This window comes from Pseudacidovorax sp. DMC4 (assembly GCF_056314265.1).
In genome coordinates, this window is the sequence record NZ_JBQUYR010000016.1 from 113,160 (window position 1) to 169,033 (window position 55,874).

The window sequence follows — 55,874 nt, forward strand, 5'->3', positions numbered from 1 at the left end:
TGAAGCTTGCATGCTTCATGCTTGATCATCCGAAAATCGGATGATCAAGAACCTCGATATTCGTCAGCTCGAAGCCTTCGCCGCCGTGATGTCCTCCGGGAGCATTACGGGCGCGGCGCGGCTGCTCGACCGCTCCCAGCCGGCTGTCACCCGCCTGATCCATGACTTGGAGGCGGCGTCGGGCTATGCGCTGTTCACCCGCCACGGCCCCCGCGTGGCGCCGACGGCGGAGGGCTTCCAGCTGTTCGAGGAAGTGCAGCAATTGCTGGGCGACTGGCGCCGGCTGCAGCAGCGGGTGGACGAGATCGGCCGTGGCGGCGCCCAGCCGCTGGTGCTGGCGGCCACGTCGGCTGCGGCGCTGGGCCTCGTGCCGGCGGCCCTGCAGGCCCTGGAAGCGGGCGAGGGCACCGGCGCGGTGCGCCTGGTCAGCGGCTCGCCGGAGCGGGTGATGGAGTCGGTGCTGGCCGGTGCCGTCCAGTTGGGCGTTTCCAGCCTGCCGCTGGAGCACCGCGGCCTGCAGGTGCTGTGGATCGGCGAGGCGCCCTGCGTGGCCGTGCTGCCCGATGGCGATCCGCTGGCTGCGCACGACGTCGTGCCGGCCGCCGCGCTCGCCGGGCGCCGGCTGGTCACCCTGAGCAACCCTTTCCGCTTGCGCCACCGCATCGACGCGCTGCTGGGCCGTGCCGCCACCGACGCCGACGCAGCCGGCGAAAGCGCATCGGCAGGCGAGGGCGGCGCGCGCGGCGCGGACGTCATCGACACCAATTCCTCCGTCAACGCCCAGGCCCTGGTGCGCGCGGGGCTGGGCATCGCCCTGCTGGACCCGCTCACGGTGCATGGCGTGCCCATGGCCGGTGTGCAGCTGCGTCCGCTGGACGTGCACATCCCCTTCTTCTTCGGCGCCGTGGTGCCGCAGGGCCGGCCCATCACCCGCCGGGTGCAGGCCCTGGCCGATGCGCTGCAACAGGCGGCGACGCGGCTTCCCGGTTTCGTCGCCCATCCACCCGAGGCCCATGCCCGGCTGCTGCAGGCCGCGCAGGGGGCCGAGCCGACTTCTTCTTCCCCCCGTTCCTGACCGAAAGCGCCCCATGAGTTCGCCCGCTCCCGAAGCCTTCACGCCCCCGGCCGGCCTGCCCCAACTGGAGCAGCGGCTGCGCCAGGACCTCCTCTGGCTCGGTCTGCCGCCCAAGCACTGGGTGCCGCCCAGCGCGCGCGACGGCCAGCCGGTGATCGACGTGGCCGTCATCGGCGGCGGGATGGCGGGGCTCACGCTGTCGGCCTCGCTCAAGCACCTGGGCGTGCAGGCGGTGGTGTTCGACCAGGCGCCGGCCGGCTTCGAGGGGCCCTGGGCCACCACGGCGCGCATGGAGACGCTGCGCTCGCCCAAGGAGCTGACCGGCCCGGCGCTCGGCCTGCCAGCGCTGACCTTCCGCGCCTGGTTCGAATCGCAGTTCGGGCTGGACGCCTGGCGGGCGCTCGACAAGATCCCGCGCCTGCAATGGATGGACTACCTGCGCTGGTACCGCCAGGTGCTGCGCCTGGACGTGCGCAACCACCAGCGCGTGGCGGCGGTGCGTCCGCGCGCCGATGGCGTGGTGCAGCTGGAACTGGTCGACGAAGGCGAGGGCGATCGCGCCCACACCGTGCTGGCGCGCCACGTGGTCATCGCCACCGGCCGCGACGGCCTGGGCGGCCCGTGGGTGCCGGACTGGGCCCATGCCCTGCCACGCGAACGCTGGGTGCATTCCTCGCACGCCTGGGACGGCGCCATGCTGCGCGGCAAGCGCGTGGCCGTGATCGGCGGCGGCGCCTCGGCCATGGACGCCGCGGCCACGGCGCTGGAGAACGGCGCCACCCGCGTCGACCTGCTGATCCGCCGCCGAGAGCTGCCGCGCATCAACAAGGGCAAGGGCTCCGGCAGCCCCGGCATGTCGCACGGCTACTGGATGCTGCCGGACGAATGGAAGTGGCGCTTCCGCCATTACCTCAACGTGCAGCAGGTGCCGCCGCCGCAGGGCAGCACGCTGCGCGTGTCGCGCCATGCCCAGGCGCATTTCCACCTGGGGGCGGGGGCGACCGGTGCTTCGGTGCGGCCCGACGGCGTGATCCGTGTCGAGACGGCCAAGGGGCCCTTGGCGGCGGACTTCGTCATCTTCTGCACCGGCTTTCGCATCGATTGGACCCAGCGGCCCGAGTTCGCCGGGCTGCAGCCGCATGTGCGGCTGTGGCGCGACCGCTTCGCCGCGCCCGAGGGCCAGGACGACGAGGAGCTGTCCGAGTCGCCCGACCTGGGCCCGCTGTTCGAGTTCCAGCCGCGCGAGCCCGGCCGCTGTCCGGGCCTGGAGCGCATTCATTGCTACAACTACGCCGCGGCCCTGTCGCAGGGCGCCGGTGCGGGCGACATCCCGCAGATCACCGACGGCTCGCAGCGCCTGGCCCGTGGCCTGGCCGGCCAGCTGATGGTGGAGGACGCCGACGCGCATTTCGCCGCCATGCAGCGCTATGCGGAGCCCGAGCTCGAAGGCCACGAATGGACCGAGGCGTCGTTTCCCGCCTATGAGGAAGCGGCCGCTGTGCGCGAAGGGGCCGCCCCATGACCGGCTGGCTGCTGCGCCGGCTCGGCCAGGCGCTGCTGGTGGTGTGGGCGATGACGCTGATCGTCTTCGTCGGCTTGCATGCCATCGGCAACCCGGTGGACATCCTGATCGGCGACGACATGAACCAGGCCGAACGGGCCGCCGCGATCGCCCGCCTGGGCCTGGACCAGCCGTTGTGGCGCCAGTACCTGTCCTTCCTCGAAGGCGCAGTGCAGGGCCAGCTGGGCAAGAGCTTCGTCTACCACGACGAGGCCATCCGCATCATCCTGGACCGTCTGCCGGCCACGATGGAGCTGGCCGTGGCCGCACTGCTGCTGGCGGTGCTCATCGGGGTGCCGCTGGGGCTGTTCGCGGGCATGAAGCCGGAGCATCCGGCCTCGCGCGCCATCATGGCCACCAGCATCGTCGGCTTCTCGCTGCCGGCCTTCTGGGTGGCGCTGATGCTGATCATGGTGTTCAGCGTGCAGTTGGGCTGGCTGCCGGCCGGCGGGCGCGGCGAGACGCGCAGCCTGTTCGGCATCGAATGGTCCTGGCTCACGCTCGACGGGCTGCAGCACCTGCTGCTGCCGGCCTTCAACCTGGCGCTGTTCAAGATCTCGCTGGTGCTGCGGCTCACGCGCGCTGGTGTGCGCGAGGTGCTGCCGCAGGACTTCGTGAAGTTCGCGCGGGCCAAGGGCCTGTCGCCGGTGCGGGTGGTGGGCGTGCACGTGCTGCGCAACACGCTGATCCCGCTGGTCACGGTGCTGGGCCTGGAGCTGGGCTCGACCATCGCCTATGCGGTGGTCACCGAGACCATCTTCGCCTGGCCCGGTGCCGGCAAGCTGATCCTGGACAGCATCAACTCGCTGGACCGACCGGTGGTGGTCGCCTACCTGATGGTGGTGGTCGTGATCTTCGTGACGCTGAACCTGGTGGTGGACGTGCTCTACCGCCTGCTCGATCCGCGCGTGCGGCTGGAGGGCGCCAAGTGAGCGCGTTGCCGACCTCTTCTTCGTCCACCGCCGCACCGAAACCCGAGCGCGGGTTCTGGTGGCGCGTGGGCAGCGACTTCCTGCAGTCGCGCGTCGCCGTCGCCGGACTGCTGATGCTGGCGGTGGTCGTGGTGGTGGCCCTGGCCGCGCCATGGATCACGCCGCAGAACCCCTACGACCTGCTGCAGCTGGACGTGCTCGATGCGCGCCTGCCGCCGGGCTCGCCGCGTGGCGAGGGCGGCTACACCTACTGGCTGGGCACCGATGGCCAGGGCCGCGACCTGTACTCGGCCATCGTCTACGGCCTGCGCATCAGCCTGGGCGTGGGCGTGGGCTCGGCCCTCATCGCCGCGGTGCTGGGCACGCTGGTCGGCCTGCTGGCGGCCTATGCCGGCGGCCGGGTCGACGCGCTGCTGATGCGGCTGGTGGACCTGCTGCTGTCCTTCCCGACCATCCTGATGGCGCTGATGATCCTCGCCTATCTGGGCAAGGGCATCACCAACGTCGTGCTCACGCTGGTGCTGCTCGAATGGGCCTACTACGCGCGCACCGCCCGCGGGCAGGCGCTGGTGGAGACGCGGCGCGAGTATGTCGATGCCGCACGCGGCCAGGGCATTCCGCCGTGGCGCATCCTGGTCGGCCATGTGCTGCCCAACTGCCTGCCGCCGCTGCTGGTGATCGGCGCGCTGCAGGTGGCGCGGGCCATCACGCTGGAGGCCACGCTGTCCTTCCTGGGGCTGGGTGTGCCGATCACCGAGCCCTCGCTGGGCCTCTTGATCTCCAACGGCTACCAGTACCTGCTGTCCAACGAATACTGGATCAGCCTGTTCCCCGGCCTGGCCCTGCTGGCCACCATCGTCGCGATCAATCTGGTGGGCGACCAGTTGCGCGACGTACTGAACCCGAGGTTGCAGAAGTGAGCGGCGATACCACTCCCGTGCTGGAACTGCGCGATTTGCGCACCCGCTTCCACACCCGCGACGGCGTGCTGCCGGTGGTCGACGGCGTCTCCTTCTCGCTGGGCCGCGGCCAGGTGCTGGGCCTGGTCGGCGAGTCGGGCTCCGGCAAGTCGGTGACCGGCTTTTCGGTCATGGGCCTGGTCGATCCGCCCGGGCGCATCGAAGGCGGCGAGGTGCTGTTCCAGGGGCAGGATCTGCGCACGCTGCCGCCCAAGGCCTTGCGGCAGTTGCGTGGCGACCGCATCGCCATGATCTTCCAGGACCCGATGGCCACGCTGAATCCGGTGTTGCGCATCGACGTGCAGATGGTCGAGGCGGTGCGTGCCCACCGCGACGTGGACACCGCCACCGCCCGCCGCCATGCGGCCGAGACGCTGGCGCTGATGGGCATTCCCAGCCCCGAGGAACGGCTGCGCGCCTATCCGCACCAGCTCTCGGGCGGCATGCGCCAGCGAGTGGCCATCGCCATCGCGCTGCTGCACAAGCCGGCGCTGATCATCGCGGACGAGCCCACCACGGCGCTGGACGTGACCATCCAGGCGCAGATCCTGTCGGAGATGCAGAAGCTGGTGAAGGACAGCGGCACCGCCATGATCTGGATCAGCCACGACCTGTCGGTGGTGGCGGGCCTGGCCGATGCCATCGCCGTGATGTATGCGGGGCGCATCGTCGAGATCGGCGCGGTAGACGACGTGCTCGACCGGCCGCAGCATCCGTACACGCAGGGCTTGATCGGCAGCCTGCCCAGCGCCAACCGGCGCGGGGCGCGGCTGAAGCAGATTCCGGGCATGGCGCCGCACCTGGCGCGGCTGCCCGCCGGCTGCGCCTTCGCGCCGCGCTGCCCGCGCGCCACGGCGGAGTGCCAGGCCGCGGTGCCTGAACTGGTGGCGCCGCGGGTGGACGTGCCGAAGCACCAGGCACGGTGCATCCATCCGGGAGCTGCCGAATGAGCGCCGCGCTTTCTTCTTCCGTCGACAGGGAGCCCTCGGCCACCGGCACGCCGCTGGTCGACCTGCGCGCCATCTCCAAGCGCTTCGGCGAACGCCAGGAAGGCTGGCTGGACCGCCGCCTGCGCGCCCTCGGTCTGGGCGAGGCGCCCGCCATCACCCATGCCGTGGACCATGTCGACCTGCAGGTGCAACCCGGCGAGGTGGTCGGCCTGGTGGGCGAATCGGGCTGTGGCAAGTCCACGCTGGGCCGCATCGCCGCCGGCCTGCTGGCGCCCAGCGAGGGTGAGGTGCTCGTCGATGGTCAGGACATCGCGCACATGAACGACCGCGCCCGCCTGGCCGCGCGGCTGAAGGTGCAGATGGTGTTCCAGGATCCCTTCGGCAGCCTCAACCCGCGCCTGCGCGTGGCCCGCATCGTGGGCGAGGCGGCGCGGCTGCACGGCCTGACCGATGCGGCCGGCGAGGACGACTATGTCTGCGCCCAGCTCGAACGCGCCGGGCTCGACCCCTCGCTGCGCCACCGCTACCCGCACCAGTTCAGCGGCGGCCAGCGCCAGCGCATCGGCATCGCCCGCGCGCTGGCGGTGCGGCCGCGCATGTTGGTCTGCGACGAGGCCGTGGCCGCGCTGGACGTGTCGATCCAGGCGCAGATCCTCAACCTGTTCATGGACCTGCGCGAGCAGCTGGGCCTGGCCTACCTGTTCATCAGCCACGACCTGGGCGTGATCGAGCACCTGTGCGACCGCGTGGTCGTGATGTACCTCGGCCGCGTGGTCGAGTCGGCGCCGGTGGACGAGCTCTTCGCCAATCCGCGCCATCCCTACACCCGCGCGCTGCTGCAGGAGATTCCGCGCATCGACGCCCGGCGCGCGCAGTTCGCGCCCATCCGCGGCGAGATCCCCAGCCCGCTGGCGCCGCCGAGCGGCTGCCACTTCCATCCGCGCTGTCCACACGCCATGGACCGCTGTCGCACCGAGGTGCCGCAATTGCGCGGCATCGCCATCCGCCACCAGAGCGCATGCCATCTGGACGCGCTCTGACCCACCGCATTCCCGCTGTTCCCTGACGAAAGGATCGCCATGACTCACCATTCCCTGCGCACCGCGGCCGTCGCGGCCGCCGCCCTGATCGCCGCGGCCGGCGCCGCGGCACAGAACCTCGCCATCGGCTTCGCAGACCCGGTCTCCTCGGTGGACCCGCAGCTCAACAACCATGCGGGCGACCGCTCGCTGGCGCTGCATTTCTTGGACTCGCTGGTCACCTCGCGCGACGGCGGCAAGCTGGATCCGGGCCTGGCCTCCAGCTGGAAGTCGCTGGACGACAAGACCTGGGAGTTCAAGATCAACACCGCCATCAAGTGGCAGGACGGCACGCCGGTGTCGGCCGATGACATCGTGTTCTCCTTCCAGCGCGCGCGCAGCGTGCCGGGCTCGGTGGCCTCGTACTCGGGCGCGCTGCGCTCGGTGGAATCGGCCACCGCCAAGGACCCGGGCACGCTGATCGTCAAGACCAGTACGCCCAACCCCATGCTGCCGCTGGAGATTGCCTCCATCTACGTGGTGAGCAAGCATGTGGGCGAGAAGGCCCGCACCGAGGACTACAACAGCGGCAAGGCGGTGGTGGGCACCGGCCCCTACAAGTTCATCTCGTACACGCCGGGCGACCGCACGGTGTTCGAGCGCAACCCCACGTACTGGGGGCCCAAGCCGCAGTGGGAGAAGGTGACTTACCGCTTCATCAACAACGGCGCGGCCCGCACCGCGGCGCTGCTGGCCGGCGACGTGGACGTGATCGACAAGGTGGCCGTCACCGACGTCGAGAAGCTGCGCAAGGACCCGAAGGTCAGCGTCTACACCTACCCGGGCCTGCGCGTGCTGCTGCTGCAGCCCACGCTGCGCGAAGGCCCCAACGAGTTCATCACCGACAACGCCGGCAAGGTGCTCGACAAGAACCCGCTGACCGACCTGCGCGTGCGCCAGGCGCTGTCGCTGGGCATCAACCGCAAGGCCATCGTGGACCGCGTGCTGCAGGGCACCGTGACCGAAGCCAACCAGTGGATGCCCAAGAACAGCTTCGGCTACAACCCCGAGGTCAAGGACATTCCCTACAACGCCGAGCAGGCGAAGAAGCTGCTGGCCGAGGCCGGCTATCCGCAGGGCTTCCAGATCGCCATCCACGTGCCCGGTGACCGCTACCCGCAGGCGCCCGAGACGGTGCAGGCCGTGGCGCAGTTCTGGTCGCGCATCGGCGTCAAGACCAAGGTGGAGGTGGTGCCCTGGTCGGTGTATTCGGGCCGCGCTTCCAAGAACGAGTACGCCGTCAGCGTGATCGCCTGGGGCAACGGCACCGGCGAGGCCGGCTACGGCCTGCTGCAGACCCTGGCCAGCTACGACCCCAAGCGCGGTCGCGGCATCAACAACTGGGGCCGCTACAGCAACGAGAACGTGGACAGGGCGCTGGACGCCGCCACCGTCGAGTTCGATGCGCGCCGGCGCGAGGCCATCTTCCGCCACGCCGCCAAGCTGGTGACGGACGACGTGGGCCACATCCCGCTCTTCCACTACCAGAACATCTGGGCCGCGAAGAAGGGCCTGAAAGTGGTGCCGCTACTCAGCGATCGCACGACGGCCATGCAGGTCTCCAGGACCAACTGAGGCGGCGCCGATGCTGCAAGTCACGCCCGCCGATGCGCTGATCGATGTGCCGCGGCGCATCGCGGCCGAACGATTGGCGCCCGGCGAGCGGGTGCGCATCGAGAGCCGCACCGTGCGCGGCCCGGGCATCGCCTGGACGGCGCAGGTCGAGCTGATCGCCGATGCCGACGGCACCGTGGACCTGGGCCGCGATGCGCCGCTGGCCGGCGGCAGCTACGAGGGCGTCTCGCCCATGGGTATGGTCTGGGCCCAGGTGCCCGAGCGGCCCGGCGCGCCGCGCGAGGTCTTCGCCGCCGAGCCTGCCGCGCCGCTCACGACCGAGCTGGTGCTCACGCGCGCGGATGGCAGCCGCTGGCAGGCCACCTTCGTGCAGCGGCTGATGGGGGAGGGCGTGACGCGCCGCGAGGTGCGTGACGACGGCCTGTCGGCCACGCTCTTCATGCCATCCGGCCCGGGCCCGCATCCGGCGGTGATGGTGCTCAACGGCAGCGGTGGCGGCATCAACGAGCCGCGGGCGGCGCTGTACGCGTCGCACGGCTATGCAGCCCTGGCCGTGGGCTACTTCAAGTCGCCCGGCCGGCCGGACCACATCTCCGACACGCACCTGGAGTACTTCGAGACGGCCCTGCAGTGGATCCATGCGCAGCTCAAGCCGGCGGGCGGCTTCGTCGCCCTGTCGGGCCAGTCGCGCGGCGGCGAGCTGGTGCTGCTGCTCGCCACGCTGATGCCCGAGCTGGTCTCGGCCGTGATCGGCTACGTACCCGGTGCCGTGGTGCACAGCGCGCAGAACGCCTGCAACCCGGCCAACGGGCCCGACAGCCGCAACGGCCCGGCCTGGTGGTGGCGCGGCCAGCCGCTGCCGCACCTGTGGCAGGACAACCGCACCGCCACCTGGGCGCCCTGGGACGAAGGCCCCGAGCCGCGCCGCCATGCCAACGCCTTGCTCACCGCGCTGCAGGATGCCGAGGCCGTGGAGCGCGCCCGCATCCGTGTCGAGCGCATCCGCGGACCGGTGATGCTGCTGTCGGCCACCGACGACGGCTCCTGGCCCTCCAGCCTGTACGGCCGCATGGTGGTCGAGCGCCTGGCGGCGCATCAACATCCATGGCCGGTGGAGCATCTCGACTTCGAGGGCGCCGGCCATTCCATCGTCTTCCCCTTCGTGCCGACCACGCAGCTGGCCTATGCCCATCCGGTGTCGGGACGGCTCAGCACCAGCGGCGGCACGCCCGCCGCCAATGCGCATGCCGACGAGGCCTCCTGGGCCGGCGTGCGCGACTTCCTCCACCAAGCCGCTTCGGCGGCCAAGGCCAAGCCATGACTTCTGCCGTTTCCGCCCCCGTCGTCCCCGACCTGATCGACTCGCTGGTGCCGCTGGCCGATGGCGCGCCGCTGCATGCCGTGCGCCATCAGCGCGACAAGGTGGTCACGGCCACGCAGGGCAGCCATGCGCGGCTCTTCGATCCCGCGCTGCCCGGCCTGAGCCTGGCCGACCGCCTGCTGGCCGCGTACGAGATCGCCCGCCGCGCCGGCGTGACGGTGCTGGCCGACCATTACCGCACGCAGTTGCTGGCGCTGGGCACGCCCACCGCCGCCCAGCAGGCCGCGCTGGATGGTCAGGTCGTGCCGGCGGATGACGCCCGCCTGGCCGAGATCCTGCGCTTCAGCATTGCCCTGGCCGACAAGCCCGTGGAAGGCGACCAGGTCGCGCTGCTGCGCCTGCCCGCCGCCGGCATCGACACGCCGGCCGTCGTGGCGCTCGCCCAGCTCATCGCCTACGTTTCGTACCAGGTGCGCGTGCTGGCCGGCCTGCAGGCCCTGGCTGCCGCCGGCGATGCGCAGGCCGCGGCGCCCACGGCGCAGGAGGACGCGGCGCCCTTCGTGCACCCGGCCAATCTGCCCAAGCCGGGCGAGCCGGTGCGCATCAACGGCTTCACCAGCGAGACGCTGGGCTGGAAGGCCTGGCTGCCGGTGCTGGACCTGGCCCAAGCCACGCCCGAGCAGACGGCCGTGCTGGAAAGCAGCCATCCCAAGGCCAAGACCAGCGACTACTACCTGCTGCTGGTGCAGCAGCCGGCCATCCTTCAGGAGCGCTCCACCGTCTTCAACGCCATCATGTATGCGCCGGGCGGCCTCTCGCGCGCCGAGCGTGAGCTGGCCAGTGCCGTCGTCTCGCGCATCAACGGCTGCGTGTACTGCGCCTCGGTGCATGCCCAGCGCTTCGAGCAACTGGCCAAGCGCAACGACGTGATCGCCCAGGTCTTCCACGAGCCGCAGGGCGCGGGCACCAATGCACGCGAGCAGGCCATCGTGCAGGCCTCGATCACGCTGACGGCGACGCCGGCCGGCTTCGGCGCCGACGACATCGCGCCGCTGCGCGCCGCGGGCCTGTCGGACCTGGAGATCCTGGACCTGGTCCACGCCATCGCCATCTTCGCCTGGGCCAACCGGCTGATGCTCAACCTGGGCGAGCCGGTGTACGGCGGCGAGGGCTGAGGCCCACCTTCGTTCAGGCCGCCTCGGCGAGCGGCTCCCGAATGTCTGTGGCCGCGGCGATGCGTGCACCGATCACCTCCACCAGGTGCCGCGCATCGTCCGCCACGCCCAGGAAGCGGCCCGAGCCCCAGGTGTTGAGCCAGGGCAGGCCGACGAAGTAGAGCCCGGGCTCGGCGGTCACGCCGCGGCGGAAGCGCGGATGGCCGCGGCCGTCGAAGACGGGCAGGTCGATCCATCGGTAGTCGGCGCGGAAGCCGATGGCCCACACGATGCTGGTGATGCCGGCCGCCTGCAGGTCCAGCAGCGTCGGGTCGGCATCCGGCTCCCAGGCCTTCTGGAAGGGCGGCTCCACCGGCGCGTCGATGCCGGCCCGCGCGATGTAGGCGTCGATGTCGCGGCGGATGTTGCAGTACACCTCGTCGGCTTCGTCGAGGTTGCGCGTGAGGTCGGGGCGGAAGCTCACCTGCGTGCCGTGGATGTCGGCCAGCGTGCCGTACAGCCGCACGCCTTCCAGCGCGAAGCGGCGCAGGTCGATCTCGTGGCCGCCGTCGCGGCCGGTCATGTAGTGGTTGGTCTTGTGGCGGGCCTCGTCGCCCAGCGGATGGCGGTCCACGGTGAGGTTGTAGAACCCCAGCTCGTGCAGCCATTCGGTGGATTCGCGGCCGCGGTACACGCGCGGCGAGCGCGGGGCCGAGCCCACGGCCAGGTGCACCTTGCGGCCGGCCAGGTGCAGGTCTTCCATGATCTGCACGCCGGACTGGCCCGAGCCCACCACCAGCACCTCGCCGGGCGGCAGCTGGGCCGGATTGCGGTAGTCCACCGAATGCAGCTGCGTGATGGCCGGCGGCAGGCTATGGGCGCAGGCGGGCACGATGGGCAGGTCGTAGCCGCCCGTGGCCACCACCACATGGTCGGCCAGGCAGGTACCGAGCGAAGTGCTCACCTCGAGCGCGCCATCGGCATGACGCCGCACGCCCTGCACCGACACGCCTTCGATGACCGGCGGGCGGGATTTGCGGGCGAAGGCCTCCAGGTAGGCCACGATCTCGTCGCGCAGCATGAAGCCCTTGGGGTCCGGACCGTCGTAGGGAAAGTCGGGCAGCCGGCATTGCCAGTTGGGCGTGACCAGGCAGAAGCTGTCCCAGCGCTGGTCGCGCCAGGCATGGCCGATGCGGTGCTTTTCGAGCACGACGTGCGCGATGCCGGCCTGCTGAAGGTAGTGGCTGGTCGAAAGCCCGGCCTGGCCGCCGCCGATGACGACGACGGGATAGTGCGGGGCGATCGAAGTGGAAGCGGTCATGGGTTTCTCCGTGGATGAGGAAGCGCGGTCGTGGCTCAGTCCGCCGGCCCGAAGGCGACGACCTGCACCTGGGCGCCGGTCTGGCCGGCGTGGCGGGCCACGCGGGCCTCGATGTCCGCCAGCTGGTCGCTGGCCCGCGAGCAGGCGAAGCCGAACTTGGCGCGCACCCGGTCGTTGGCAATGCCGGTGGCCTCGCGCAGCTTCTGCAGGAATTCGTCGAGGGCGTAGGCCTGGCCGGGCGCGAAGTAGTCCTGGATCACCAGCGAGGGTGAGTAGGCGGTGGTCTCGCTGGCGTCGGGCCAGCGCAGGGTGTAGGTCATGGCAGGCATGGGGTGGGGTCCTGGGAGGCGAGGGAAGAGGGGGGCGATGCCAGGCATTGGCGGTAGACCTGCAGATGGGCGCGGGCACTGCGGGCCCAGCTGTGGGTGTGGCAGACGGCGGGCGGCTGCGGCAGGCGGGGCTGGGTCCAGGCGCGGGCGAGGCCGAGCGCCACGCTGGCCTCGTCCTCCGGCTCGCACCAGCTCACGCCGGGGCTGCCGGTCAGGTGTTCGGTGAAGGGCGCCCGGCGCGAGACCAGCACCGGTGTGCCGCAGGCCAGCGCCTCCAGCGCCACCAGGCCGAAGCCTTCGTAGAGCGAGGGCATGGCCAGGAGTCGGGCGCGGCGCATGAGGGCGGTGATGGCCGCATCAGGCAGGGGGCCGGTGCGCCAGACCGGCCGGCCGGCGCCTTCGTCCAGGCCGCAGTCGGCCAGGGCTGCCTGCCAGCGCTGCTGTTCGGCACCGTGCTGCAGCAGGCTGGCACCGCCGGCCACCAGCAGGCGGGCGTGCGCCGCCTGCGGCACTTCGCGGCGCAGCCGGGCGAAGGCGCCCAGCAGACGCGCGCTGTTCTTGCGCGCCTCCACGCCGCCCAGGGCCAGCAGCAGCGGCGCGTCGTCGAGGCCGGCGTCGGTCAGCGGCGACAGGGCGGCGGCATCCTCCGCCACGGGGCCGGGGCAAAAGCGCTGCAGGTCCACGCCATTGAAGACGCGGTGCACGGGCGGGGCTTCGGACCGGGCACGCAACTGGTCGAACCAGGTGTCGCTGACGCAGCAGACGGCCCGGGCGCGCTGCCAGGCCATGGCCTGCCAGGCATCCAGGCGTGGATCGGTGAAGTCGTCGAGGTGATGCACGGTGCGCAGCCAGGGCATGGCCGGCGGGCTCTGCGCCAGCGCGGCGCCGTTCAGGCTGTCCTGCACATGCAGCACATCGACGCCAGCCCGCGCCGCCGCCGCCGGCAGCGCCGCACGCAGGGCCCCGATGCGCTCGCCGACCTGATCGGCCAGCAGCGTGCCGGTGGGGCGCGGCATGGGGATCGCGTGCAGCCGCAGCGGCAGGCGTCGGTCCAGCGGGCGGAACAGCGACTGGCCAGGTTCCACGGGCGCGAAGACGGTCACGGCGATGCCTTGGTGGGCGAGGGCGGTTGCCAGCTCCAGCGTGTGGGTCACGCCGCCGCGCGGCAGCACGCTGTGCATGGCCAGGCCGACGTGCAGGCCCTCGCGTGCCTGAGCGACCTGCTGGCGCTCAGGCATGGTGGCGCTCCATCGCGGACTCGACCAACGCCGGGGCGCGAGCCGGAGCTGAAGCTGCAACCGTTGCCGCTGTCGCCTGCCCGGCGAGGATGAAGCCCGACTCGGCCAGGTCCCACAGGTAGGCCTGCTCCGCGCCCATCGCCACCTCCAGCCGCGTGCCGGCCTGCACCTCGCCGACGTCGGCGCACGCGATGCCGTGTTCTGCGAAGCGGGCCTGCACCTGGGCGGCCAGCGCGGGCCGAACGGCGAGGACGAAGCCGAAGCTGGGGAAGGCGCTGAGCCAGCGCAGCCGCGCGGCATGGGCGGCGACGCTGTCTTCGTGCCAGTCCGGCCCGCCCTGGGCGGGCAGGGGGCAGGGCAGCCGTTCCAGTTGCACCTGTGCGCCGCAGCCCGAGCACTCCAGCAGCATCAGCAGCGTGCCCAGCACGCCGGCCATGCTGATGTCCTTTCCGGCATCGACCAGCCCGGTCTCGGCCAGTTGCGGCAGCAACGCCAGGTCGGCCTGCAGGCGTGCCGCGGGCGCGGCGGTGCTGGCGTTCCAGAAGGGCGCGTCGCCCTGCCAGGCGCCGCGCAGGTCGGTGGCGACCAGCAGGCGGTCGCCGGGCCGGGCCGCGAAGCTGGAGATGAGCCGCTCGGCCCGGCCCAGCACCGCCACGGCCAGTTGCGCGCTGGCGCTGCGCAGGTTGGTATGACCGCCGACCAGCGGCACGCCGTACTGCGCGCTGGCGGCACGCATGCCGCGCAGCAGTTCGGCCGTGGTGGCCTCGTCGGCGCTCCAGAGTGCGTCGACGACGGCGGTGGGCCGGCCGCCCATGGCGGCCACGTCGCTCAGGTTGACCATCACCGCGCTGTAGCCGGCGAACCACGGCTGCTGCTGCACGAAGTCGGGCATCAGCCCTTCGATGGCCAGCAGCTGGTGGCCGCCGCCCGGCAGCGGCAGCACGGCGCAGTCGTCGCCGTTGGGGACGGTGGTCGGTGCGTGGGTCGGCGTGACCGCCGGGCCGCTCATGGCGTGGGGCGCGTCGTCGTTCAGCGAGTGCATCACGCGAGCGATGTCGCGCTTGTGCGCAAAGCCGCGGCCGGCGCGCAGGGCGGTGAGCAGCGGGGGCAGAAGCCGGGCGGGCTGATCGCCCCCAACCCGTTCGGGCTGAGCCCGTCGAAGCCCAGGCCGCGCGCCGTCCTGCCCTTCGACAGGCTCAGGGCGAACGGATTTGGAAATGTGGCGCGCGCTCATCCGCGGCTCCCTGCCAGCACGAAGCCAGCCTCCGGCGTGTGACAGGGCGGGTACTGCCGCAGGTCGGCGCGCATCAGTGCATGGGGCAGTCCATGCACCGCCACCACGCCGTCCTGCCGCCAGTGCAGGCGCTCGAACAGCGGCACGTTCTGCATCTGCACATGGGCGAGGAATTCGCGGCAGCCGCGGGCATGGGCGCTGCTCACCGCCAGGCGGATCAGGCCGGTGCCCAGCTGCGCATGCCGCCGCCAGGGCGCCGCAACGGCCAGGCGCGAGCCCCACCAGGTGCCGGGCGATTCCTCGTGGATGCGCACCGTGCCGACCACCTCGTCCGGCAGGCCGGCCAGCGTGGAGCAGGCGACCAGCGTGCGCGTGCCGGGCAGCGCGTCGATGGCGTCGTGGTCGTCTCGGTCGAACACGCGCTGCTCCGCGCAGAACACCCGCCGGCGCAGCGCCAGGGCCTCGCGCTGCATCCACGGAAGGCTGGCCCACTGGATGCGGAAGGCGTGGTCGGCCCGCGACGCAGGGGGCGCCGGCATGAGCCAGGGTTGGGCATCGATGAGGATCATGAGATGGGCTCAGCGGAGGACTCGGGCAGGGACTGGCTTTGGCGCTGTCGGCGTGTTCGGGCGGTCAGGAGGTCTGGGGGCTGGAGATCAGGCGACCCGGCGCTCAGGCGGCCTCGGCCAGGGGCGCCGCCGCGTCCTCGAACACCGACAGCGTCGAGCAGGCGGCGCACTTGCCGCATCCCGCCTTGATGTCCGCCGCGCGCAGGCCGGCCTGGCGCACCATGGCACCCAGCGGCTCCAGCACGGAGCGCATGAAGTCGGCGCCGGGCGGAGCATGGTCTTCCAGCGGCGTGCCGCTGATGGGCACGAAGGGCACGACGAAGGGATACACGCCCAGCGCCAGCAGCCGCTCGCTGGTGGCCAGCAGGGTCTGCGCGCTGTCGCCCAGGCCGGCCAGCAGGTAGGTGCTGACCTGGCCGCGACCGAAGACGGCCACGGCCGCCTCGAAGGCCTCCCAGTAGCGGGCCATGGGCACCTCGGCCTTGCCGGGCAGGATCTGCTGGCGCAGGTCCTCGCCCACCACCTCGATGTGCATGCCCAGTGTGTCGACGCCCGCGTCCTTCAGGCGCTGGAACCAGGCGTCGGTGTCGGGCGGCTCGCACTGGGCCTGGATGGGCAGGTCGACCGCCGCCTTCACGGCCGCGGCGCTGTCGCACAGCACCTGCGCGCCGCGATCGCGGGTGGGCGGCGTGCCGGTGGTCATCACCATGTGGCGCACGCCGTCGAGCTCGACGGCGGCCTGGGCCACCTCAGCCAGTTGCGCGGGCGTCTTGTGGGCGATGGTGCGGCCGGCCGCCAGCGATTGGCCGATGGCGCAGAAGCGGCAGGCCTTGCGCCGGCTCTCGTAGCGGATGCAGGTCTGCAGCACGGTGGTGGCCAGCACGTCGGTGCCGTGCAGCGTGGCGATCTGCTGGTAGGGAATGCCGTCGGCCGTCTGCCGGCCGTAGAAGCGCGGCGCCTTCGGAAAGCTAAGCTGCGCGATCGGGATGGTGCCGTGGCGCAGGGTGGCGCGGCCCTGCGCATCGGGCGTGCCGGCGACGAAGGGCGAGTCGAAGGCGCCGTGCGTGTGCACCGGCACCATCAGCGTCACGCCGTCCACCGTCACGGCCTTGTGGTCCGAGGGGCCAGCCCCACCGCGGCGGCTGGCGGCGCCGGCCTGCGGGGCTTCGAGCCGCAGGCCGCGGGTCTGCAGTTCGGTCATCAGCTGTCTTGTCTGCGGATTCATGCGGCCTCCGGGGGCAGGGGAATGTCGTCGGACAGAAGAGCCGGCTCGGGCGCAGCCAGCGGCCGTGTGGTCGATGCGGCGTCGCGGCGGATGGCCAGCGACAGCAGTTCGGGCCGCGCGTAGTGGCCCACCGAATCCATCATTCGCTTGCGCTTGTCGATCAGCGCCAGGTCCAGGTCGGCCACCACCAGGCCCTCGCCTTCGGTCAGCGGTTCGGCCAGGTACTTGCCTTCGGGCGAGACGATGGCGCTGTGGCAGCCGCCGCGCAGTGCGCCCTGCAGCGTCTCGTCGGGCATCAGCCGGCGCACCTGCGCGTCGTGCAGCCAGCCGGTGGCGTTGATCACGAAGCAGCCCGACTCCAGTGCGTGGTGGCGGATGGTCACGCCCATCTGCTCGGCAAAGATCGGCCCGACCAGCGAGCCCGGGAACTGGGCGCAGTGGATCTGTTCGTGGTCCGCCATCAGCGCATAGCGGGCCAGCGGGTTGTAGTGCTCCCAGCAGGCCAGGGCGCCGACGCGGCCGACGGCCGTGTCCACGGCCTTCAGGCCGCTGCCGTCGCCCTGGCCCCACACCATGCGCTCGTGGTAGGTGGGCGTGATCTTGCGGCGCTTGAGCACCAGGCGGCCGTCGGCATCGAAGACCAGCTGCGTGTTGTAGAGGCTGCCGTGGTCGCGCTCGTTCACCCCCAGCACCACCACCATGCCGGCCTGCCGCGCGGCGGCGGCCACGGCCTCGGTCATGGGGCCGGGCACGGTGGGCGCGCGCTGCATCAGCAGCAGGTGGTCGGCGCCCTGGCGCGCCGGCGGCTGCACGAAGGAGAAGTAGGGGTAGTAGGGCACGAAGGTCTCGGGAAAGACGATCAGCTCCACGCCCCGTCGGGCCGCCTCGTGCACCGTCTCCAGCACGCGCGCCAGGGTGCCGCCTTCGCTGTCCAGGTCGGGCGCGATCTGCGCGGCGGCGGCGCGCACGGTCTTCTTCTTCGGCAGGGCCATCGGCTGCTCCGGGGCGACGCTCAGAGCGTCCAGGTGTCGAGGATGAAGGCGCCCTGCTTGCGGTGCAGCAGCACGACGTCGAGCACGTCCAGGGGGTTGATGGGGCGAATGCCTTCGATCAGCGCACCTTCGCCGTGGCCGTACAGGGCCTGCAGCGCGAAGCGGCAGGCGTAGACCTTGCCGCCTTCGGCGATGAACTTGGTGATCTGCTCGTTGAAGTTCTGGTGGCCCGGAAAGGCCGAATCGCCCAGCTTGGGAAAGCCGCGCTTGACGCCCAGCGTCACGCCCGGGCCGTAGAGCAGGATCGAGGTCTCGAAGCCCTTGCGCTGCAGCCGCGTGGCCTGCAGCAGGTTCACGAAGCCGATGGAGCCTTCGAAGGCCACGGTGTGGAAGGTCACCAGGGCCTTCTCGCCGGGCTCGGCCTTGACGTCTTCGAAGACCTTCTCTTCGTAGTCGACCAGGAAGTCGCCCTTCTGGGCTGCGGGATGGGTCACTTGGGGCATGGGCACCTCGGTTGCGGTTGGCGGTGGATCGGGTGGGGCCGCGGCGCGGGGCCTTTCGAGAAAGCGGCGCATCGCACTGCGGTGCCAGCCTCTTTGCGAGGAACGGGCCGCTGGCCGGGTGGCCTGGCCGATCAATGGCCGATCAAGCCAATGGGCATGCGCGCATGCGCCCGACGGCGGCCTGGCATGGCGCCGCGAACCCGCCAGACCCGATGCACCAGCGCGCCGCAGACCGATGCAATCAATGCATCCGATCAATGGCATGACGCACCAAAACAAGCACGCGCCGCGGCCGCACGGCGGGGGCGTATTGCGCTCTACTTGGAGCTTTCCGAGCGCCTGAAAGCCATTCCTCCATGCCCTTCTCGCACTGGGCCGCGCGGCTGAGACACAGCGAACTTCCGGCCTATCAGCTCATTCCCGACCTGCTCGCGGAGGACCTCCAGCGCGGTCGCCTGGCACCGCGTGACCGGCTGCCGCCGCTGCGCGATCTGGCCCAACAGCTGGGGCTGAACTACACGACGGTGGTGCGTGGCTTCGCGCAGGCGCGCGAGCGTGGGCTCATCGCCTCGCGGCCGGGGCTGGGCTCGTATGTGCGCGGCTCCTTCATCGGCCTGCCGCTGCGCGGCGGCACCGGCGCCGAGATGACGATGAACATGCCGCCGGAGCTGAACGACCATCCCGTGGGTCAGCAGCTGCAGGAAGAGGCCGCCGCCTTCGTCGCCGCCACGCCGGTGGCCGAGCTGATGCGCTACCAGGACTTCGGTGGCACTCCGCGCGACCGCGAGGCCGCGGCGCATTGGCTGCGCCAGTGGGTGGGCCATGCCCGCGCCGAGCACACGCTGGTGGCGCCGGGCATCCACAGCGTGCTGCTGGCGCTGCTGAGCCTTCTGGTGCGGCCCGGTCAGAGCCTGGCGGTGGAGTCGCTGCTGTACCCGGGACTCAAGGCCATCGCCGCGCAGTTGGGCACGCAGCTGCAGCCGCTGCAGTGCGACGAGGAAGGCATCGTGCCGCAGTCCTTCGAAACGCTGTGCAAGAGCGCGTCCATCGGCGCGCTGTACCTGTGCCCCAACCTGCACAACCCGACGACGGCCACGCTGTCGCTCGGCCGGCGCGAGGCGCTGGCGGACATCGCCGCCCACCACAGCGTGCCCATCATCGAAGACGATGCCTACGGCATGCTGGCGCCCGCCGTGCCACCGCCGCTGGCGGACTTCGCACCGGCGCTCACCTACTACGTGAGCGGCACTTCCAAGTGGCTGGGCGCGGGCCTGCGCAACGCCTTCGTGCTGGCGCCCACCGATGCCGCCACGCAGCGCCTGGCGGGTGCGCTGCGAGCCACCACGGTGATGGCCTCGCCGCTGACCACTGGCCTGGTCACGCACTGGCTCGGCTCGGGGCTGGCGGCGCAGGCGCTCGATGCCATGCGCGCCGAATGCAGCTGGCGCAGCGCCCTGGCGCGCGAGCTGTTGGGTGACCTCGGCCTGCGCACGCATCCGCAGGGCTTCCATGCCTGGCTGCCGCTGGAGGGCGATGAGGGAGACAGGGGAGGCCGCTGCGTGAGTGCCGAGCTGGCGCAGCAGTTGCAGCAGATGGGTGTCGCGGCCGTGGCCAGCCAGGCCTTCTCGACCGACCGCATGCCGCCCGAGGCCCTGCGCCTGTGCCTTGGCGGCCCGCTCACACGCGACGACTGCGGCCGGGCGCTGCGGGCGGTGCGCGACGCGGTGCTCGGCTGCCGCGCGGGCTGATCAGGGGGGCAGCTCAACGCCGGCGCAGCCAGCGCGACCACCAGGGCGTGGGGCGGTTGCGCTCGTCGAAGGGGCGGGTGTCGAGCTTGCCGAACATCGACGCGGCCTCGCCGAAACGCTGGCGCAGCGAGGCGGGACTGTCGGATTCGACGGCCGGGTCCGGCGTGTTGCCGGCGGGAGACATGCGTGACCCGTCGGTCTCGTCGGTGGGGCGAGCACCCATCGGCGCGGTCGGGCGGTCGCTCATGCCGGAAGCTGGGGGAAGGGAATCGGGCGTATCGGTCAATGCGGCGCAGTACGAGGGGAGGCGGGCTCCCTGGAAAGCCGGGCCGGCATGTGCCCTCGGACGAGGACCAGCCCGCAGGCCGCGGATGCCGGAAGGCGGGAACGCGCAACGCTGGTTGGAACGACGGGCGCGGGCCGTAAAGGCCATGACGCGCAATCGTTGGTGCCGGAGGCCGGAATCGAACCGGCACGCCTTGCGGCGGGGGATTTTGAGTCCCCTGCGTCTACCAATTTCACCACTCCGGCACGGAGCGTCGAGACAGCCCAAAATTATGGCACAGTGCCCTGGACGAGTGCGCCGTTCCGGCGCCGCCCGGCCTTTCATCCAAGAACCATGACCATTTCCTATCCGACGATCGAAGACGCGGTCGGCAAGACGCCGCTGGTGGCCCTGCAACGCATCGAGGCCGCTGCCAATGCCGCCCGCGGCAACGTGGTGCTGGGCAAGCTCGAAGGCAACAACCCGGCCGGCTCGGTCAAGGACCGGCCGGCCCTGTCGATGATCCGCCGCGCCGAGGAGCGCGGCGAGATCAAGCCCGGCGACACGCTGATCGAAGCCACCTCGGGCAACACGGGCATCGCGCTGGCCATGGCCGCCGCCATCAAGGGCTACCGCATGGTGCTGATCATGCCGGAGGACCTCTCCATCGAACGCGCGCAGACCATGAAGGCCTACGGCGCCGAACTGGTGCTCACGCCCAAGAGCGGCGGCATGGAATATGCCCGCGACTTGGCCGAACAGATGGTGGCGCAGGGCAAAGGCCGCGTGCTCGACCAGTTCGCCAACGCCGACAACCCCCGCATCCACTACGAGACCACGGGCCCCGAGCTCTGGGAGCAGACGGGCGGGCGCATCACCCATTTCGTGAGTGCCATGGGCACCACGGGCACCATCACCGGCGTGTCGCGCTTCCTCAAGGAGAAGAACCCGGCGATCCAGATCGTCGGTGCCCAGCCGGCGGAGGGTTCGCGCATCCCGGGCATCCGCAAGTGGCCGCAGGAATACCTGCCCAAGATCTTCGACCCCGCGCGCGTGGACCAGGTCGTCAACGTCAGCCAGGACAGCGCCGAGGAAATGGCCCGCCGCTTGGCGCGCGAGGAAGGCATCTTCGGCGGCATCTCGGCCGCCGGCGCGCTGTGGGTGGCCCTGGAGATCGCCCGCACGGTGGAGAACTCGACCATCGTCTTCATCGTCTGCGACCGCGGCGACCGTTATCTTTCCACCGGCGTGTTCCCGGCCTGAGCACCGCCCTCGCCCCGTCCCCACGACCACCATAACGACGACATCGGAGACCCCGTCCTTGAACAACCTGCCCAAGTTCTGCCAGGCCTGTGCCACGCCGCTCGAATGGATCGAGATGATGGAAGACGGCGGCCCCAAGGCCCGCCTGCGCTGCCCGGCCTGTGGCCACACCCACTGGAACAACCCGACGCCGGTGCTGGCCGCCATCGTCGAATACAACGGGCAGGTGCTGCTGGCGCGCAACGCGGCCTGGCCACCCAAGATGTTTGCGCTGATCACCGGCTTCATGGAGGCCGGCGAAACGCCCATCGAAGGCATCGCCCGCGAGGTCAAGGAAGAGACCAACCTCGACGTGATCAGCTGCGGCATCGTAGGCGCCTACGACTTCCAGCGCATGAACCAGGTCATCATTGCCTACCACGTGGTGGCCGAGGGCGAGGTGAAGCTCTCGCCCGAGCTGGTGGACTGGCGCCTCTACGACCTGGCCGACCTCAAGTGCTGGCCCGCCGGCACCGGCTATGCGCTGGCCGACTGGCTGCGCACGCGCGGTCACGAGCCGGTGTTCTTCACCGCCGAAGAGAACGAGGAGCGGCGCCGCGGCCTGTCCACCTGAACCGCGCCACGGAATAAAGACCCATGACCGACATCGCCATCGACAAGGAAATCGACACCCGCGGGCTGAACTGCCCGCTGCCCATCCTCAAGGCCAAGAAGGCGCTGAACGACATGGCCAGCGGCCAGTTGCTCAAGGTGGTGGCCACCGATCCGGGCTCCACCCGTGACTTCCAGGCCTTCGCGCGCCAGACCGGCCACGGGCTGGTGTCGCAGGAGACCGTGGGCGCGGAGTTCATCCACGTACTCCGGCGCCGCTGAGACGGCGCACGCCACCAGAAACAGAAAGGGGCCGCGAGGCCCCTTTCGTTCATCACCAGCGGATGAGACCGCTCAGAGCGGCAGGCTCTTGAGGTAGTCCTTGAAGAAGCCGCCCACCTCGGGGTGCGCCAGCGCCAGTTCGACGGTGGCCTGCAGGAAGCCTTCCTTGCTGCCGCAGTCGTAGCGCACGCCCTTGTACGAATAGGCGTAGACGCTTTCCTTCTTCATCAGCGAGGCAATGCCGTCGGTCAGCTGGATCTCGCCGCCGGCGCCCTTGGGCTGGCGACGGATCTCCTCGAACACACCGGGGGTCAGCACATAGCGGCCCGCGACGCCCAGGCGCGACGGTGCGTTCTCGGGCGAGGGCTTCTCGACCATGGCGCGCACCTGGGTCAGGCCGTCGCCCATCGCGTCGCCGGCCACGATGCCGTAGCGCTTGACCTGATCCAGCGGCACTTCCTGGACGGCCAGCACGGAGCCGCCGAGGTTGTTGTAGGTGCGCACCATCTGCGACAGCACGCCCTCGCCACCTTCGGGGCCGACCATCAGGTCGTCCGCCAGCAGCACGGCGAAGGGCTCGTCGCCCACCAGATGCTCGGCGCACAGCACCGCATGGCCCAGGCCCAGCATGCGCGGCTGGCGCACGTAGGAGCAGGTCATGTCCTCGGGCGCCACCGAGCGGGCGATGCGCAGCAGGGCGTTCTTGCCGCTGGCTTCGAGCTGGCTTTCCAGCTCGTAGGCCGTGTCGTAGTGGTCCTCGATGGCCCGCTTGTTGCGGCCGGTCACGAAGATCATGTCGCGGATGCCCGCGGCATAAGCCTCTTCCACGGCGTACTGGATCAGCGGCTTGTCCACCACGGGCAGCATTTCCTTGGGCTGCGCCTTGGTGGCAGGCAGAAAGCGGGTGCCGAAGCCGGCCACTGGGAAAACGGCCTTGCGGATGCGTCTGGAAGTGGGCATGCGTGTGTGCAGGAGAGTTGAAATTCGTGAATCGTTCAATGCTACTGCACGCATTTGACTGCGCTGTCAGCCAAGTCGCACGAGTTGTTCCTGCAAACGTGTCAGCGCGGCGCCAAAGTCGGTCAATCTCTGCTTTTCCTGAGCGATGACAGCCGGCGGCGCCTTGGCCACGAAAGCCTCGTTGCCCAGTTTGCCCTGGGCCTTGGCCATCTCGCCCTGGATGCGGGCGACTTCCTTGCCCAGGCGCACGCGCTCGGCGGCCACGTCGATCTCGACGTGCAGCGCCAGCCGCGCCTCGCCGACGACGGCCACCGGCGCGGCCTGCGCCGCGGCCGTCCAGGCCGCCTCATCGTCAAAAACCTTGACTTCGCTCAACTTCGCCAGGGCCTGGAGCACCGGTGCGGCCTGCCGCACGAAGTCGGCGTCGCCCACCACGTACAGCGGCAGGCGCTGGGCCGGCGACACGTTCATCTCGCCGCGCAGCGTGCGGCACGACGCCACCAGCGCCTTGAGCTTGGCCACGTGGGCCTCGGCGGCCTCGTCGATCTTCCCGGGCTGGGCGACGGGGTAGGCGGCGACCATGATCGACGCGCCCTCGCGGCCAGCGACGGGCGCCACCTTCTGCCACAGCTCCTCGGTGATGAAGGGAATGATCGGATGCGCCAGGCGCAGCAGGGTCTCCAGCGTGCGGATCAGCGTGCGGCGGGTGGCGCGCTGCTCGGCATCGTTGCCGGTCTGGATCTGCACCTTGGCGATCTCCAGGTACCAGTCGCAGAACTCGTCCCAGGCGAACTGGTAGATGGCGTTGGCCACGTTGTCCAGGCGGTACTCGGCGAAGCCCTGCGCCACCTCCTGCTCCACGCGCTGCAGGCGCGAGGCGATCCAGCGGTCGGCCTGGCTGAAGCGCATGTAGCCGTGGGCCTGGCCACCCGGCGCGCAGTCGGCCTTGGTGTGCTCCATCAGGCCGCAGTCCTGGCCCTCGCAGTTCATGAGCACGAAGCGGGTGGCGTTCCACAGCTTGTTGCAGAAGTTGCGGTATCCCTCGCAGCGCTTGCTGTCGAAGTTGATGCTGCGCCCCAGCGAGGCCAGCGCCGCGAAGGTGAAGCGCAGCGCGTCGGCGCCGTAGGCCGGAATGCCCTCGGGGAATTCCTTCTGCGTGTTCTTGCGGACCTGCGGCGCGGTCTCGGGCTTGCGCAGGCCCTGGGTGCGCTTGTCCAGCAGCGGCTCCAGCGCGATGCCGTCGATCAGGTCGACCGGGTCGAGCACGTTGCCTTCGGACTTGCTCATCTTCTTGCCCTGCGCATCGCGCACCAGGCCGTGGATGTAGACATGCTTGAAGGGCACGCGACCGGTGAAGTGCGTGGTCATCATGATCATCCGGGCGACCCAGAAGAAGATGATGTCGTAGCCGGTCACCAGCACGGTGGAGGGCAGGTACAGGTCGTAGTCCTTGAGGGCGTCCCTGTCGTCCAGCGCCTCGGGCCAGCCGAGGGAGGAGAAGGGGACCAGCGCGGACGAATACCAGGTGTCCAGCACGTCCTCGTCGCGCTTGAGCGTCTTGCCGGGCGCCTGCTTCTGCGCCTCCTCCTCGTTACGGGCGACGTAGACGCGGCCGTCCTCGTCGTACCAGGCGGGGATCTGGTGGCCCCACCAGAGCTGGCGGCTGATGCACCAGTCCTGGATGTTGTTCATCCACTGGTTGTAGGTGTTGACCCAGTTCTCGGGCACGAAGCGCACCTGGCCGGACTGCACAGCGTCGATGGCCTTCTGGGCGATGCTCTTGCCGGTCGGGTCCTGCTCGCTAACCTTGGTCATCGCCACGAACCATTGGTCCGTCAGCATGGGCTCCACGACTTGGCCGGTGCGGGCGCAGCGCGGCACCATCAGCTTGTGCTTCTTGGTCTCGACCAGGGCACCGGCGGCTTCGAGGTCGGCCACGATCTTCTTGCGGGCGACGAAGCGGTCCAGGCCGCGGTAGGCCTCGGGCGCGTTGTCGTTGATCCTGGCGTCCAGCGTCAGCACGCCGATGATGGCCAGGCCATGACGCTGGCCCACCGCATAGTCGTTGTGGTCGTGCGCGGGCGTGACCTTGACCACGCCGGTACCGAACTCGCGGTCGACGTAGTCGTCGGCAATGATGGGGATCAGCTTGTCCACCAGCGGCAGGCGCACCTTCTTGCCGATGAGGGCGGTGTAGCGTTCGTCCTCGGGGTGGACCATCACGGCCACGTCGCCCAGCATGGTCTCGGGCCGGGTGGTGGCCACGGTGAGGCTGCCGCTGCCGTCTTCGAGCGGGTAGGCGATGTGCCACAGCGCGCCTTCTTCCTCCTCGCTCTCCACCTCCAGGTCGGAGACGGCGGACATCAGCACCGGGTCCCAGTTCACGAGCCGCTTGCCGCGGTAGATCAGGCCCTGCTCGTACAGCCGCACGAAGGTGTCGGTCACCACCTTGGACAGCTTGTCGTCCATGGTGAAGTACTCGCGGCTCCAGTCCACCGTGTCGCCCATGCGGCGCATCTGCTCGGTGATGGTGTTGCCGGATTGCTGCTTCCACTCCCACACGCGGGCGACGAAGTTCTTGCGGCCCAGGTCGTGGCGGCTCTGGCCCTGGCCCTGCAGCTGGCGCTCCACCACGATCTGCGTGGCGATGCCGGCATGGTCGGTGCCCGGCACCCACAGCGTGTTCGCGCCCGCCATGCGGTGGTAGCGCGTCAGGCTGTCCATGATGGTCTGGTTGAAGGCATGGCCCATGTGCAGCGTGCCCGTGACGTTGGGCGGCGGCAGCTGGATGGCGAAGGAGGGCGCGCCGGCCTGGGGCGCCTGCGTGCCGCGGAAGCCCGCCCTCGCATAGCCGCGGCGCTCCCACTCGGGGCCCCACTGGGCCTCGATGGCGGCGGGTTCGAAGGACTTGGCGAGGCTCTGGAGACCGGGTTGCAGGGGGGTGTCGCTCATGGGCGGATGGAGTCAGGGCCAGCCGGCAGGGGCCGGCAGGCCGTGGGGGTTCGAAGACGGGAAACGCGCAATTTTACGGGGCGGCCTCTGCGGCTCCGGGTCTTCCATAATTCCCCGATGCTCTTCCTGCTCTCGCCCGCCAAGTCGCTCGATTACGAAGCGCCCGTTCCCGAAGACCTTCCCGCCACCCAGCCCGTGTTCGAAGGCGCCCGCGGCCCCGCCGCCGAGCTGATCGGCCTGCTGCGCCAGAAGTCGCCGCTGCAGGTGGCCGAACTGATGCACCTGTCGGACAAGCTGGCTGCCCTCAATGCCGCGCGCTACGAGGCCTGGGCCCCCAAGGGCACCGCCAAGAACGCCCGACAGGCCGCGCTGGCCTTCGACGGCGACGTCTACGGCGGCCTGGACGCGCGCAGCCTGAGCGCCGCGCAGCTCGATTGGGCGCAGGAGCATGTGGTGATCCTCAGCGGCCTGTACGGCGTGCTGCGTCCGCTGGACCGGCTGCAGCCCTACCGCCTGGAGATGGGCACGGCCCTGGCCAATCCGAAGGGCAAGGACCTGTATGCCTTCTGGGGCGATCGCATCGCGCTGTGGCTCAACGAGCGCCTGGCCGCGGACCGTACGCCTGTGGTGATCAACCTGGCCTCGCAGGAATACTTCAAGGCCGTCGACCAGAAGGCGCTCAAGGCCCGCGTCGTCGAATGCGTGTTCCAGGAGCGCAAGGGCGCCGACTACAAGATCGTGAGCTTCTATGCCAAGCGCGCCCGCGGCCTGATGGCGCGCTGGGCCATCCTGCACAAGGCGGGCACGCCCCGCCGGCTGGAAGCCTTCGACCTCGAAGGCTATGCCTTCGCGCCCGAGGTTTCGCAGCCGGACCGGCTGGTGTTCCGTCGCGGCTGAAAGGTATCCTGACGCATTCGGCCCAAGCCCAGGGAGTCCCAGCGCATGCAAGCCCTCACCCCCGAACTCCGGCAGTGGATCCAGTCCCAGCTCGCTGCCGGCCATTCCGTCGCCACGCTGCGCGCGTCGATGCATGCCGCCGGCTGGCGCGACGATGCGACCGACATGGCGCTGGCCGAACTGGAGCGCGGCGCACCCGCCGAGCCGCCGCCCCGGCGCACCGAGATGCCCGAGCCCCGGCTCGACGGTGACCCGCTCTACCTCGATGCCGGCGACCGCCGCGTGCAGGTGATGCAGACGCTGGCCCAGCCGCGCGTGGTCGTTTTCGGCCAGTTGCTCAGCGACGAGGAGTGCGAGGGCCTGATCGAGGCGGCCCGTGCCCGGCTGGCCCGCTCGCTCACCGTCGAGACCAAGACCGGCGGCGAGGCCGTCAATGCCGACCGCACCAGCGACGGGATGTTCTTCCAGCGCGGCGAGAGCGAGCTGGTCAGCCGCATCGAGGCCCGCATCGCCCGGCTGCTGAACTGGCCGGTGGAGCGGGGGGAGGGGCTGCAGATCCTGCGCTACTCGGCCGGCGCCCAGTACAGGCCGCACTACGACTACTTCGACCCCGGCGAGCCCGGCACGCCCACCATCCTGCGCCGCGGCGGCCAGCGCGTGGGCACGCTGGTGATGTACCTGCAGGAGCCCGAGCGCGGCGGCGCCACCACCTTTCCGGACGTGGGCCTGGCCGTGGCGCCGGTGCGGGGCACGGGCGTCTTCTTCTCCTACGACCGGCCGCATCCCACCACCAAGACGCTGCATGGCGGCGCGCCGGTGGAGGCAGGCGAGAAATGGGTGGCCACCAAGTGGCTGCGCGAAGGCGAATTCAAGTGAGCGGGACCGCGTCGCGATGACCTCCGGCACGGCCCACGCCAACGGCATCGACATCGCCTTCGAAGACAGCGGCGGCACCGGGCCCGTCGTGCTGCTCGTCATGGGCCTGGGCATGCAGCTCATTGCCTGGCCGGCCTCGCTGGTCGATGCGCTCACCAGCGCTGGCTACCGCGTGCTGCGCCACGACAACCGGGATGCGGGCCTCTCCACCCACCTGCACGATGCCGCGCGCAGCAACCTGATGTGGCAGGCGCTGCGCATGCGCATGGGTCTGGCGCTGGATGTGCCCTACGGCCTGCAGGACATGGCGGGCGATGCGCTGGGCCTGCTCGACGCGCTGGGCATCGCCCAGGCGCATGTGCTGGGCGTCTCCATGGGCGGGATGATCGTCCAGCGCATGGCGGCCACGGCTCCGGATCGCGTGCTCAGCCTGACCAGCGTCATGAGCAGCAGCGGGGCCCGCCACCTGCCCGGTCCCCGGACCGAGGTGGCTGCCGCGATGTTGCGCCGGCCGCCGCGCCGCAGTGCCGGCGAGGACGCGCTGGTGGACCACAGCGTCGGCCTGCTGCGCCTGATCCAGAGCCCCGCCTGGCCGCTGGACGACGCCGTGCTGCGCGAGCAGGTGCGCACGGCGCTGCGCCGCAACTACGACCCCGCAGGCACCCAGCGCCAGTTGCTGGCCATCTGGGCCGACAGCGAACGGCCCGCGCTTCTTTCGCGGATCGTCTGCCCGGCGCTGGTGCTGCACGGCGAGGCCGACCCGCTGCTGCCCGTCGAATGCGGCCGCGACACCGCACGCCGCATTCCGGGCGCGCGCTTCGTCGGCGTCCCCGGCATGGGTCACGACTGGCCACCGGCCGTCGCGGCGCAGCTGGCGGGGCATGTCCTTCCCTTTCTTCAGGACGCCGAGCCCCGCCGACAATCGGCGGCATGAGTCTGGACAACACCCCCGAGCAGTCGCAGCTGGGCCGGGCCTCGGCCTACGTCGACCGCTACGACCCCTCGCTGCTCTTCCCCCTGCCGCGCGCCCTGCAGCGCGAGGAGATGGGCATCGACACGCAGCGGCTGCCCTTCTTCGGCGCCGACCTGTGGACCGCCTTCGAGCTGTCGTGGCTCAATCCGCGCGGCAAGCCGCAACTGGCCATCGCGCACTTCACAGTGCCCTGCGAGACGCCCAACATCATCGAGAGCAAGTCCTTCAAGCTCTACCTCAACAGCTTCAACAGCAGCACCTTCGCCGATGCCGAGGCCGTGCGAGAGCGCCTGCGCGCCGACCTGGGCGAGGCCGTCTGGCGCGGCAGCGAGCGCAGTGGCAGCGTGGGCGTCAGGCTGCTGGCACCTTCCCAGTTCGATGCCGAGCGGGTGGAGGAGCTGTCAGGCCTGGACCTCGACCGCCTCGACGTGGACTGCACCGACTACGAACCCAGGCCCGAACTGCTGCGCACCGTGCCGGGCGAGCCTGCGGTCAACGAGACGCTGACGAGCCGCCTGCTCAAGAGCAACTGCCGCGTCACCGGCCAGCCCGACTGGGGCAGCGTGCAGATCAGCTACAGCGGCCCGCCCATCGACCAGGAAGGGCTGCTGCGCTACATCGTGAGCTTTCGCAACCACAACGAATTCCACGAGCCCTGCGCCGAGCGCATCTTCACGGACATCTGGCGCCGCTGCGCCCCGACGCGCCTGGCCGTCTACTGCCGCTACACCCGGCGCGGCGGGCTCGACATCAATCCCTTGCGCACCAGCTCGCCGCAGGCGCTGCCGCCGAACATCCGCACCGCCCGGCAATGACCGGGGCGCCGGCCGGGCCGGCGTGGCCGTGGAACGCGCCGTCGGCATGTTCCTACAGCCTGGGCGGACGGCGGCGCGCATACTGCCCCACCGGCTGCCGACCCCGGAGCGGCCTTCCATCCAGACACAACGCAAGAGGACCTTCCGCTTGAACGTGCTCATCGTCGACGACAACGTCTCCGCGGCCGAACTGCTGCAGGAGCTGATCGTCCTGCAGGACCATCAGGCCCGCTGTGCGCACACCGCGCAGGAGGCCATCGATGCCTTCTCGCAGGACAGCTACGACGTCGCGCTTGTCGACCTCACGCTGCCTGACCGTCCTGGCACCGAGGTGGCGCAACATCTGCGCAGCAATGCCGGCGACCGGCCGCTGCTGCTGGTGGCGATCTCCGGCTACGGTGCCGGTGACGCGACGGGCGCACACGCCGTGCCCTATTTCGACCATTACCTGCAGAAGCCGATCGACTTCGACGCGCTGGACCGGCTGCTGGCCCCACCGGCTTCCGCATGAAGTCCTCCCCCAGCGCCCGCAGCTGGATCGCCGCCGGCGTCCGGCATGAACTTCTCATGCGGGCGTTGCCCGCCCTCCGGCACGAGATGGCGGGTCCCGTCTCCCTGCTGCGCATGACGCTGCTGATGCTCAAACGCCATGCCGGCGCCAACCCGGTCGATGGCGCCGCCTGCATGCAGCGCGTGGACCAGGCCAGCGACCAGCTGGCGCTGCTGGTCGATTCGGTGCGTGCGCTGCGCGACTGGGAGCTGGCGACCAATGACGAGGGCCTCGCCCGCAGCGAGCTGGTGCGTCAGTGCGCCGGCCTCATGCGCGCCGCTTTCGACCTCAATGGCCTGTCCTTGGAGATCGACGAGCGCCTCGACGCCTCGGCGCCGGACGAGGTGCGCTGGCCCGACGGTGCCGCCTTGCGTTACCTGCTGCTGGGGGCGCTGGGCCACCTTCACGACCAGACCGAGGAGCCGGTGCTGGTGCGCATCGAGCCCGGGGACGAGCCCCATCTGGTGCGGGTGCGCGTCGCGCCCAAGCCTGACGGCCGCGAGGATGTGGAGTTGATGCCGCACCGTGCCCCACGCAGCCTGGCCATCGATGCCGTGTGCCTGCAGAACCTGGCCGATGACCTCGGCCGCACCATCACGATCGAGCGCGACGAGGTCGTGCTGTCGATGAAACCCGCTTGAGCTGACGCGCCTCGCGCGCCACCGCGAGCCGGTGGTGGCGGAGGAAGTCCATCAGCCGCCCCTCCGCCGCCAGAAGGCCGCGCCGCGTGCGCGCTGTCCCCAGTCCGTCCCACACCTTCGACATCGCCTCGGCATCGGCCGAGAGCTTGCCGCCCAGCTCCAGCACGGCGGGGTGGATGTAGGCCTTGCGGCAGACCGCGGGTGTGTTGCCCAACTGCCTGGCCACCGCCGCCAGGATCTCCTTGGCGCGGACCCGCAGGCCGGTTGATTCCTCCACCTGGCGGTCGCAGGCCAGCCGCGTGAGTTCCAGCGCCTGCACCGAGCCGTGCCAGGTGCGGAAGTCCTTGGCAGTGAACTCGCCGCCGGTCGCCTCGCGCAGGTAGTCGTTGACGTCGCCGGAACTCACATGGCGCTGCTCGCCGTCCTCGTCCAGGTACTGGAAAAGGGCCTGGCCCGGCAGCTGCTGGCACTGGCGCACCACGCGCGCGACGCGTTGGTCGCCCACCTCGGCCTCGTGCATCACGCCGCTCTTGCCGCGAAAGCGCAGCGTGAGCCGGCCGCGGGTCGACTGCAGATGCCGGTTGCGCAGCGTCGTCAGGCCGAAGGACTTGTTGGTCCGCGCATATTCCTCGTTGCCGACCCGCAGGTAGGTGGTGTCGAGCAGCCGCACGATGGCGGCCAGCACCGCCGACCGCGAGGGCTTGCCGCGCGCCTTGTTCAGGTCGCGCTGTACTCGTGCGCGGATGCGGGGCAGGGCCTGACCGAACTGCTCCAGCCGCTCGAACTTGGCTTCGTCCTTCAGCAGCCGCCAGTCCGCGTGGTAGCGGTACTGCCGCCGGCCGCGTGCATCCAGCCCCGTGGCCTGCAGATGGCCGTTGGCCAGCGGGCAGATCCAGACCTGCTCGTAGGCGGGCGGGATCGCCAGCTTGCGGATGCGTGCGATCTCGTCCTCGTCGCGGATCCAGCGGCCGTCCGCATCGCGGTAGCGAAAATTCTGGCCGTCGCGCACGCGCTCGATGCCGGGCATCTCGCTGGAGACATAGACGAGACCGTTGCCGATGGGGGTGGGCGCCGGCACTGCAGCCGTTTCTGGGGGGGATGAGGCGGTGGCGTCGAGCATGGTGCAGGCTGTTTGCCTGCAAGCTGCCATGGCGAACGGTGCCCCGTTGTAGGACGCCCGGCGGGGCCTCGGTGCGCCGAGTCGTCGGCCCGCGGTCGGCCGAGGTCAGAACAGCGAGGCGGTGACCGGTCCTGGGGGCGCGGCCGGCTTGCTGGCGCCGCCGCTTCGACGCACGGGCGCCTGGGCCTCGGCGCTGCCCGCCTTCACCAATGCCCCCACCCGCACGCCGATCAGGCGCAGGGGCTTCTCCAGCGGTACGCGCTTGAGGGCCAGGCCGGCCGTGCGGCGGATCAGCCTCGCATCGGCGGTGTACATCTCCAGCGACTGGTCGCGGGTGGCGATCTTGAAGTCCGCATAGCGCAGCTTGACGCCGATGGTGCGGCCCACATAGCCCTTGCGCTGCAGGTCCTCGGCCACCTTCTCGCACAGGCGGGTGAAGATGGCGCCGAGCTCGGCCCGGTCGCGCACGGCATGCAGGTCGCGCTCGAAGGTGGTCTCGCGGCTCATGGAGACGGGCTCGCTCTCGGTCTCCACCGGCCGGTCGTCGCGGCCCCAGGCCACCTCGTGCAGCCAGGCGCCGTAGGCCTTGCCGAAGTGCTGCACCAGCCAGTCGCGCTCGCACTTGGCCAGGTCGCCGATGGTGTGCAGGCCCAGCCGCGTCATCTTGGCCTCTGCCTTGGGCCCGATGCCGTTGACCTTGCGCACGGGCAGCGGCCAGATGCGGTCGGCCAGTTCGTGTTCGTAGAGCACGGTGATGCCGTTGGGCTTGTCGAACTCGCTGGCCATCTTGGCCAGCAGCTTGTTGGGCGCCACGCCGATCGAGCATGTGAGGCCTGTGGCGTCGAAGATCGACTTCTGGATCAGCCGCGCCAGCACCCGCCCGCCCTCCCGCTGGCCCCCAGGCACGTCGGTGAAGTCGATGTAGACCTCGTCCACGCCGCGGTCCTGCATCACGGGGGCGATGTCGGTCACGATCTTCTTGAAGGCGCGCGAATAGCGGCGGTACTCGTCGAAGTCGGTGGGCAGCATCAGCGCCTGCGGGCACAGTTTGGCGGCCTTCATCATGCCCATGGCGGAGCCGATGCCGAACTGCCGCGCCGGGTAGGTGGCGGTGGTGATGACGCCGCGGCCCACGTAGTCGGCCAGGCGCGGAAAGGCGGAGACGGGGATGCGGTCCAGCGGCGTGTCGGGCGGCAGGCCGCCGATGACCTCTTCCAGCCGCCGCCGACCGCCGCCCACCACCACCGGCAGGCCCTTGAGCTGCGGATAGCGCAGCAGCTCGACGGAGGCGAAGAAGGCGTCCATGTCGAGGTGGGCGATGCGGCGGATGGGGGAGGAACTCACCCTTGGATTGTCCGCAAGGCGGGGCGCCTTCGCCGACCGAGGCGAGCTCAACCCCCAGGGTCCGAAGGCGGCCAGGCTTCGCCGCACCGTCGGCCGCCTTCTTCGGGCTGCATCGGAGGCCGCGGGGCCGCTCGGGCGGCCGGCTGCATCGAGGGCGGCTTGCCCGCCTCAGGCGCGTGCCGCCTCGCCGTGGATCCAGGAGAGGAAGGCCTCGACGGCCGGCCGGTTGGCGTGCCGTGCGGGATAGACCAGGAAATGGGCCTTGACCTTGATCGCCATGTCGAGCCCGAAGATGGGCTTGAGACGGCCCTCGGCCAGATGGCCGGCGGCATTGGTGGCGCTTTCCAGGGCCACGCCCAGGCCCTGCGTGGCCGCGTCGAGCGACATCTGCGCACGGTCGAAGCGCAGCGCGAAACGGTCGGGCGGACGCTGGTCCGAGAAGGCCTGGAGCCAGTCGGACCACTGCACCACGCTCACGTTGCTCTGGATCAGCGGCACCTCCAGCAACTGCGCGACGCGTCGCAGCCGGTGCTCGCGGATGAAGGCCGGGCTGGCCAGGGGCACGATCCGCTCCTCGAACAGGGGCTCGACCACCAGGTCGCCCCATTGCGGCACGCCGTAGCGCAGGTCGATGTCCGCCTGGCCGAGCGCAAAGTCGCTGTGCGTGTGGGCGGCCGACAGGTTCAGCGAGATGTCCGGATGGGCCTGCGCGAATCCCCGCAGCCGGGGCATCAGCCAGAGGCTGGCGATGCTGGGTGCCGAGTGCACGTACAGGCTGTTGTCCATGCCCTGGCGAAGGTCGTCGGTCGCCGTGGCGATGGCGGTGAGCGCGCCGCCCACGCGTTCGATGTAGCGCCCCCCGGCCTCGCTCAGGCGCACGCCATGTGCACTGCGCTCGAACAGTCGTACGCCCAGGTCGGCCTCCAGGCGTGCCACCTGGTGGCTGATGGCCGACGGCGTGAGATGCAGTTCGGCGGCGGCCAGCGCAAAGCTGCGGCGGCGGGCGACTGCTTCGAAGGCCAGCAGGCTGGCGACGGCAGGCAGGGCGGCCATAGGGTTCCCCCGGTCATTGGATGAATGAGTGTCATCTTAGCCTGAGGAAATATCGTTTGCCTTCATCTCTGGGCAGCGGGAACATGCGCGCCATCCCAACCCCAGGCCGTCTTCACGGCCCCCACGGGCCCGCGGGCCCACCTCGAAGGAGACGAGAAACATGCTGCTCAAGGACAAGGTCGCGCTCATCACCGGTGGTGCCGGCATCAATGGACTGGGCTTTGCCACCGCGCGCGAAATGGCCGCCCAGGGCGCCCGCGTCGTCATCATGGACCTGGCGCGCGCCGAGCCCGGGTCCGCCGCGGCCCGGCTGGGTGGCGCCCATGTCGGCGTGGTCGGCGACGTGACCGACAAGGCGGACTGCGAGGCCGCTGCCGCCGCCGCGCTCCAGGCCTTCGGCCGCATCGACATCCTCGTCAACAACGCCGGTATCACCCAGCCCGTCAAGACGCTGGACATCACCGGCACGGACTACGACCGCATCCTGGACGTGAGCCTGCGCGGCACGATGTATATGTCCCAGGCCGTGCTGCCGGCCATGCGCCAGCAGAGGAGCGGCTCCATCGTGTGCATCTCCTCCGTGTCGGCTCAGCGCGGCGGCGGCATCTTCGGCGGGCCTCACTACTCGGCCGCCAAGGCCGGCGTGCTCGGCCTGGCCCGCGCCATGGCGCGCGAGTTCGGCATCGAGGGCATCCGCGTCAACTGCATCACCCCGGGCCTCATCGAGACCGACATCACCCAGGGCAAGCTCAGCCCCGAGCGGAAGAAGGAGATCGAGGACACGATTCCGCTCGCGCGCCTGGGCCGTGCGATGGACGTGGCCGGCGCCTGCGTCTTCCTCGGCAGCGATCTGTCGGCCTATTGCACTGGCATCACGCTCGACGTCAACGGCGGCATGCTCATTCACTGAGCCCGCCGGCTTCGCGTCACATCTTTCCAAAACCCAGGAGACATCCATGACAACGTCTAACAAAGGATTTCCTCGAATCGCCCGCCGGCGATTGCTCGGCGCCTCGGCAGCGCTGCCGCTGTTCTCCATCGCGAGTCGGCCGGCCCATGCGGCCGAGTTCAACTACAAGTTCGCGACAGGCCAGGACCCGTCGCATCCGGTCAACAAGCGCGCCCAGGAGGCGATCGACCGCATCCGCAACGCGACGGGTGGGCGTCTGGACATCAAGCTGTTCCCGGCCAACCAGCTGGGCTCCGACACCGACCTGCTGTCGCAGGTGCGCTCGGGCGGCGTCGAGTTCTTCAATCAGGCCAGCGTGGTGCTGTCCACGCTGGTGCCCGCCGCGGGTATCGTCAATACCGGCTTCGCCTTCCACAGCTACGACGAGGTCTGGAAGGCGATGGACGGCCCGCTGGGCACCTATGTCCGCGCGCAGATCGAGAAGGTCGGTCTGCTGACCATGTCCCGCGCCTGGGACAACGGCTTCCGCAACGTGACGACCTCCACCCGGCCCGTGAAGGCGCCCGAGGACCTCAAGGGCATGAAGCTGCGCGTGCCGGCGGCGCCCATGCTGTCCTCGCTTTTCACCGCCCTGGGTGCCAGCCCGACGCCGATCAACTTCAACGAGGTCTATTCGGCCTTGCAGACGAAGCTGGTGGAAGGCCAGGAGAACCCGCTGGCCATCATCGCGACGGCGCGTCTGTACGAAGTGCAGAAGTACTGCAGCATGACCGGCCACGTCTGGGATGCCTACTGGATCCTCGGCAACCGCCGTGCCATGGAGCGCCTGCCCAAGGACATTCAGGAAGTCGTGCGCCGCGAACTCGACAAGGCCGCGCTGGACGAGCGCGCCGATATCGCTGCGCTCAACGGCTCGCTGCGCGATGAGCTGGCGGGCAAGGGCGTGCAGGTCATCGAGCCGGACAAGAACGCATTCAAGGCCGCGCTGGCCAAAGGCACCTTCTACAAGGATCTGCGCGCCAAGTTCGGCGATGAAGCCTGGAAGCTGCTGGACGGCAGCGTCGGGGGACTGGGATGAGCGCGATGCTGCTGGACGTCACGCCCGTTCGGGTGTCGGACGGCGGATGGCTGGCACGTGCGGACGCCTGGCTCGGCCACCTGGTCGAGGCGCCGGCCGCCGTGCTCGTGGTGGCGGAGGTGCTGGTCCTGCTGGCGGGTGTGATCTCGCGCTTCGTCTTCGACAGCCCCATTCCGTGGACCGACGAGCTCGCGTCGATCCTTTTCCTCTGGCTGGCCAACCTCGGGGCCGCCGTGGCACTGCGGCGCGGCACGCACATGCGCACCACTGCACTCGTCTCGCGCTGGAGCGAACGGGCCCAGGCCCGCGCCGAGGTGCTGGCCATCGCGCTGCCCTGCCTGTGGCTGCTGATGCTCATCGTGCCGATGGCCGAATACGCCCAGGACGAATGGGTGGTGCAGACGCCGGCGCTGTCCTGGCCCAACACCGTGCGTGCCGCGGCGGTGCCGGTGGGCTGCGTCTTCATGATCGGCATGTGCGTGCTGCGGCTGGCGCGCCGAAGTCTGGCGGACGTGCTGGCCGTCTCGGCCGCCATCGCTGCGATGGCCGTCGCGCTGTGGCTGGGGGCCGACTGGCTGCAGTCCATCGGCAACTGGAACCTGGTGATCTTCTTCGCCGTGCTGCTCGGCGGCGGGGTTCTGCTGGGCGTGCCTATCGCCTTCTGCTTCGGCATGGCCACGGTGGCCTTCCTGCTGACCGTCACGTCCACGCCGCTGTCGGTGGTGGCCGGACGCATCGACGAGGGCATGAGTTCGCTCATCCTGCTGGCGGTGCCGCTGTTCATCCTGCTGGGGCACCTGGTCGAGATGACGGGCATGGCCAAGGCGATGGTGGACTTTCTCGCCTCGCTGCTGGGGCATGTGCGCGGGGGGCTCAACTACGTGCTGCTGGGCGCCATGCTGCTGGTGTCGGGCATCTCGGGTGCCAAGACGGCCGACATGGCCGCCGTTGCACCGGTGCTGCTGCCCGAGATGAAGAAGCGCGGCAACCACGAAGGCGAGCTGATCTCGCTGCTGGCCGCCTCCGGCGCGATGGCCGAGACCATCCCGCCTTCGCTGGTGCTGATCACCATCGGCTCGGTAGCCGGCATTTCGATCAGCGCGCTGTTCACGGGCGGCATCCTGCCCGGCGTGGTGCTGGCCGTGCTGCTGGCCCTGCTGGCGCGCCTGCGCAGCGCCGAGATTGCCCACGGTCTCCAGCGGGCGCCCATCGGCGTGGTTGGCCGCACGCTGTTGGTGGCGCTTCCAGCGCTGCTGCTGCCTGTGCTCATTCGCACGGCAGTCGTGGAGGGTGTGGCGACGGCCACCGAGGTGTCGACCATCGGCATCGCCTATGCGGTGGTGGCCGGCCTTCTGATCTACCGCCGCTTCGACTGGCGTCGGCTCTATCCGATGCTGGTCGATACCGCCGCGCTGTCAGGCGCCATCCTGTTCATCATCGGCACGGCCACGGGCATGTCCTGGGCGCTCACGCAGTCCGGCTTCTCGCACGGCCTGGCGGCCATGATGAGCAGCGTGCCGGGCGGCAAGTACGGCTTCCTGCTGGTTTCTATCGCGGCCTTCGTGGTGCTCGGCAGCGTGCTGGAGGGCATCCCGGCCATGGTGCTGTTCGCGCCGCTGTTGTTCCCGGTGGCCAAGGCCATCGGCGTGCACGAGGTGCACTACGCCATGGTGATCATCCTGGCCATGGGCATCGGCCTTTTCGCCCCGCCTTTTGGCCTGGGCTACTACGCGGCCTGCACCATCGGCCGCGTGAACCCCGATGTGGCGGTGCGCCGCATCTGGCCCTACCTGGGGGCTCTGCTTGCCGGTCTGCTGATCGTCGCCTTCGTGCCCTGGTTTTCCATCGGGCTGCTGGGCTGATTGCCCGCAGCCGTCCTCTTCATCCTTGAGAACTCTCATGTCTGACCTGACGAACAACTTGCGCGAGCGGGCCTACCGCATCCGCCGCTACGCCCTGCGCATGGGCGAGGTGCAGGGCCAGGGCTACATCGGCCAGGCCCTGGGCTGGGCCGATGTGCTGGCCGTGGCCTACTGCCATGCCATGAAGCAGCGCCCCGGCGAGCCCGAGTGGGAGGGCCGCGACCGCTTCCTGCTCTCGCATGGCCACTACGCCATCGCCCACTACGCCGCCCTCATCGAGGCCGGCGTCATCGACGAGGCCGAACTCGAGACCTACGGCAGCGACGACAGCCGCCTGCCCATGTCCGGCATGGCCACGTACACGCCCGGCATGGAGATCTCCGGCGGCTCGCTCGGCCAGGGCTTGGTCATCGGCGTGGGCATGGCCCTGGGCCTCAAGCACAAGCGCAACCCCGCCTTCGTCTACAACAGCATGAGCGACGGCGAACTCGACGAGGGCTCCACCTGGGAGGCCGCCATGGCCGCCGCCCACCACCGCCTGGACAACCTCATCTGCCTGGTCGACATCAACAACCAGCAGGCCGACGGCCCCTCCAGCAAGGTCCTGGGCTTCGAGCCCCTGGCCGACAAGTGGGCCGCCTTCGGCTGGCATGTGCAGCGCGTCAACGGCAACGACCTGCCTGCCGTGCTCGCCGCCTTCGACGCCGCGCGGGACCTGGCCGAGGCCAAGCCGCGCGTCATCCTCTTCGACACCCTCATGGGCAAGGGCGTGCCCTTCCTGGAGCAGCGCGAGAAGAACCACTTCATCCGCGTCGATCCCCCCGAATGGCAACAGGCGCTGTCCATCCTGGACGCCGGCCGTCCCACCCAAGCCACCCAAGGAGCCGCAGCATGAGCCAGGCCGTCGCAGAAAAGAAGCCCCGGCTGACCACGTCGGCCATGATCGCCTCCATCGCCTCGGAGGGGCAGCGCACCAAGGCGGCGCCCTTCGGCAAGGCGCTGGTCGAGTACGCCGCCAGCCGACCCGAGGTGGTGGGCCTGACGGCCGATCTGGCCAAGTACACCGACCTGCATCTGTTCGCCCAGGCCTACCCGGAGCGCTTCTTCCAGATGGGCATGGCCGAGCAGCTGCTGATGGGTGCGGCCGGCGGCATGGCCAAGGAGGGCTGCGTGCCCTTCGCCACCACCTATGCGGTGTTCGGCACGCGCCGGGCCTACGACTTCATCCATCAGGTGATCGCCGAGGAGAACCTGAACGTCAAGATCTGCTGCGCGCTGCCGGGCCTGACCACCGGCTACGGCCCGAGCCACCAGGCCACCGAGGACCTGGCGATGATGCGCGGCGTGCCCGGGCTGACCATCGTGGATCCGTGCGACGCGCTGGACATCGAGCAGGCGGTGCCGCAGATCGCCGAGCACGCGGGGCCGGTGTACATGCGGCTGCTGCGCGGGCAGGTGCCGCTGGTGCTGGACGAGATCGAGGGCTACCGCTTCGAGCTGGGCAAGGCCAGGATGCTGCGCGAGGGGGCGGACGTGCTGGTGATCTCGAGCGGCATCATGACCATGCGCGCCCTGGAAGTGGCGGTCGATCTGCAGCGCGACAACGTGGGGGTGGCGGTGCTGCACAGCCCGACGATCAAGCCGCTGGACGAGGCGAGCATCGTGGCGGCGGTGGGTGCGAAGCCGCGGCTGGTGGTGGTGGCCGAGAACCACTCGGTGGTCGGCGGGCTGGGCGAGGCGGTGGCCTCGGCGCTGCTGCGGCACCGGGTGCAGCCGGCGGGCTTCCAGCTGGCGGGTCTGCCCGATGCCTTCCTGGACGCCGGCGCGCTGCCCACGCTGCATGACCGCTACGGCATCAGCCGCGAGGCCCTGGGCGCGCGCATCAAGGGCTGGCTCGGCTGAGCTTCCTGCGCCGCCGCGCGGCCTGGTGCCGCGTGCGATTGCGCGGTCGACAGGGGCCGTCCGGGGCACTGGACGGCCCCTTCCATCTTCCAGGCCGATGGTCGCCATCGAAAGATATGGGCTGCCGCAGCGCCCGCCTTCTTCCTACATTCTTGCCGCCGCCCCGCCCGCGAAAGGCGTTGCCTGTCGCCAGCGGGGCCGGCTGACCAAAGGCAAACACCATGAATGAATCGAAGCAATGCGTGGCCATCCTGGGTGCAGGACCCGGCCTCGGCCAGGCGCTGGCCCGCGAATACGGAATAAGAGGCCATGCCGTCGCGCTCGTCGCACGCCGGATCGAGCCGCTGCAGGCGCTCTGTGCGGATCTCGCCCAGGAAGGCATCGAGGCGGCCGCGTTTTCGGCGGACTTCCGCCCCTCGGCTGACAACATGCAGCGCCTGTTCGCGGCGATCCGCGGACGCTTCGGCGAGGTCCATGCGCTGTACTACGGCCCCAACGCGCCCGAGGCCTTCACCGCCGCGGCCACGCTGACCGTGGCCGACGTGCAGGACAAGATGGACCTGTTCCTCTACGGGCTGATGGATGCCGTGGCCCAGGTGCTGCCGGACATGCGCCGACGGCAGGCGGGCAGCATCCTGGTGGGCCTGGGCGGCTCGGCCATCCACGGCATGCCGTACATGAGCGGGCCCGGTCCCGCGCTGGCCGCGGCGCGCAACTACCTGCACTCGCTGCATGGCGAAATGGCGCGCGAAGGCATCCATGTCGGCATGCTGGTGCTTTCTGCCGTGATCCGCCAGAGTGGCTGGCATACCGCCATGGCGTCGGGTGCCGTCCGCTTCGACCTGCCGCCGGGTTTCTCGATTCCCGAGATCGAACCCCACGAACTCGCCGCGCGGTTGCTGGCCTTCGCCGACGCACGGCAGGCGGCCGAACTGGTCTACCCGCCCATGCCCTGAGGAGTGGCTCCGGGCGCTGCCGGGTCCGCATCCACCGCCTTGGCGCTGCGCTTGAATTCGTCCAGCAGCCAGCGGCCCGCCGGGCCCGGCGGCGAGTCGGTGCGGTAGAAGGCAGCCAGCGACATGCTGACGTTGGCGCGCGATTCCTCGAACTCCAGCGCGACCAGACGCCCGGCCTGCAGGTCAGCCTGGATCACCGGCAGCGGCATGCCGCCCCAGCCCAGGCCGGCCTTCAGGAAGGCATGCTTGGCGCCAAGGTCCGAGGTGCGCCAGGTCAGGGGCGAGATGACGCCTGCATCCACCTGGTTCGGGAGGCGCGAGCGGTCGCTCAGCACCAGTTGCACATGTTCCTGGAGCAGCCGCGTAGGCAGTGGCTGTGGGTGCTGCGCCAGCGGATGCGAGGGGGCAGCCACCATCAGGTAGGGCACGGCCATCAGATGCTCGCTCGTCAACTCCGGATGCGGCGACAGCAGTGGCGCGCGGATGCCGAAGGAACTGCGCCCCTCGATCACCGGTTCGATCACGGCGCCCATGCCTTCCACCGAGATGGTCAGCGGCGTGCGCGGGAACTGCCGGTGGAATGCGGCCACGGCCCGGGTCAGCACTTCGGTGGGCAGAAAGACATGCGCCACGATGTTCAGCGCCGGCTCCAGCCCGGCCTCCATCTCCTTGGCCCGAGCCTTGAGTCGGTCCATGTCGCTGGCCACCAGCCGTGCATCCACCAGCAGCGCGCGCCCGGCGAGCGTCAGGGTGGGGCGGCGGTGCGTGCGGTCGAAGAGCCGGACGTTCAATTGGCCCTCCAGGTTGGCCAGGGTCTGGCTGACCACCGACTGGGCGCGTCCCAACTGACGGCCGGCGGCCGAGAAGCTGCCGGTGTCGGCCGCCGCAATGAAGGTGCGCAGTTGGTCAAGGGTGACGGCGTCCAACATATCGTTCGATGCGATGGTATTTATCGAAAAATATAGTCTACACAGATCAATCGGCGTTTCTTATCGTCCAGCTCATCCTCAACTCCCACCAGCTTGGACCCCGACATGAATCTGCTGCACATCGACTCCAGCATCCTTGGCGACCACTCGGTCAGTCGTGAGCTTTCCGCCAAGGTCGTGGCGCATCTCAAGGCCGCCAACCAGGACATCCAGGTCACGCGTCTGGATCTGGGCGAGACGCCTTTGGCCCACCTGGGCAAGGCCCACATCGCTGCCCAGCACGGCGGCCCGGTCTCCGCCGAGCTGCAGGCCGACCTGGCCGCTGGCACGCGCGCGCTCGACACCTTCCTCGACGCCGACCTCGTGGTCATCGGCGTGCCCATGTACAACCTGGGCATCCCCTCGCAGCTGAAGGCCTGGTTCGACCGCATCTGCGTGGCGGGCAAGACCTTCCAGTACAGCGACAAGGGTCCCGCCGGCCTCTGTGGCGGCAAGAAGGTGATCATTGCCTCGGCCCGCGGCGGCATCTTCAGCGAAGGCACGCCGATGGCGTCGTTCGATCACCAGGAAACCTACCTGCGCACGATCTTTGGCTTCCTGGGCGTGCAGGACATCCGCTTTGTCCGCGCCGAAGGCGTGGCCATGGGCGAAGCGTTCAAGAGCCAGGCGTTCGACAGCGCCGGACAGGACATCGCGCGGCTGGCAGCCTGAGCGCGCGACCGCCGCCCGAGACCCCCCTTACTTGCCCCAAGGACGTGTCCATGACCACGGAAATCCTGTTCCTGGGGGAGGGCCGCCGCATGGCCTCCCCAGGTTTCTCGGTGCAGAGCTTCGTCTTGCACGAACGCGGACTCGCTTCGTCGCCGATCCTGAACTTCGACGACTTCCGTGTCGGTGAGCGCGCCTTCGGTCCGCATCCGCACGCGGGCTTCTCGGCGGTGACCTACCTGTTCGAGGACTCCGAGGGCGCGGCGCGCTCCCGGGACTCGCTGGGCAACGACATCGTGGTCGGACCGGGCGGCATCGTCTGGACCCAGGCAGGCCGCGGCGTGATGCACCACGAGCTGCCGGCCGATCCGGCCCGGTCGCTGCATGGCGCGCAGATCTTCGTGAACCTGAGCGCCGCCCGCAAGACCATCGTGCCGTCCGTGATGTGGCTCGACGGCAAGGACGTGCCCAGGTGGCAGAACGGCCGGGGCGACCAGATCCGGGTGGTGGTCGGCCGCTACGGCGAGGTGGCCTCCGCGCTAGTGCCTGCCGAGCCGTTCACGCTGCTCGACGTGGCGCTTCGCAAGGGCGTGGACATTCCGCTGATGGCCGGGCAGTTCGGCCTGTTCTATGCGCAGTCGGGCGAGGTAGGCCTGCGTGCCGACGGCGGCGATGCCGTCGTCGAACTGCAGGCGGGCGAGGCTGCGGCCGTGCGTGGCGGCGGCATCGTGCAGCTGCAGGGCCGTCCCGGTGGTCGGGTGCTGGTGCTGGCCGCCAAGGAGATCCACGAGCCGGTTGTGGCCCGCGGCCCCTTCATCATGAACAACGCCGATCAGATCGTTGCCGCGGTCCGGCGCTTCGAGGCGGGCGAGATGGGCCGGCTCGCCTCGCCCGTGCCGCTCCAGGCGGATGTCCCACCATTGATTCTTTGAGGAGAAGCCGTCATGCCACGCCAGAAAGAAGCCGCCGATTGCAAGGCCAGTCCCGGGACGATCGTGCCGGTCGTCGATGCCCGCCGATGCGAAGGCAAGGGCGACTGCGTCACCGTGTGCCCCTTCGACGTGTTCGAGGTCGGGCGCCTGCCGGACGACGTGTTTGCCCAGATGCCGGCGCTCATCAAGTTCAAGCTCTGGGCGCATGGGCGGCGCACCGCGTTCACGCCCAATGCCGACGCCTGCCAGGCCTGTGGGGCCTGCGTGGCCGCCTGCCCGGAAAAGGCCATCACGCTCAAGCGCGCAGCCTAGGGATGCGCTTCGCGAAGCGATCGACAACCTTCGCAGATGCCCAGGGTGTCCGCATTCGCGAGGAGCATCCCTAGGACTGGCCGGACTGGCCCCGGCCCCGCGCCCGGCAATCGCCTGGCGAGCAATCGAAATGCGCCTTGAAGCGGGTTGAGAAGTTGCAGGCGTGCCTGTAGCCGACGGCCGTGGCGATGCTGGAGATCGACATGTCGGTGTCGACGAGAAGGCGGTGGGCCTCGTCCATGCGTTGCCTGTGCATGAACGCGGTGACGGACATGCCGTACATCTGCTTGAAGCCGTAGAAAAGCTTGGTCCGATTGATGCCCACGCGTCGGCTGAGCCTGGGGATGTCGGGTGCAGCGGCGATGGATCGGGTCAGTATTTCCCTGGCCGACCGGATGGCGGCGAGATCGCGTTCGTTCATGCGGCCAGGACGCTGCTGTGGGGCACTGACCAGATCGCCCAGGGCGAGAACGAGCATCTCCTGGGCCTTGATGGCGACGAATGCGGATCGCAACTCCTGGGGGAGCCGTCGAGCGATCAATTCGCTGGCCGTCTGTCGCAATTCGGGCCCATACCGGACGGGATGATGGTGTGCGCCCGGTGTGTGCGCCGCCTCCTCCCATCGAAGCTGATCCGGCAGCTGAACACCGAACTGAGCGGGGAGCCATTCCGGCCGAACGGCAATGCTGATGAAGCTCTGGCGCTTCTGCGCCGCGATGCACTCCTGCATCACCTGATCCGGGCGTGCGATCAACACACCAGCGGGGCTGTCCGCGATGTCACCGAACGGATCATCTCGCAGCCAGGTCTGAACGGACAGCTCGCTTCCGAAATGAAAGCGGATGAACCCGTCGTCGGCGATCTCATAACGCCTGCCCGTTCCGAATGTGCAGTGGGAGACGACGACGCGCATGTCGGGCGTGTGCAGGTATTCGAGGGTGCCCTGGCCTGCGTCGGCCCCCAGATCCAGCGTGCCGAACTCGGCATTGCGCCGGCGATCCACGACTACGCCGGTTTCGTTCAGACCGAGCACCTCGGCCAACTGCGAGAAGCGTCCCCAGGTGAAGCGGGCCATGTTGCCTGGTCTCGCGTTTCCTGCCGCGTGACCTGGGGCCGTGGCCCCCGCCTTGCGTTGCGATGTGGGAGGCGCTGTCAGTGGTTCCGTCATAAATGTCAAAGACAAAGTTTTCCCTGCGGACGCAAAAGAAAGTGCTTCCGCGGCGTGCGTATTCTGCGGGCCACTCATCTTCGGACGTGTGGTTTCGGACAGCCGCAACAAGACAGCACAGCCGGGCTTCCATCCCGAGTCCACGCCACGCTTCCGGACTCTTCAGCATCGAGAACAGGAAGCGGGCATGTCGAACAGGATCATCGTCAAGAGGTCGAATTTCCAGCGCGGCGGTCGCCCGCCATTTCAGGCATCGGCCAGTTGCATTGCATTGGCTGTCTGGGGTGCGCTGCTGGGGCAGGCCGCGCATGCGGACAGCGTCTACTGGAATGGTCCCGCCAGCGGCAATTGGTTTCTCGACAGCAACTGGGTGTGGGACAACCATCACCCCGGGTCCGCCGATTCGGCGCGTATCGATTCGGCTGGCCCGCAGATCCAGTCCGGTGAAACGGGGACGGTCGACGCGCTCCTGATCGGCATTGTCAACACCGGCAACCTGAACGTCGCTGGCACCTTGAACTCCGGGTCCGTCACGCTGGGCTACAACGCCGGTGCTTCGGGGTCGATCCGGGTCTCCGGCGGAAGCTGGACGAACACCGGCGCACTTTTCATCGGCGAAGGCGGAACCGGCCTCGTGAACATCACGGCGGCAGGAACCGTGACCAGCGCGTCGGCGCAAGTCGGCCATGCCAGCGGCAGTTCGGGCACCGTCGTCGTCGATGGCCCCGGATCCCGCTGGCAACTGGGTTCGGGCAATCTGGACATCGGCGTCGGCGGCACCGGGTCGCTGTCGATCCTCAACGGTGGTTCGGTGACATCGGGCAATACGACGATCGGCACCGACGCCACCGGCACTGGCCAGGCGCTGGTTTCCGGAGCCGGCAGCAGTTGGGCCAGCACAGGCAACCTCTATGTCGGCAATGCCGGACAGGGCACGCTCACGATCAAGGATGGCGGCAGCGTCAGCGCCGTCGGCGGCTATGTGGCGACATTGGACGGATCCAATTCGCGTCTCGAAGTCACGGGCGCGGGATCTGCGCTGGCTCTGTCCGGCTCGTTCATCGCCGGCTATGAAGCGGGCTCGACCGCCACCGTCGATCTCGGCGAGGGCGGCCGTATCCGGGCGCTGCAGGGGACGCTGGGCGACCTGGCCGGCTCCACTGGATCGATGAGCGTTTCCGGAGCAGGCTCGGACTGGTCGGCGGTCGTCGACGACAGCATCGCCTATTCCGGCTACATGAATGTCGGTCGACTCGGCCGCGGCACCCTCAGCGTGACCGACGGCGGCTCCGTGACCGGCTATCGGCTTTACATCGGCAACGAAGCCGGATCCGAGGGCAAGGTGACGCTCAGCGGCAGCGGCTCGCAGATCCGGATGGACAGCAATCTCTACGTCGGGGCAGAAGGCAAGGGCGAACTGACGCTGTCCGACGGCGCGCAGATCCATGCCGCGGCGGTGAAGGTGGGCTACCTGGCGGGTTCGACGGGCGTGCTCAACATCGGCGCGGCCGCGGGCGAGGCCGCTGCGGCCGCCGGCACCATCGACGCCGCCCAGATCGTGCTCGGTGACGGCGACAGCCGGCTGGTGCTGAATCACACCACGGCCGGCTACGTCCTTGCGCCGGACATCGTCGGCAATGGGCAGGTGATCGTGTCGAGCGGCGAGAACACCTTCACCGGCAACAACACCTACGCCGGCGGCACCACCCTCTCGGGTGGAACGCTGACCGGGACGGCGACCAGCTTCGGCACCGGGGCCATCGTCGACAACGCCGCGCTGGTGCTCGACCAGGCGGCGAATGCGACCTTCGGCAATGTCATCTCCGGCAACGGCACGCTGACGAAGACAGGGGCCGGCACATTGGACCTGACCAGCGACTCGTCCTCCTTCAGCGGTGCGACGATCATTGCCGCCGGCGAGCTCAAGGTGAACGGGTCGATCGCGGCTTCGGCCGTGCAGGTGCAGCCGGGTGCCAGGCTCTCGGGTTCCGGCACCGTGGGGAGCCTGACAGCGCTTTCCGGCTCGACCATCGCCCCGGGCAACAGCCCTGGAACCCTCTCGGTTGCAGGCAACTACCACCAGGCCGGCGGCGCGACGTACGACGCCGAGGTGATCCCCGGCAGCGCGACGTCCGACCGCATCGCGATCAACGGCACGGCTGCAATCGACAACGGGGCGATCCTCAACGTGCGGAAATACGGGTCGTCCGGCGCCTACGCGCTCGATGATCGATACACGGTGCTGACCGCCAACGGCGGGGTGACCGGCACCTACACGCTGACCGGCGACACGGCGATTTCCGCCTTCTACGCACTGGCGGCCGACTACGACGCCAATCACGTCTATCTCGAAGCGAAGCAGACCCGCACCTTCGCAAGCGCCGCTGCGACTGCAAACCAGGCAGCAACCGCGGCGGGTCTGCAGAGCCTGCCGACGCACGGCGCCCTTCGAGCGGCCATCGGGAATCTCCAGACCGACGCGGAAGCGCGCGTGGCCTTCGATCAGCTTTCTGGCGATCTCTATTCGACCATCAAGGGCGCGATGATCGAGGACAGCCGACTGGTGCGGCTCGCGGCCATCGAGCGTTTGTCCTCGGCTTTCGGCGGCGTCGCCCCACAGGCGGGACCGACCGCCGCCACCGGGGGCGCCAACGGGCTCACCGTGTGGGCGAACAGCCATGGCAGCTGGGGTCATGCCGACGGCAATGGCAATGCGGCATCGCTCACCCATGACACCAGTGGCTTCGTCATCGGCGGGGATGTGCGCATCCTGGATGGCGCCCGCTTCGGTCTGCTGGCGGGTTACAGCCGCGCCACCTACGACACGGACGGTCGCAATGCCACCGGCTCATCCGACAACTACACCCTGGGCAGCTACGGCGGCACGCAGCTCGGCGCGCTCGGCATCCGCGTCGGGACCACGTACACCTGGAGCGACGTCAGCACCCAGCGGAACGTTGCCTTCACCGGCTTCGCCGATCGGCTCTCGGGCGCGTACCACGCCGGTGTCTTGCAGGCCTTTGGCGATGTGGGCTATCGCATCGATGTCGGTTCGGCCCAGGTGGAGCCCTTCGCCGGCCTTGCCTATATGAGGGTACATAGCGAAGGTTTTACCGAAAGGGGCGGACTTTCCGCGCTGACGGCGAGCAGCGGCCATGATGATGTGACCTACTCGACCCTGGGCCTGCGTGGCGCGAACGACTTCACCCTCGGCAATCGCACGCTGACGGTCAGCGGCTCGGTCGCGTGGCGGCATGCGTGGGGCGATACCGACCTGGGAAGCACGTTGAACTTCGCGGGTTCCAACGCATTCGGCATCTCCGGCCTGCCGATCGTCAAGGATGCTGCAGTGATCGAGGCGGGACTGTCCACGAAGGTCCAGACAAATGTCTCGCTCCGCCTCGCCTACACCGGTCAGCTTGCCAGCCGCGCCAGGAGCAATGGCGTGCGCGCGACCCTCAACGTGGCGTTCTGAGGCGAGCGGCACGCCACGGGCCGGGGCGACGGCACCCGGCTTCAGCGCGGCGCCTGCGCCACCACGGGCTCGGAGCGCTCCGACCAGCCACCCCCCAGCGTGCGGTAGAAGGTCACCAGGTTCGTCATCTGCGACAGCTGCGTGCCGATGAGGTTCTGCTGTGCGGCGTAGAGCGACAGCTGCGAGCTCAGCACGGTCAGGTGGCTGTCCACGCCGGCCTTGAACCTGGCCTGCGAGAGGCGGTAGCTGTCGGCGTTGGCCTCCACCAGCGCGCGCTGGGCGTCGAGTTGACGCGACAACGCGCCGCGTTGCACGAGTGCATCCGACACCTCGCGGAAGGCGGTCTGGATCGCCTTCTCGTACTGGGCCTGGGCGATGTCGCGGCTTGCCTTGGCCGCGGCCAGATTGGCGCGGTTGGTGCCCGCATCGAAGATGGGCACGCTGATCTGGGGCGCGAAGGTCCAGGCGCCCGAGCCGGCCTTGAACAGGTGCGACAGTTCGCTGCTGGCCGTGCCGGCCGAGGCCGTCAGGCTGATGCGCGGGTAGAAGGCCGCACGGGCGGCGCCGATGTACGCATTGGCGGCCTTGAGGTCGTGCTCGGCCTCCACGATGTCGGGCCGGCGCTGCAGCAACTGCGAGGGCAGGCCGGGCGGGATGGTCGCGAGCTGCCCTTCGGTCAGGTCGGCCGCAGCCAGGAGCGAATCGGGCAGCAGCGCGTCGGGCACCGGCGCGCCGATCAGCAACACCAGCGCGTTGCGGTCCTGCGCCACCTGCGAGGTGTAGCTTTCGACGTCGACGCGGGCGGTTTCCACGCTGGTGCGTGCCTGGCTGACGGTGAGCGCGGAGGCCTGGCCGAGGTCCTGCAGGCGCCGTTGCAGGGCGAGCGCCTCGCTCTGGTCCGCCAGGGTCTGGCGTGCCAGGGTCAGCCGGTCCTGGTCGGCGGCGAGCGTCAGATAGGCGGTGGCCACCTCGGACACCAGCGTCACCTGCGTGGCACGCCGGGCCTCGCTGGTCGACAGGAACTCCTGCAGCGCCTGTGCGCTCAGGCTGCGCACGCGGCCGAACAGGTCCAGCTCGTAGGCGCTGATGCCCAGCGACACGCTGGACTGGTGGGCGATCAGCGCATCGCCCGTCGAGGACAGGTCGGCCGGCGTGCGGCTGCCGGTGCCGCTGGCCGTCGCGCTGACCGTGGGCAGACGCGCCGCATCCTGCACCTGGTACTGGGCGCGGGCCTTCTCGATGTTGAGCACCGCGACGCGCAGGTCGCGGTTGTTGGCCAGGCTCATGGCGATGAGCTGCTGCAATTGCGGCGAGCGGAACACGTCGCGCCAGCCGATGTCGGCCACGGCCTGCTCGGCAGCGGTGCCGGCGGCGCCGGCGTCCCCGGCGTAGGCGTCCTGCACGGGAAGGGCGGGCCGCTCGTAGGCCGGCATCAGGCTGCAGCCGGCCAGGGCCGCGGCCAACGCCACGGGGGCGAGGGTGAAGGCGATGCGGCGCATCTCAGGTTCCTTCGGCCGGCAGGGCACCGGCAACGGGTTGAGGGGATGGATGGCGTGGGCCACGGCGTTCCACCGTGCCCAGCACCACCACGAAGAACAGCGGCACGAAGAGGATCGCGAGCACGGTGCCCGAGACCATGCCGCCCACCACTGCCGTGCCCAGCGCGTTCTGCGCGCCGGCGCCGGCACCGTGGCCGAACACCAGCGGCAGCACGCCCAGGATGAAGGCCAGCGAGGTCATCAGGATCGGCCGCAGGCGCAGCCGTGCGCCTTCGAGGGCGGCGTCGACCAGACTGGCGCCACGGGCATGCAGGTCCTTGGCGAATTCCACGATCAGGATGGCGTTCTTCGACGCCAGGCCGATGGTGGTGAGCAGGCCGACCTGGAAGTACACGTCGTTCATCTTCCAGGTGAGCAGGGCGGCCGCCAGCGTTCCCAGCAGCCCCAGCGGCACCACCATGATCACGGACAGCGGGATCGCCCAGCTCTCGTACAGCGCTGCCAGGCACAGGAAGACGAAGAGGATCGACAGCCCGTACAGCAGCCCGGTCTGGCCGCTCGACGCCTTCTCCTGGCGTGAGATGCCGGTCCATTCGAAGCCGAAGCCCGGCGGCAGTTTGGCCACGGCCTGCTCGACGATGGCCAGCGCCTCGCCGCTGGACGCGGTGCCCGGCAGCGCCATGCCCAGGATCTCGCTCGACGGGAAGCCGTTGTAGCGCTCCAGCCGTGGCGAGCCGCTGGTCCAGCGTGCCGTGGCGAAGGCAGAGAAGGGCACCATGGCGCCGCTGGCGTTGCGCACGTACCAGCGGTCGATGTCGCCGGGCTGCATGCGGTAGGGGGCATCGGCCTGCAGCATCACCTTCTTCACACGGCCACGGTCGAGGAAGTCGTTGACGTAGCTGCTGCCCCAGGCGGTGGACAGCGTGCTGTTGATGTCGGCGATGGACAGGCCCAGGGCCTGGGCCTTGTGCGGATCGATGTCGAGCCGCAGCTCCGGCGCGTCCTCCTGCCCGTTGGGCCGCACCGCCACCAGGCGCTTGTCGGCGGACAGTTCGCCCAGCAACTGGTTGCGCGCCTTCATCAGGGCGTCGTGGCCGAGGTTGGCTCGGTCCTGCAGCATCAGGTCGAAGCCGGTGGCGTTGCCCAGCTCGGCCACGGCGGGCGGCGAGAAGGCGAAGACCCGTGCGCCACGCAGCGTGTTGAAGTACATCGTCGCCTTGGTCGTCACGGCCGAGACGCTCAGCGCCTCGCCCTGGCGTTCGTCCCACGGCTTGAGCTTGACGAAGGCCATGCCGGTGCTCTGGCCGCTGCCGGCAAAGCTGAAGCCGTTGACCGAGAACACGCCGTCGACCGCATCCTTCTGGTCGACGAGCAGGTGATGTTCCACCTTGCGCAGCACCTCGTCGGTCCGCGCGCTGGTGGCGCCGGGCGGCAACTGCACCAGGATGAAGGCCGAGCCTTGGTCCTCGTCCGGCAGGAAGCCCGCCGGCACCTTCAGGAACACGGCCACCACGGCCGCCGTCATCACGGCGTACAGCACCATGTAGCGCCAGCCCTTGCGCAGCACATGGCGCACCACGCCCTGATAGCCGCGCTGGCCGCGATCGAAGGTGCGGTTGAACCAGCCGAAGAAGCCCTTGGTGGCCAGCGCATGATCGCCCGCCACGGGCTTGAGCAGCGTGGCGCACAGCGCGGGCGTGAGCACCATGGCCACCAGCACCGACAGCGTCATGGCCGACACGATGGTGATGGAGAACTGGCGGTAGATCACGCCGACCGAGCCGCCGAAGAAGGCCATGGGCACGAACACCGCCGCCAGCACCAGCGCCACGCCCACCAGGGCGCCGGTGATCTGCCCCATGGACTTGCGCGCGGCCTCCTTGGGCGACAGGTGCTCCTCGCTCATGACCCGCTCGACGTTCTCGACCACCACGATGGCGTCGTCCACCAGCAGGCCGATGGCCAGCACCATCGCGAACATGGTCAGCGTGTTGATCGTGAAGCCGAAGACGGCCAGCACGCCGAAGGTGCCCAGCAGCACCACCGGCACCGCGATCGTGGGAATCAGCGTGGCCCGGAAGTTCTGCAGGAACAGGTACATGACCAGGAACACCAGCACCACGGCCTCGGCCAGCGTCTTGACCACCTCCTCGATGGAGATGCGCACGAAGGGCGTGGTGTCGTAGGGCTTCTGCACCTTCATGCCCGCCGGGAAGAACTTGGACAGCTCCGCCATGCGCGTGTCGATGGCCCGGATGGTGTCGAGTGCGTTGGCGCCGGTGGCCAGCTTGATCGCCAGGCCGGCCGCCGGCTTGCCGTTGTAGCGGGCGGTGGAGGCGTAGGACTCGCTGCCCAGTTCGATGCGGGCGACGTCGCGCAGGCGCACCTGGGCGCCGTTGGTCAGCGTGCGCAGCAGCACATCCTCGAACTCGGCGGCCGTCTTCAGGCGGGTCTGCGAGGTGATGGTGGCATTGATCTGCTGGTTGCCCGAGGCCGGCAGGCCGCCGATCTGGCCGGAGGACACCTGGGCGTTCTGCGCCTGGATGGCGGTCTGCACGTCCAGGGGCGTGAGGCCGAAGCTGGCCAGCTTGTCCGGGTTCAGCCAGACGCGCATGGCGTACTGCGAGCCGAACAGCGTGATGTCGCCCACGCCTTCCACGCGGCTGATGGCGTCCTGCACGTTGGCGGCGACATAGTCCGAGAGGTCGGAGCCGGTCATGCTGCCGTCCTCCGAGGTGAAGGCCAGCACGGTCAGGAAGTTGGTGACGGCCTTGGACACCGTCACGCCCTGCTGCTGCACTTCCTGCGGCAGCAGGGCCGTGGCCAGCGAGAGCTTGTTCTGGACCTGCACCTGGGCGGTGTCCGGGTCGGTGCCGTTCTCGAAGGTCAGCGTGATGGTGACGGCGCCCGTGGACTCGCTGGTCGAGCTCATGTAGCTCAAGCGGTCCAGGCCCTTCATCTTCTGCTCGATGACCTGGGTGACGGTGTCTTCCACCGTCTTGGCGGAGGCGCCCGGATAGTTGGCGGAAATGGAGATCGCGGGCGGCGCGATGCTCGGGTACTGCGCGATGGGCAGCGTGAAGACGGACAGCAGCCCGCCCAGCATGACCAGGATCGCCAGCACCCACGCGAAGATGGGGCGGTCGATGAAGAAGCGTGACATGGTGCTCCCCGGGGATCAGCGGGCCGAGGCCGCCTTGGCGGCGGGCGCGGGCGCAGCCGTCCACGGCGTGGTCTTGACCTCCACGCCGGGCGCGGCGCGCTGCAGCCCGTCGACCACCAGCACGTCGCCGGCCTGCAGGCCCGAGCGGACCACCCACTGGTCGCCCCTCTCACGGCCGGTCTCGATCATGCGGCGCTGCAGCTTGTGCTGCTCGCCGACCACATAGACCATCGGCCGGCCGCCCCCGTCGCGCACCACCGCCTGCTGCGGCACCATCAGCGCGTCGCTCTTTACCCCCTGCTGGAGCACGGCACGCACGTACATGCCGGGCAACAGCACGCCCTGCGGGTTGGGGAAGAGGGCGCGCAGCGTGATGGCACCCGTCGAGGTGTCGACCGTGATGTCGGAGAACTCCAGCTTGCCTTCCAGCGGATAGTCGCTGCCGTCCTCCAGCAGCAGCCGCACGCGCGCGGCGCCGGCGGCGCCGGTCTGCAGGTCGCCGCGGGCCATGGCCTGGCGCAGTTGAAGCAGGTCGGCGCTGGACTGGGTGACATCCACGTAGATCGGATCGAGCTGCTGGATGGTGGCCAGCGCCGTCGACTGGTTGGCGGTGACCAGGGCGCCGGGCGTCACGGAAGACTTGCCGATGCGGCCGGAGATCGGTGCCTCGATGCGCGCATAGGCCAGGTTGATGCGGCTGGTCTCGACATTGGCCTTGGCGGAGGCCACGTCGGCCTCGCCCTGTTCCAGCGCCGCGGCCGCATCGTCGTAGTCCTGCTGGCTCACCGCCTTGATGGCCACCAGTTCCTTGTAGCGCTGGGCTTTGAGCCGGGTGGTGGTCAGGCTGGCGCGCGCCTTGGCCAGCGCCGCGACGTTGGCGTCGTACTGCGCCTGGTAGGTGGCGGGGTCGATCTGGTAGAGCGTCTCGCCGGCCTTGACGTCGCCGCCCTCGCGGAACTTGCGTGCCTTGACGATGCCGGTCACCTGCGGGCGGACGTCCGCCACCAGCGAGGCGGACGTGCGGCCCGGAAGCTCGGTGGTGACGGCCAGCCGCTGCGGCTGCAGCGTGATGACGCCCACCTCCGGCATGCCGGCCGCGGGCGGTGGTCCGCCCGGCGGCTTGCCGCAGGCGACCAGGACGCAGGCGGACGCCAGCGCGACCGCGATGGTCGAGACGAATGTGAGAGAGGGACGCATTGTTTTTCCTCCATGGAAGCGCGGCACCGGCCGTGAGTTCAGTTTTCAATACCGTACCGTACGGTACCGTTAAGACCGCAATGTAGTTTGACGACCCTCGCTCGTCAACCAATAATGAACGGGTGAGTTCGGAAAAGGAATCGAATTGAGGGTCAAGACCAAAGCCAAACGAGACATGCTGCTGCTGGCTGCATCGCAGGTGTTCCGCGAGAAGGGGTTCGAGGGCGCCTCGATGGGGGACATCGCGGCGCGGGCCGCGAGTTCGAAGGCCACGCTGTACGGCTACTTCAGCTCCAAGGACGAGCTCTTCGTGGCCGTGACCATCGCCGCGGCGGAGTCGCACTTCGAGCCGATCTTCGACGCGCTCGGCAAGGAAGACGACGAGTTCGAGCCGGCGCTGCGCCGCTATGGAGAGAAGTTCCTCATCGCCGCCTGCTCGCCCGAGGCCGTCCAGGCGCTGCGCGCCGTGATTGCCGAGGCGGGCCGCAGCGATGTGGGCCGGCAGTTCTACGAGCAAGGACCGAGGAAGGGCGGGCAGGAACTGGCGGCCTTCCTGGAGCTGCACATGCAGCGCGGCAGCCTGCGCCGGTCCGATCCGCACACCGCCGCACAGCACCTGAGCGCACTGCTCGACGCGGAGACGATGCTGCCCCGGATGCTGGGCTTCGAGCAGAAGTGGACCCGGACCCAGTTGCGGACCTGTGCACGGCGCGCCATCGATGCGTTCCTCAACGGCTATGGAAATCCCGCGCCGGGAACTCCGTCAACGCCGGCACCAGCGGCACCGGCGCCACAGGCAACGCCAGCCGAACCGCCCCCTCCACCGCGCACCACCGCCCCGGCCCGGCGCCGCTGACCGGGCGTCGCGCCCGGGTCGCTCACCTTCTTAGTCGAAGGCGGCAGGCCGTGCGGCCACCAGCGCCCGGTTGCGGCGCCGGTCGGCGGCGATCTCGCGCAAGAAGTCCTCGGCGCTGCCGCCGGCCGGCAGGTTGTGGGCCTCGCGCAGGCGGCGGCGCAGGGTGTCGTCCTGCCGCAGCAGGCGCTCGACTTCCCGGTTGATCCGCTGCACCACCGGCGCAGGCGTGTCTGCGGGCGCGAAGAGCCCGAAGAGCGAGTCGCGGTTGGCGTCCGGGTAGCCCAGCTCGGCCAGCGTGGGCACACCGGGCAGGGCGTCGATGCGCCGCGGCGCGCCCACGGCCAGCGCCTGCAGCCGGCCGTCCGCGATGTACTGCAACTGCTGCGCCGCCACGTTGGTCGACAGCACCTCGAACTGGCCGCCCAGGGCATCGGTGAGCTGCGGCCCGCCGCCGTGGTAGGGCACATGCACGATGGCCGTGCCGCTGACGGCGCGCACCTGGGCTAGCACCAGGTGGCCGAGGGTGGCGACGCCCGAGGTGGCCCAGCGCAGCCGGCCGGGGGACTGGCGGGCCTGGGCG

At 69.7% G+C, this 55,874-nt stretch carries 50 protein-coding genes and 1 tRNA gene (1 of these 51 only partly in view); 30 read left to right on the forward strand and 21 right to left on the reverse strand.

From position 1 onward, the window contains the following. Positions 1 to 40 precede the first annotated feature (40 nt). Genes ACT54X_RS24870 through ACT54X_RS24910 form a run of 9 tightly spaced genes read left to right on the forward strand, consistent with a single transcriptional unit; the run spans position 41 to position 10,627 of the window. Positions 41 to 1,075: a LysR family transcriptional regulator gene (locus tag ACT54X_RS24870; RefSeq protein ID WP_294369041.1), complete on the forward strand. Its 1,035-nt coding sequence runs from the start codon at positions 41 to 43 to the stop codon at positions 1,073 to 1,075. 13 nt (positions 1,076 to 1,088) lie between these two features. After that, the gene (locus ACT54X_RS24875) at positions 1,089 to 2,597 is read left to right on the forward strand and encodes a SidA/IucD/PvdA family monooxygenase (protein WP_294369038.1); all 1,509 of its coding nucleotides are present in this window, start codon (positions 1,089 to 1,091) and stop codon (positions 2,595 to 2,597) included. Then, positions 2,594 to 3,568 carry an ABC transporter permease gene (locus ACT54X_RS24880; protein ID WP_294369034.1) on the forward strand — a complete coding sequence of 325 codons (975 nt, stop codon included), beginning with the start codon at positions 2,594 to 2,596 and terminating at the stop codon, positions 3,566 to 3,568. The genes ACT54X_RS24875 and ACT54X_RS24880 overlap by 4 nt, the downstream gene beginning before the upstream one ends. Further along, positions 3,565 to 4,488 (forward strand): ABC transporter permease, encoded by a 924-nt coding sequence (locus ACT54X_RS24885; RefSeq protein ID WP_211322601.1) that lies wholly within the window; start codon positions 3,565 to 3,567, stop codon positions 4,486 to 4,488. Before ACT54X_RS24880 ends, ACT54X_RS24885 begins: the two co-directional genes overlap by 4 nt. Beyond that, complete coding sequence (locus tag ACT54X_RS24890; protein WP_476349228.1) at positions 4,485 to 5,477, forward strand: ABC transporter ATP-binding protein; 993 nt, start codon at positions 4,485 to 4,487, stop codon at positions 5,475 to 5,477. Before ACT54X_RS24885 ends, ACT54X_RS24890 begins: the two co-directional genes overlap by 4 nt. Further along, positions 5,474 to 6,517, forward strand: a complete 1,044-nt coding sequence (locus ACT54X_RS24895; protein ID WP_476349230.1) for an ABC transporter ATP-binding protein — start codon at positions 5,474 to 5,476, stop codon at positions 6,515 to 6,517. The genes ACT54X_RS24890 and ACT54X_RS24895 overlap by 4 nt, the downstream gene beginning before the upstream one ends. A gap of 39 nt (positions 6,518 to 6,556) precedes the next feature. Beyond that, the gene (locus tag ACT54X_RS24900) at positions 6,557 to 8,131 is read left to right on the forward strand and encodes an ABC transporter substrate-binding protein (RefSeq protein WP_476349232.1); all 1,575 of its coding nucleotides are present in this window, start codon (positions 6,557 to 6,559) and stop codon (positions 8,129 to 8,131) included. A 10-nt stretch (positions 8,132 to 8,141) separates the two neighbouring features. Then, complete coding sequence (locus ACT54X_RS24905; RefSeq protein ID WP_476349234.1) at positions 8,142 to 9,452, forward strand: acyl-CoA thioester hydrolase/BAAT C-terminal domain-containing protein; 1,311 nt, start codon at positions 8,142 to 8,144, stop codon at positions 9,450 to 9,452. After that, positions 9,449 to 10,627, forward strand: coding sequence for a CMD domain-containing protein (locus ACT54X_RS24910; protein ID WP_476349235.1), 1,179 nt, complete (start codon positions 9,449 to 9,451; stop codon positions 10,625 to 10,627). The genes ACT54X_RS24905 and ACT54X_RS24910 overlap by 4 nt, the downstream gene beginning before the upstream one ends. Positions 10,628 to 10,640: 13 nt before the next feature. On the opposite strand, the gene ACT54X_RS24915 is transcribed toward ACT54X_RS24910, so the two are convergent. The 8 genes from ACT54X_RS24915 to ACT54X_RS24950 all read right to left on the reverse strand — a co-directional run bounded on the left by ACT54X_RS24915 (position 10,641) and on the right by ACT54X_RS24950 (position 18,017). Then, a complete protein-coding gene (locus ACT54X_RS24915; RefSeq protein ID WP_476349237.1) occupies positions 10,641 to 11,927 on the reverse strand; it encodes an MSMEG_0569 family flavin-dependent oxidoreductase in 1,287 nt (428 codons plus the stop codon). Positions 11,928 to 11,962: 35 nt separating this feature from the next. Continuing rightward, positions 11,963 to 12,256 (reverse strand): MSMEG_0570 family nitrogen starvation response protein, encoded by a 294-nt coding sequence (locus tag ACT54X_RS24920; RefSeq protein WP_476349239.1) that lies wholly within the window; start codon positions 12,254 to 12,256, stop codon positions 11,963 to 11,965. Next, positions 12,244 to 13,494 carry an MSMEG_0565 family glycosyltransferase gene (locus tag ACT54X_RS24925; protein ID WP_294369012.1) on the reverse strand — a complete coding sequence of 417 codons (1,251 nt, stop codon included), beginning with the start codon at positions 13,492 to 13,494 and terminating at the stop codon, positions 12,244 to 12,246. Before ACT54X_RS24925 ends, ACT54X_RS24920 begins: the two co-directional genes overlap by 13 nt. Continuing rightward, positions 13,487 to 14,605, reverse strand: coding sequence for a sll0787 family AIR synthase-like protein (locus ACT54X_RS24930; protein ID WP_294369216.1), 1,119 nt, complete (start codon positions 14,603 to 14,605; stop codon positions 13,487 to 13,489). The genes ACT54X_RS24925 and ACT54X_RS24930 overlap by 8 nt, the downstream gene beginning before the upstream one ends. Positions 14,606 to 14,724: 119 nt before the next feature. Then, positions 14,725 to 15,267, reverse strand: a complete 543-nt coding sequence (locus ACT54X_RS24935; protein WP_294369214.1) for an MSMEG_0567/Sll0786 family nitrogen starvation N-acetyltransferase — start codon at positions 15,265 to 15,267, stop codon at positions 14,725 to 14,727. 133 nt (positions 15,268 to 15,400) lie between these two features. After that, complete coding sequence (locus ACT54X_RS24940) at positions 15,401 to 16,498, reverse strand: MSMEG_0568 family radical SAM protein (protein ID WP_294369010.1); 1,098 nt, start codon at positions 16,496 to 16,498, stop codon at positions 15,401 to 15,403. Positions 16,499 to 16,518: 20 nt separating this feature from the next. Continuing rightward, positions 16,519 to 17,514, reverse strand: coding sequence for a Nit6803 family nitrilase (locus tag ACT54X_RS24945; RefSeq protein WP_294369008.1), 996 nt, complete (start codon positions 17,512 to 17,514; stop codon positions 16,519 to 16,521). A 20-nt stretch (positions 17,515 to 17,534) separates the two neighbouring features. Beyond that, complete coding sequence (locus ACT54X_RS24950; RefSeq protein ID WP_017761953.1) at positions 17,535 to 18,017, reverse strand: MSMEG_0572/Sll0783 family nitrogen starvation response protein; 483 nt, start codon at positions 18,015 to 18,017, stop codon at positions 17,535 to 17,537. 356 nt (positions 18,018 to 18,373) lie between these two features. Between ACT54X_RS24950 and ACT54X_RS24955 the strand changes: the two genes are divergently transcribed. Then, positions 18,374 to 19,765: an aminotransferase-like domain-containing protein gene (locus ACT54X_RS24955; RefSeq protein ID WP_294369003.1), complete on the forward strand. Its 1,392-nt coding sequence runs from the start codon at positions 18,374 to 18,376 to the stop codon at positions 19,763 to 19,765. Positions 19,766 to 19,778: 13 nt separating this feature from the next. Here the strand turns inward: ACT54X_RS24955 and ACT54X_RS24960 are convergent, their stop codons facing one another. Further along, on the reverse strand, positions 19,779 to 20,012 hold the full coding sequence (locus tag ACT54X_RS24960) for a hypothetical protein (protein WP_294369000.1): 234 nt from the start codon (positions 20,010 to 20,012) through the stop codon (positions 19,779 to 19,781). A gap of 199 nt (positions 20,013 to 20,211) precedes the next feature. Next, a tRNA-Leu gene (locus ACT54X_RS24965) sits at positions 20,212 to 20,296 on the reverse strand. A 94-nt stretch (positions 20,297 to 20,390) separates the two neighbouring features. Here ACT54X_RS24965 and cysM point away from each other — a divergent pair. The 3 genes from cysM (at position 20,391) to ACT54X_RS24980 (ending at position 22,166) form a co-directional block, all read left to right on the forward strand. After that, a complete protein-coding gene (cysM, locus tag ACT54X_RS24970) occupies positions 20,391 to 21,293 on the forward strand; it encodes a cysteine synthase CysM (protein WP_294369212.1) in 903 nt (300 codons plus the stop codon). A gap of 115 nt (positions 21,294 to 21,408) precedes the next feature. Then, positions 21,409 to 21,906 carry an NUDIX domain-containing protein gene (locus ACT54X_RS24975; protein ID WP_476349265.1) on the forward strand — a complete coding sequence of 166 codons (498 nt, stop codon included), beginning with the start codon at positions 21,409 to 21,411 and terminating at the stop codon, positions 21,904 to 21,906. A 23-nt stretch (positions 21,907 to 21,929) separates the two neighbouring features. Then, a complete protein-coding gene (locus ACT54X_RS24980) occupies positions 21,930 to 22,166 on the forward strand; it encodes a sulfurtransferase TusA family protein (RefSeq protein WP_369822454.1) in 237 nt (78 codons plus the stop codon). Between the two features lie 72 nt (positions 22,167 to 22,238). Here the strand turns inward: ACT54X_RS24980 and galU are convergent, their stop codons facing one another. Further along, the gene (gene galU, locus ACT54X_RS24985; protein ID WP_294368993.1) at positions 22,239 to 23,126 is read right to left on the reverse strand and encodes a UTP--glucose-1-phosphate uridylyltransferase GalU; all 888 of its coding nucleotides are present in this window, start codon (positions 23,124 to 23,126) and stop codon (positions 22,239 to 22,241) included. A gap of 66 nt (positions 23,127 to 23,192) precedes the next feature. Beyond that, positions 23,193 to 26,078 carry a valine--tRNA ligase gene (locus ACT54X_RS24990; protein ID WP_294368990.1) on the reverse strand — a complete coding sequence of 962 codons (2,886 nt, stop codon included), beginning with the start codon at positions 26,076 to 26,078 and terminating at the stop codon, positions 23,193 to 23,195. Positions 26,079 to 26,195: 117 nt separating this feature from the next. Here ACT54X_RS24990 and yaaA point away from each other — a divergent pair, with 117 nt between their 5' ends. The 6 genes from yaaA (at position 26,196) to ACT54X_RS25020 (ending at position 30,830) form a co-directional block, all read left to right on the forward strand. Next, positions 26,196 to 26,975: a peroxide stress protein YaaA gene (gene yaaA / locus ACT54X_RS24995; RefSeq protein WP_294368988.1), complete on the forward strand. Its 780-nt coding sequence runs from the start codon at positions 26,196 to 26,198 to the stop codon at positions 26,973 to 26,975. A gap of 45 nt (positions 26,976 to 27,020) precedes the next feature. Then, complete coding sequence (locus ACT54X_RS25000) at positions 27,021 to 27,851, forward strand: 2OG-Fe(II) oxygenase (protein WP_294368987.1); 831 nt, start codon at positions 27,021 to 27,023, stop codon at positions 27,849 to 27,851. A gap of 16 nt (positions 27,852 to 27,867) precedes the next feature. After that, entirely contained in the window at positions 27,868 to 28,785 is a 918-nt protein-coding gene (locus ACT54X_RS25005; protein WP_294368984.1) for an alpha/beta fold hydrolase, read from the forward strand. Next, the gene (queF, locus tag ACT54X_RS25010) at positions 28,782 to 29,639 is read left to right on the forward strand and encodes an NADPH-dependent 7-cyano-7-deazaguanine reductase QueF (protein ID WP_294368982.1); all 858 of its coding nucleotides are present in this window, start codon (positions 28,782 to 28,784) and stop codon (positions 29,637 to 29,639) included. Before ACT54X_RS25005 ends, queF begins: the two co-directional genes overlap by 4 nt. Positions 29,640 to 29,793: 154 nt before the next feature. Next, a complete protein-coding gene (locus ACT54X_RS25015; protein ID WP_294369207.1) occupies positions 29,794 to 30,150 on the forward strand; it encodes a response regulator in 357 nt (118 codons plus the stop codon). Further along, positions 30,147 to 30,830: a hypothetical protein gene (locus ACT54X_RS25020; RefSeq protein ID WP_294368976.1), complete on the forward strand. Its 684-nt coding sequence runs from the start codon at positions 30,147 to 30,149 to the stop codon at positions 30,828 to 30,830. The genes ACT54X_RS25015 and ACT54X_RS25020 overlap by 4 nt, the downstream gene beginning before the upstream one ends. Here ACT54X_RS25020 and ACT54X_RS25025 read toward each other — a convergent pair. The 3 genes from ACT54X_RS25025 to ACT54X_RS25035 form a co-directional block, all read right to left on the reverse strand. Further along, complete coding sequence (locus ACT54X_RS25025; RefSeq protein WP_476349245.1) at positions 30,784 to 31,950, reverse strand: DNA topoisomerase IB; 1,167 nt, start codon at positions 31,948 to 31,950, stop codon at positions 30,784 to 30,786. The genes ACT54X_RS25020 and ACT54X_RS25025 overlap by 47 nt on opposite strands. Positions 31,951 to 32,055: 105 nt before the next feature. Continuing rightward, the gene (gene dinB, locus ACT54X_RS25030) at positions 32,056 to 33,255 is read right to left on the reverse strand and encodes a DNA polymerase IV (protein WP_294369202.1); all 1,200 of its coding nucleotides are present in this window, start codon (positions 33,253 to 33,255) and stop codon (positions 32,056 to 32,058) included. 207 nt (positions 33,256 to 33,462) lie between these two features. After that, positions 33,463 to 34,347: a LysR substrate-binding domain-containing protein gene (locus ACT54X_RS25035; protein ID WP_294368975.1), complete on the reverse strand. Its 885-nt coding sequence runs from the start codon at positions 34,345 to 34,347 to the stop codon at positions 33,463 to 33,465. Positions 34,348 to 34,507: 160 nt separating this feature from the next. Between ACT54X_RS25035 and ACT54X_RS25040 the strand changes: the two genes are divergently transcribed. From ACT54X_RS25040 to ACT54X_RS25065, 6 genes are all read left to right on the forward strand, one after another. Next, positions 34,508 to 35,257: an SDR family NAD(P)-dependent oxidoreductase gene (locus ACT54X_RS25040; RefSeq protein ID WP_294368972.1), complete on the forward strand. Its 750-nt coding sequence runs from the start codon at positions 34,508 to 34,510 to the stop codon at positions 35,255 to 35,257. A gap of 46 nt (positions 35,258 to 35,303) precedes the next feature. Beyond that, positions 35,304 to 36,335, forward strand: a complete 1,032-nt coding sequence (locus ACT54X_RS25045) for a TRAP transporter substrate-binding protein (RefSeq protein ID WP_294368968.1) — start codon at positions 35,304 to 35,306, stop codon at positions 36,333 to 36,335. Next, positions 36,332 to 38,197, forward strand: a complete 1,866-nt coding sequence (locus tag ACT54X_RS25050) for a TRAP transporter large permease (RefSeq protein WP_294368967.1) — start codon at positions 36,332 to 36,334, stop codon at positions 38,195 to 38,197. Before ACT54X_RS25045 ends, ACT54X_RS25050 begins: the two co-directional genes overlap by 4 nt. A 37-nt stretch (positions 38,198 to 38,234) precedes the next feature. Then, complete coding sequence (locus tag ACT54X_RS25055; protein WP_294368965.1) at positions 38,235 to 39,092, forward strand: transketolase; 858 nt, start codon at positions 38,235 to 38,237, stop codon at positions 39,090 to 39,092. Beyond that, the gene (locus ACT54X_RS25060) at positions 39,089 to 40,099 is read left to right on the forward strand and encodes a transketolase family protein (RefSeq protein WP_294368963.1); all 1,011 of its coding nucleotides are present in this window, start codon (positions 39,089 to 39,091) and stop codon (positions 40,097 to 40,099) included. Before ACT54X_RS25055 ends, ACT54X_RS25060 begins: the two co-directional genes overlap by 4 nt. Before the next feature lie 221 nt (positions 40,100 to 40,320). Continuing rightward, a complete protein-coding gene (locus ACT54X_RS25065; RefSeq protein ID WP_476349248.1) occupies positions 40,321 to 41,055 on the forward strand; it encodes an SDR family NAD(P)-dependent oxidoreductase in 735 nt (244 codons plus the stop codon). Here the strand turns inward: ACT54X_RS25065 and ACT54X_RS25070 are convergent. Next, positions 41,037 to 41,984 carry a LysR family transcriptional regulator gene (locus tag ACT54X_RS25070; RefSeq protein ID WP_294368956.1) on the reverse strand — a complete coding sequence of 316 codons (948 nt, stop codon included), beginning with the start codon at positions 41,982 to 41,984 and terminating at the stop codon, positions 41,037 to 41,039. The genes ACT54X_RS25065 and ACT54X_RS25070 overlap by 19 nt on opposite strands. A gap of 105 nt (positions 41,985 to 42,089) precedes the next feature. Here ACT54X_RS25070 and ACT54X_RS25075 point away from each other — a divergent pair, with 105 nt between their 5' ends. From ACT54X_RS25075 to ACT54X_RS25085, 3 genes are read left to right on the forward strand one after another with little or no spacing between them, the layout of a single operon-like run. Then, positions 42,090 to 42,695 (forward strand): FMN-dependent NADH-azoreductase, encoded by a 606-nt coding sequence (locus ACT54X_RS25075; protein WP_354319842.1) that lies wholly within the window; start codon positions 42,090 to 42,092, stop codon positions 42,693 to 42,695. Between the two features lie 50 nt (positions 42,696 to 42,745). Continuing rightward, the gene (locus ACT54X_RS25080; RefSeq protein WP_294368952.1) at positions 42,746 to 43,624 is read left to right on the forward strand and encodes a pirin family protein; all 879 of its coding nucleotides are present in this window, start codon (positions 42,746 to 42,748) and stop codon (positions 43,622 to 43,624) included. A 12-nt stretch (positions 43,625 to 43,636) separates the two neighbouring features. Continuing rightward, a complete protein-coding gene (locus ACT54X_RS25085) occupies positions 43,637 to 43,936 on the forward strand; it encodes a 4Fe-4S dicluster domain-containing protein (protein WP_294368948.1) in 300 nt (99 codons plus the stop codon). 70 nt (positions 43,937 to 44,006) lie between these two features. Here ACT54X_RS25085 and ACT54X_RS25090 read toward each other — a convergent pair whose 3' ends face one another. Further along, positions 44,007 to 45,011, reverse strand: a complete 1,005-nt coding sequence (locus ACT54X_RS25090) for a helix-turn-helix domain-containing protein (RefSeq protein WP_476349251.1) — start codon at positions 45,009 to 45,011, stop codon at positions 44,007 to 44,009. A gap of 280 nt (positions 45,012 to 45,291) precedes the next feature. Between ACT54X_RS25090 and ACT54X_RS25095 the strand changes: the two genes are divergently transcribed. Then, positions 45,292 to 48,579 carry an autotransporter domain-containing protein gene (locus ACT54X_RS25095; RefSeq protein ID WP_476349253.1) on the forward strand — a complete coding sequence of 1,096 codons (3,288 nt, stop codon included), beginning with the start codon at positions 45,292 to 45,294 and terminating at the stop codon, positions 48,577 to 48,579. 41 nt (positions 48,580 to 48,620) lie between these two features. Here the strand turns inward: ACT54X_RS25095 and ACT54X_RS25100 are convergent, their stop codons facing one another. From ACT54X_RS25100 to ACT54X_RS25110, 3 genes are read right to left on the reverse strand one after another with little or no spacing between them, the layout of a single operon-like run. Then, on the reverse strand, positions 48,621 to 50,078 hold the full coding sequence (locus ACT54X_RS25100) for an efflux transporter outer membrane subunit (protein WP_294368939.1): 1,458 nt from the start codon (positions 50,076 to 50,078) through the stop codon (positions 48,621 to 48,623). A gap of 1 nt (position 50,079) precedes the next feature. Beyond that, entirely contained in the window at positions 50,080 to 53,241 is a 3,162-nt protein-coding gene (locus tag ACT54X_RS25105; RefSeq protein ID WP_294368937.1) for an efflux RND transporter permease subunit, read from the reverse strand. 15 nt (positions 53,242 to 53,256) lie between these two features. Then, a complete protein-coding gene (locus tag ACT54X_RS25110; protein WP_476349256.1) occupies positions 53,257 to 54,438 on the reverse strand; it encodes an efflux RND transporter periplasmic adaptor subunit in 1,182 nt (393 codons plus the stop codon). 145 nt (positions 54,439 to 54,583) lie between these two features. On the opposite strand from ACT54X_RS25110, the gene ACT54X_RS25115 reads away from it, so the two are divergent. Continuing rightward, positions 54,584 to 55,294: a TetR/AcrR family transcriptional regulator gene (locus ACT54X_RS25115; protein ID WP_476349257.1), complete on the forward strand. Its 711-nt coding sequence runs from the start codon at positions 54,584 to 54,586 to the stop codon at positions 55,292 to 55,294. A 30-nt stretch (positions 55,295 to 55,324) separates the two neighbouring features. On the opposite strand, the gene ACT54X_RS25120 is transcribed toward ACT54X_RS25115, so the two are convergent. After that, positions 55,325 to 55,874, reverse strand: partial view of a Bug family tripartite tricarboxylate transporter substrate binding protein gene (locus tag ACT54X_RS25120; protein WP_294368929.1) — the 3' portion only. It continues 524 nt past the right edge of the window; the window shows 550 of its 1,074 coding nt (coding positions 525–1,074); its start codon lies off the right edge, out of view; its stop codon occupies positions 55,325 to 55,327.

Coding starts and splice junctions, on each gene's coding strand:
- ACT54X_RS24910 (WP_476349235.1), top strand. CDS start 9,449: ATGACTTCTGCCGTTTCCGCCCCCGTCGTCCCCGACCTGATCGACTCG.
- ACT54X_RS24950 (WP_017761953.1), bottom strand. CDS start 18,017: ATGCCCCAAGTGACCCATCCCGCAGCCCAGAAGGGCGACTTCCTGGTC.
- ACT54X_RS25070 (WP_294368956.1), bottom strand. CDS start 41,984: ATGTTGGACGCCGTCACCCTTGACCAACTGCGCACCTTCATTGCGGCG.
- ACT54X_RS24905 (WP_476349234.1), top strand. CDS start 8,142: ATGCTGCAAGTCACGCCCGCCGATGCGCTGATCGATGTGCCGCGGCGC.
- ACT54X_RS24920 (WP_476349239.1), bottom strand. CDS start 12,256: ATGCCTGCCATGACCTACACCCTGCGCTGGCCCGACGCCAGCGAGACC.
- ACT54X_RS24870 (WP_294369041.1), top strand. CDS start 41: ATGATCAAGAACCTCGATATTCGTCAGCTCGAAGCCTTCGCCGCCGTG.
- ACT54X_RS25100 (WP_294368939.1), bottom strand. CDS start 50,078: ATGCGCCGCATCGCCTTCACCCTCGCCCCCGTGGCGTTGGCCGCGGCC.
- ACT54X_RS24955 (WP_294369003.1), top strand. CDS start 18,374: ATGCCCTTCTCGCACTGGGCCGCGCGGCTGAGACACAGCGAACTTCCG.
- ACT54X_RS24900 (WP_476349232.1), top strand. CDS start 6,557: ATGACTCACCATTCCCTGCGCACCGCGGCCGTCGCGGCCGCCGCCCTG.
- galU (WP_294368993.1), bottom strand. CDS start 23,126: ATGCCCACTTCCAGACGCATCCGCAAGGCCGTTTTCCCAGTGGCCGGC.
- ACT54X_RS25000 (WP_294368987.1), top strand. CDS start 27,021: ATGCAAGCCCTCACCCCCGAACTCCGGCAGTGGATCCAGTCCCAGCTC.
- ACT54X_RS24935 (WP_294369214.1), bottom strand. CDS start 15,267: ATGCCGGCGCCCCCTGCGTCGCGGGCCGACCACGCCTTCCGCATCCAG.
- ACT54X_RS25065 (WP_476349248.1), top strand. CDS start 40,321: ATGAATGAATCGAAGCAATGCGTGGCCATCCTGGGTGCAGGACCCGGC.
- ACT54X_RS25075 (WP_354319842.1), top strand. CDS start 42,090: ATGAATCTGCTGCACATCGACTCCAGCATCCTTGGCGACCACTCGGTC.
- ACT54X_RS25095 (WP_476349253.1), top strand. CDS start 45,292: ATGTCGAACAGGATCATCGTCAAGAGGTCGAATTTCCAGCGCGGCGGT.
- ACT54X_RS24960 (WP_294369000.1), bottom strand. CDS start 20,012: ATGAGCGACCGCCCGACCGCGCCGATGGGTGCTCGCCCCACCGACGAG.
- dinB (WP_294369202.1), bottom strand. CDS start 33,255: ATGGACGCCTTCTTCGCCTCCGTCGAGCTGCTGCGCTATCCGCAGCTC.
- ACT54X_RS25085 (WP_294368948.1), top strand. CDS start 43,637: ATGCCACGCCAGAAAGAAGCCGCCGATTGCAAGGCCAGTCCCGGGACG.
- ACT54X_RS25055 (WP_294368965.1), top strand. CDS start 38,235: ATGTCTGACCTGACGAACAACTTGCGCGAGCGGGCCTACCGCATCCGC.
- ACT54X_RS25105 (WP_294368937.1), bottom strand. CDS start 53,241: ATGTCACGCTTCTTCATCGACCGCCCCATCTTCGCGTGGGTGCTGGCG.
- ACT54X_RS25035 (WP_294368975.1), bottom strand. CDS start 34,347: ATGGCCGCCCTGCCTGCCGTCGCCAGCCTGCTGGCCTTCGAAGCAGTC.
- ACT54X_RS25080 (WP_294368952.1), top strand. CDS start 42,746: ATGACCACGGAAATCCTGTTCCTGGGGGAGGGCCGCCGCATGGCCTCC.
- ACT54X_RS25110 (WP_476349256.1), bottom strand. CDS start 54,438: ATGCGTCCCTCTCTCACATTCGTCTCGACCATCGCGGTCGCGCTGGCG.
- yaaA (WP_294368988.1), top strand. CDS start 26,196: ATGCTCTTCCTGCTCTCGCCCGCCAAGTCGCTCGATTACGAAGCGCCC.
- ACT54X_RS24875 (WP_294369038.1), top strand. CDS start 1,089: ATGAGTTCGCCCGCTCCCGAAGCCTTCACGCCCCCGGCCGGCCTGCCC.
- queF (WP_294368982.1), top strand. CDS start 28,782: ATGAGTCTGGACAACACCCCCGAGCAGTCGCAGCTGGGCCGGGCCTCG.
- ACT54X_RS24925 (WP_294369012.1), bottom strand. CDS start 13,494: ATGCCTGAGCGCCAGCAGGTCGCTCAGGCACGCGAGGGCCTGCACGTC.
- ACT54X_RS24975 (WP_476349265.1), top strand. CDS start 21,409: ATGATGGAAGACGGCGGCCCCAAGGCCCGCCTGCGCTGCCCGGCCTGT.
- ACT54X_RS25090 (WP_476349251.1), bottom strand. CDS start 45,011: ATGGCCCGCTTCACCTGGGGACGCTTCTCGCAGTTGGCCGAGGTGCTC.
- ACT54X_RS25050 (WP_294368967.1), top strand. CDS start 36,332: ATGAGCGCGATGCTGCTGGACGTCACGCCCGTTCGGGTGTCGGACGGC.
- ACT54X_RS24895 (WP_476349230.1), top strand. CDS start 5,474: ATGAGCGCCGCGCTTTCTTCTTCCGTCGACAGGGAGCCCTCGGCCACC.
- ACT54X_RS25020 (WP_294368976.1), top strand. CDS start 30,147: ATGAAGTCCTCCCCCAGCGCCCGCAGCTGGATCGCCGCCGGCGTCCGG.
- ACT54X_RS24880 (WP_294369034.1), top strand. CDS start 2,594: ATGACCGGCTGGCTGCTGCGCCGGCTCGGCCAGGCGCTGCTGGTGGTG.
- ACT54X_RS25040 (WP_294368972.1), top strand. CDS start 34,508: ATGCTGCTCAAGGACAAGGTCGCGCTCATCACCGGTGGTGCCGGCATC.
- ACT54X_RS24945 (WP_294369008.1), bottom strand. CDS start 17,514: ATGGCCCTGCCGAAGAAGAAGACCGTGCGCGCCGCCGCCGCGCAGATC.
- ACT54X_RS24940 (WP_294369010.1), bottom strand. CDS start 16,498: ATGACCGAACTGCAGACCCGCGGCCTGCGGCTCGAAGCCCCGCAGGCC.
- ACT54X_RS24915 (WP_476349237.1), bottom strand. CDS start 11,927: ATGACCGCTTCCACTTCGATCGCCCCGCACTATCCCGTCGTCGTCATC.
- ACT54X_RS25060 (WP_294368963.1), top strand. CDS start 39,089: ATGAGCCAGGCCGTCGCAGAAAAGAAGCCCCGGCTGACCACGTCGGCC.
- ACT54X_RS25005 (WP_294368984.1), top strand. CDS start 27,868: ATGACCTCCGGCACGGCCCACGCCAACGGCATCGACATCGCCTTCGAA.
- ACT54X_RS24990 (WP_294368990.1), bottom strand. CDS start 26,078: ATGAGCGACACCCCCCTGCAACCCGGTCTCCAGAGCCTCGCCAAGTCC.
- ACT54X_RS25045 (WP_294368968.1), top strand. CDS start 35,304: ATGACAACGTCTAACAAAGGATTTCCTCGAATCGCCCGCCGGCGATTG.
- ACT54X_RS25025 (WP_476349245.1), bottom strand. CDS start 31,950: ATGCTCGACGCCACCGCCTCATCCCCCCCAGAAACGGCTGCAGTGCCG.
- ACT54X_RS24980 (WP_369822454.1), top strand. CDS start 21,930: ATGACCGACATCGCCATCGACAAGGAAATCGACACCCGCGGGCTGAAC.